51 protein-coding genes, 1 tRNA gene and 1 pseudogene (1 of these 53 cut by a window edge) are annotated in these 55,672 nt (G+C 69.8%); 34 read left to right on the plus strand and 19 right to left on the minus strand.

All coding sequences use genetic code 11. The features are described from left to right. Together EV671_RS20790 and EV671_RS20795 are read left to right on the plus strand one after the other, a co-directional pair. Positions 1-456, plus strand: a 456-nt coding sequence (locus EV671_RS20790) for a GreA/GreB family elongation factor (RefSeq protein ID WP_132575350.1), incomplete at its 5' end; no start/stop codon positions are given. A gap of 113 nt (positions 457-569) precedes the next feature. Further along, positions 570-2,735 (plus strand): carboxy terminal-processing peptidase, encoded by a 2,166-nt coding sequence (locus EV671_RS20795; protein WP_207911215.1) that lies wholly within the window; start codon positions 570-572, stop codon positions 2,733-2,735. A gap of 252 nt (positions 2,736-2,987) precedes the next feature. Here EV671_RS20795 and EV671_RS20800 read toward each other — a convergent pair whose 3' ends face one another. From EV671_RS20800 to mutL, 8 genes are all read right to left on the minus strand, one after another. Beyond that, positions 2,988-4,796: an ABC transporter transmembrane domain-containing protein gene (locus EV671_RS20800; RefSeq protein WP_132575354.1), complete on the minus strand. Its 1,809-nt coding sequence runs from the start codon at positions 4,794-4,796 to the stop codon at positions 2,988-2,990. After that, on the minus strand, positions 4,793-5,956 hold the full coding sequence (locus EV671_RS20805) for a DegT/DnrJ/EryC1/StrS family aminotransferase (RefSeq protein ID WP_132575356.1): 1,164 nt from the start codon (positions 5,954-5,956) through the stop codon (positions 4,793-4,795). Before EV671_RS20805 ends, EV671_RS20800 begins: the two co-directional genes overlap by 4 nt. A gap of 17 nt (positions 5,957-5,973) precedes the next feature. Next, positions 5,974-7,017 (minus strand): lipocalin-like domain-containing protein, encoded by a 1,044-nt coding sequence (locus tag EV671_RS20810; protein ID WP_243655831.1) that lies wholly within the window; start codon positions 7,015-7,017, stop codon positions 5,974-5,976. Then, positions 7,014-9,569 carry an ABC transporter permease gene (locus tag EV671_RS20815; RefSeq protein ID WP_132575358.1) on the minus strand — a complete coding sequence of 852 codons (2,556 nt, stop codon included), beginning with the start codon at positions 9,567-9,569 and terminating at the stop codon, positions 7,014-7,016. The genes EV671_RS20810 and EV671_RS20815 overlap by 4 nt, the downstream gene beginning before the upstream one ends. A gap of 453 nt (positions 9,570-10,022) precedes the next feature. Beyond that, complete coding sequence (locus tag EV671_RS20820) at positions 10,023-10,676, minus strand: ABC transporter ATP-binding protein (protein ID WP_207911216.1); 654 nt, start codon at positions 10,674-10,676, stop codon at positions 10,023-10,025. After that, complete coding sequence (gene miaA / locus EV671_RS20825) at positions 10,673-11,602, minus strand: tRNA (adenosine(37)-N6)-dimethylallyltransferase MiaA (RefSeq protein WP_132575360.1); 930 nt, start codon at positions 11,600-11,602, stop codon at positions 10,673-10,675. Before miaA ends, EV671_RS20820 begins: the two co-directional genes overlap by 4 nt. Next, positions 11,587-12,783: a pseudouridine synthase gene (locus EV671_RS27920; RefSeq protein ID WP_132575362.1), complete on the minus strand. Its 1,197-nt coding sequence runs from the start codon at positions 12,781-12,783 to the stop codon at positions 11,587-11,589. The genes miaA and EV671_RS27920 overlap by 16 nt, the downstream gene beginning before the upstream one ends. Positions 12,784-12,796: 13 nt before the next feature. Beyond that, the gene (gene mutL / locus EV671_RS20835) at positions 12,797-14,662 is read right to left on the minus strand and encodes a DNA mismatch repair endonuclease MutL (RefSeq protein ID WP_132575364.1); all 1,866 of its coding nucleotides are present in this window, start codon (positions 14,660-14,662) and stop codon (positions 12,797-12,799) included. A gap of 57 nt (positions 14,663-14,719) precedes the next feature. Between mutL and EV671_RS20840 the strand changes: the two genes are divergently transcribed. From EV671_RS20840 to EV671_RS20855, 4 genes are all read left to right on the plus strand, one after another. Continuing rightward, positions 14,720-15,367, plus strand: a complete 648-nt coding sequence (locus tag EV671_RS20840) for a VTT domain-containing protein (protein ID WP_132575366.1) — start codon at positions 14,720-14,722, stop codon at positions 15,365-15,367. 94 nt (positions 15,368-15,461) lie between these two features. Then, on the plus strand, positions 15,462-18,785 hold the full coding sequence (locus EV671_RS20845; protein ID WP_132575368.1) for a S41 family peptidase: 3,324 nt from the start codon (positions 15,462-15,464) through the stop codon (positions 18,783-18,785). A 172-nt stretch (positions 18,786-18,957) separates the two neighbouring features. Further along, positions 18,958-20,307, plus strand: coding sequence for a cache domain-containing protein (locus tag EV671_RS20850; protein ID WP_132575444.1), 1,350 nt, complete (start codon positions 18,958-18,960; stop codon positions 20,305-20,307). After that, positions 20,304-20,936, plus strand: a complete 633-nt coding sequence (locus tag EV671_RS20855) for a response regulator transcription factor (protein WP_132575371.1) — start codon at positions 20,304-20,306, stop codon at positions 20,934-20,936. The genes EV671_RS20850 and EV671_RS20855 overlap by 4 nt, the downstream gene beginning before the upstream one ends. Before the next feature lie 27 nt (positions 20,937-20,963). Here the strand turns inward: EV671_RS20855 and EV671_RS20860 are convergent, their stop codons facing one another. Further along, complete coding sequence (locus EV671_RS20860) at positions 20,964-21,344, minus strand: hypothetical protein (protein ID WP_132575373.1); 381 nt, start codon at positions 21,342-21,344, stop codon at positions 20,964-20,966. A gap of 246 nt (positions 21,345-21,590) precedes the next feature. On the opposite strand from EV671_RS20860, the gene EV671_RS20865 reads away from it, so the two are divergent. Then, complete coding sequence (locus tag EV671_RS20865; RefSeq protein ID WP_132575375.1) at positions 21,591-23,657, plus strand: carbon starvation CstA family protein; 2,067 nt, start codon at positions 21,591-21,593, stop codon at positions 23,655-23,657. After that, positions 23,650-23,850, plus strand: coding sequence for a YbdD/YjiX family protein (locus EV671_RS20870; protein WP_132575377.1), 201 nt, complete (start codon positions 23,650-23,652; stop codon positions 23,848-23,850). The genes EV671_RS20865 and EV671_RS20870 overlap by 8 nt, the downstream gene beginning before the upstream one ends. A 151-nt stretch (positions 23,851-24,001) precedes the next feature. Here EV671_RS20870 and EV671_RS20875 read toward each other — a convergent pair whose 3' ends face one another. Continuing rightward, positions 24,002-25,414 carry an N-acetylmuramoyl-L-alanine amidase gene (locus EV671_RS20875; RefSeq protein WP_132575446.1) on the minus strand — a complete coding sequence of 471 codons (1,413 nt, stop codon included), beginning with the start codon at positions 25,412-25,414 and terminating at the stop codon, positions 24,002-24,004. A gap of 2 nt (positions 25,415-25,416) precedes the next feature. After that, a complete protein-coding gene (gene tsaE / locus EV671_RS20880; protein WP_243655833.1) occupies positions 25,417-25,887 on the minus strand; it encodes a tRNA (adenosine(37)-N6)-threonylcarbamoyltransferase complex ATPase subunit type 1 TsaE in 471 nt (156 codons plus the stop codon). On the opposite strand from tsaE, the gene queG reads away from it, so the two are divergent. The 6 genes from queG (at position 25,888) to EV671_RS20910 (ending at position 33,037) form a co-directional block, all read left to right on the plus strand. Then, positions 25,888-26,967: a tRNA epoxyqueuosine(34) reductase QueG gene (queG, locus tag EV671_RS20885; protein ID WP_132575380.1), complete on the plus strand. Its 1,080-nt coding sequence runs from the start codon at positions 25,888-25,890 to the stop codon at positions 26,965-26,967. 230 nt (positions 26,968-27,197) lie between these two features. After that, positions 27,198-27,809: a chalcone isomerase family protein gene (locus tag EV671_RS20890; protein WP_165917663.1), complete on the plus strand. Its 612-nt coding sequence runs from the start codon at positions 27,198-27,200 to the stop codon at positions 27,807-27,809. 33 nt (positions 27,810-27,842) lie between these two features. Continuing rightward, positions 27,843-28,808: a tripartite tricarboxylate transporter substrate binding protein BugE gene (locus EV671_RS20895; protein ID WP_132575384.1), complete on the plus strand. Its 966-nt coding sequence runs from the start codon at positions 27,843-27,845 to the stop codon at positions 28,806-28,808. A gap of 212 nt (positions 28,809-29,020) precedes the next feature. After that, positions 29,021-29,908 carry a site-specific tyrosine recombinase XerD gene (xerD, locus tag EV671_RS20900; protein WP_132575386.1) on the plus strand — a complete coding sequence of 296 codons (888 nt, stop codon included), beginning with the start codon at positions 29,021-29,023 and terminating at the stop codon, positions 29,906-29,908. A gap of 119 nt (positions 29,909-30,027) precedes the next feature. After that, a complete protein-coding gene (locus tag EV671_RS20905) occupies positions 30,028-32,397 on the plus strand; it encodes a TonB-dependent receptor (RefSeq protein WP_132575388.1) in 2,370 nt (789 codons plus the stop codon). A 37-nt stretch (positions 32,398-32,434) separates the two neighbouring features. Continuing rightward, on the plus strand, positions 32,435-33,037 hold the full coding sequence (locus EV671_RS20910) for a MarC family protein (RefSeq protein WP_132575390.1): 603 nt from the start codon (positions 32,435-32,437) through the stop codon (positions 33,035-33,037). Between the two features lie 106 nt (positions 33,038-33,143). On the opposite strand, the gene EV671_RS26855 is transcribed toward EV671_RS20910, so the two are convergent. Both EV671_RS26855 and EV671_RS20915 read right to left on the minus strand, forming a co-directional pair. Further along, positions 33,144-33,290, minus strand: coding sequence for a hypothetical protein (locus EV671_RS26855; protein ID WP_165917664.1), 147 nt, complete (start codon positions 33,288-33,290; stop codon positions 33,144-33,146). Positions 33,291-33,332: 42 nt separating this feature from the next. Next, on the minus strand, positions 33,333-33,884 hold the full coding sequence (locus EV671_RS20915) for a GNAT family N-acetyltransferase (protein ID WP_132575393.1): 552 nt from the start codon (positions 33,882-33,884) through the stop codon (positions 33,333-33,335). Positions 33,885-34,156: 272 nt separating this feature from the next. On the opposite strand from EV671_RS20915, the gene aceA reads away from it, so the two are divergent. Both aceA and EV671_RS20925 read left to right on the plus strand, forming a co-directional pair. Next, positions 34,157-35,455, plus strand: coding sequence for an isocitrate lyase (aceA, locus tag EV671_RS20920; RefSeq protein ID WP_132575395.1), 1,299 nt, complete (start codon positions 34,157-34,159; stop codon positions 35,453-35,455). A gap of 132 nt (positions 35,456-35,587) precedes the next feature. Then, on the plus strand, positions 35,588-36,412 hold the full coding sequence (locus tag EV671_RS20925) for a hypothetical protein (RefSeq protein ID WP_132575397.1): 825 nt from the start codon (positions 35,588-35,590) through the stop codon (positions 36,410-36,412). A gap of 11 nt (positions 36,413-36,423) precedes the next feature. Here the strand turns inward: EV671_RS20925 and EV671_RS20930 are convergent, their stop codons facing one another. After that, a complete protein-coding gene (locus EV671_RS20930) occupies positions 36,424-37,971 on the minus strand; it encodes a methyl-accepting chemotaxis protein (RefSeq protein WP_132575399.1) in 1,548 nt (515 codons plus the stop codon). Positions 37,972-38,091: 120 nt separating this feature from the next. Continuing rightward, on the minus strand, positions 38,092-39,231 hold the full coding sequence (locus EV671_RS20935) for an iron-containing alcohol dehydrogenase (RefSeq protein WP_132575401.1): 1,140 nt from the start codon (positions 39,229-39,231) through the stop codon (positions 38,092-38,094). A 58-nt stretch (positions 39,232-39,289) separates the two neighbouring features. Here EV671_RS20935 and EV671_RS20940 point away from each other — a divergent pair, with 58 nt between their 5' ends. From EV671_RS20940 to EV671_RS28020, 5 genes and pseudogenes are all read left to right on the plus strand, one after another. Continuing rightward, positions 39,290-40,984, plus strand: coding sequence for a S10 family peptidase (locus EV671_RS20940; protein WP_132575403.1), 1,695 nt, complete (start codon positions 39,290-39,292; stop codon positions 40,982-40,984). Positions 40,985-41,013: 29 nt separating this feature from the next. Then, a complete protein-coding gene (locus EV671_RS20945) occupies positions 41,014-41,910 on the plus strand; it encodes an alpha/beta hydrolase (RefSeq protein WP_132575450.1) in 897 nt (298 codons plus the stop codon). Next, on the plus strand, positions 41,907-42,764 hold the full coding sequence (locus EV671_RS20950) for a YbgC/FadM family acyl-CoA thioesterase (protein WP_132575405.1): 858 nt from the start codon (positions 41,907-41,909) through the stop codon (positions 42,762-42,764). The genes EV671_RS20945 and EV671_RS20950 overlap by 4 nt, the downstream gene beginning before the upstream one ends. Before the next feature lie 54 nt (positions 42,765-42,818). After that, positions 42,819-43,049 (plus strand): addiction module protein, encoded by a 231-nt coding sequence (locus EV671_RS20955; RefSeq protein WP_132575407.1) that lies wholly within the window; start codon positions 42,819-42,821, stop codon positions 43,047-43,049. Further along, positions 43,046-43,291, plus strand: a pseudogene (locus tag EV671_RS28020) (type II toxin-antitoxin system RelE/ParE family toxin); the annotation flags it as partial. The gene EV671_RS20955 and the pseudogene EV671_RS28020, both read left to right, overlap by 4 nt. 70 nt (positions 43,292-43,361) lie before the next feature. Here the strand turns inward: EV671_RS28020 and EV671_RS20960 are convergent. Both EV671_RS20960 and ygfZ read right to left on the minus strand, forming a co-directional pair. Beyond that, positions 43,362-43,610: a DUF4936 family protein gene (locus EV671_RS20960; RefSeq protein WP_165917665.1), complete on the minus strand. Its 249-nt coding sequence runs from the start codon at positions 43,608-43,610 to the stop codon at positions 43,362-43,364. A gap of 2 nt (positions 43,611-43,612) precedes the next feature. Then, a complete protein-coding gene (gene ygfZ, locus EV671_RS20965) occupies positions 43,613-44,512 on the minus strand; it encodes a CAF17-like 4Fe-4S cluster assembly/insertion protein YgfZ (protein WP_132575411.1) in 900 nt (299 codons plus the stop codon). A 48-nt stretch (positions 44,513-44,560) separates the two neighbouring features. On the opposite strand from ygfZ, the gene mltG reads away from it, so the two are divergent. The 7 genes from mltG to EV671_RS21000 all read left to right on the plus strand — a co-directional run bounded on the left by mltG (position 44,561) and on the right by EV671_RS21000 (position 49,486). Next, the gene (gene mltG, locus EV671_RS20970; RefSeq protein WP_132575413.1) at positions 44,561-45,553 is read left to right on the plus strand and encodes an endolytic transglycosylase MltG; all 993 of its coding nucleotides are present in this window, start codon (positions 44,561-44,563) and stop codon (positions 45,551-45,553) included. Then, positions 45,535-46,170: a dTMP kinase gene (gene tmk / locus EV671_RS20975; protein ID WP_132575415.1), complete on the plus strand. Its 636-nt coding sequence runs from the start codon at positions 45,535-45,537 to the stop codon at positions 46,168-46,170. Before mltG ends, tmk begins: the two co-directional genes overlap by 19 nt. Beyond that, the gene (locus EV671_RS20980; RefSeq protein ID WP_132575417.1) at positions 46,164-47,168 is read left to right on the plus strand and encodes a DNA polymerase III subunit delta'; all 1,005 of its coding nucleotides are present in this window, start codon (positions 46,164-46,166) and stop codon (positions 47,166-47,168) included. Before tmk ends, EV671_RS20980 begins: the two co-directional genes overlap by 7 nt. 103 nt (positions 47,169-47,271) lie before the next feature. Continuing rightward, positions 47,272-47,652 (plus strand): PilZ domain-containing protein, encoded by a 381-nt coding sequence (locus EV671_RS20985; protein WP_132575452.1) that lies wholly within the window; start codon positions 47,272-47,274, stop codon positions 47,650-47,652. Between the two features lie 36 nt (positions 47,653-47,688). Then, entirely contained in the window at positions 47,689-48,477 is a 789-nt protein-coding gene (locus EV671_RS20990) for a TatD family hydrolase (protein ID WP_132575419.1), read from the plus strand. Beyond that, a complete protein-coding gene (locus EV671_RS20995) occupies positions 48,474-49,127 on the plus strand; it encodes an ankyrin repeat domain-containing protein (RefSeq protein WP_132575421.1) in 654 nt (217 codons plus the stop codon). The genes EV671_RS20990 and EV671_RS20995 overlap by 4 nt, the downstream gene beginning before the upstream one ends. A gap of 128 nt (positions 49,128-49,255) precedes the next feature. After that, positions 49,256-49,486 carry a hypothetical protein gene (locus tag EV671_RS21000; RefSeq protein ID WP_132575423.1) on the plus strand — a complete coding sequence of 77 codons (231 nt, stop codon included), beginning with the start codon at positions 49,256-49,258 and terminating at the stop codon, positions 49,484-49,486. 52 nt (positions 49,487-49,538) lie between these two features. On the opposite strand, the gene efp is transcribed toward EV671_RS21000, so the two are convergent. Together efp and earP are read right to left on the minus strand one after the other, a co-directional pair. Further along, positions 49,539-50,093 (minus strand): elongation factor P, encoded by a 555-nt coding sequence (gene efp / locus EV671_RS21005; protein WP_132575425.1) that lies wholly within the window; start codon positions 50,091-50,093, stop codon positions 49,539-49,541. 105 nt (positions 50,094-50,198) lie between these two features. Beyond that, a complete protein-coding gene (earP, locus tag EV671_RS21010; RefSeq protein WP_132575427.1) occupies positions 50,199-51,218 on the minus strand; it encodes an elongation factor P maturation arginine rhamnosyltransferase EarP in 1,020 nt (339 codons plus the stop codon). A gap of 139 nt (positions 51,219-51,357) precedes the next feature. Here earP and uvrC point away from each other — a divergent pair, with 139 nt between their 5' ends. The 6 genes from uvrC to EV671_RS21040 form a co-directional block, all read left to right on the plus strand. Then, positions 51,358-53,250 carry an excinuclease ABC subunit UvrC gene (uvrC, locus tag EV671_RS21015; protein ID WP_132575454.1) on the plus strand — a complete coding sequence of 631 codons (1,893 nt, stop codon included), beginning with the start codon at positions 51,358-51,360 and terminating at the stop codon, positions 53,248-53,250. A 108-nt stretch (positions 53,251-53,358) separates the two neighbouring features. Further along, positions 53,359-53,880 (plus strand): hypothetical protein, encoded by a 522-nt coding sequence (locus tag EV671_RS21020; RefSeq protein WP_243655834.1) that lies wholly within the window; start codon positions 53,359-53,361, stop codon positions 53,878-53,880. 138 nt (positions 53,881-54,018) lie between these two features. Next, on the plus strand, positions 54,019-54,585 hold the full coding sequence (pgsA, locus tag EV671_RS21025) for a CDP-diacylglycerol--glycerol-3-phosphate 3-phosphatidyltransferase (protein WP_132575429.1): 567 nt from the start codon (positions 54,019-54,021) through the stop codon (positions 54,583-54,585). Between the two features lie 186 nt (positions 54,586-54,771). Further along, positions 54,772-55,074, plus strand: coding sequence for an HU family DNA-binding protein (locus EV671_RS21030; protein WP_277592440.1), 303 nt, complete (start codon positions 54,772-54,774; stop codon positions 55,072-55,074). Between the two features lie 27 nt (positions 55,075-55,101). After that, positions 55,102-55,177 (plus strand) — tRNA-Val (locus tag EV671_RS21035). A gap of 111 nt (positions 55,178-55,288) precedes the next feature. Next, on the plus strand, positions 55,289-55,672 hold the 5' end (the start) of the coding sequence (locus EV671_RS21040; protein ID WP_132575434.1) for a peptidylprolyl isomerase. It continues 1,530 nt past the right edge of the window; 384 of the gene's 1,914 nt are visible here — the first part of the coding sequence; its start codon is at positions 55,289-55,291; its stop codon lies off the right edge, out of view.

Below are 55,672 nucleotides of genomic sequence, written 5' to 3' on the forward strand. Positions count from 1 at the left end.
GAGCGCCGCTTCGAAGACTCTGGCTGTCATGGCACCACTCCTCGGAGTGATCAACCGGCCCCGATCCTACCCACTCGATTTTCAAGAGAGGCAAACAAATACGACACATTGGGTCTCGAAGCCGCCTACCTGGCCACCGGCCAGGCTCGTCGTGCCGAAGCCATCCGCCAGGCGATCGCCAATTGGCGCCAATTCCGCCCGGGTTCCTACGACGCCGGCAAAGGGATACAGCTTGGCGCGCTGGTCTGCCTGGTCGATGCCGACGACAAGCAGCAACAGCTCTTTCTCGGCCCGGGTGGGGGCAGCATGACGCTGGTCAGCGGCGCTCAGATCGTTCAGGTCATCAGTAGTGAAGCGCCGTTGGGCAAGGCCCTGCTGGGCAAGTGCGAGGGCGACGCGGTGTCGATCGAGGTCGCTCCCGTCCGACGGCAGTTTGAGGTGCTGCGGGTGAATTGAGCCGGTGCGGCTGCGGCCGAAGGTCGTCGTGCGACGATCGTTGCCTCGAAATGCGGTTTGCCACAGACGGTTTCGACCTTGAGATTTTCGGTTCAACCCGTGGTGGAGCGAGATTGAAACAACAGCTGATTGGGCTTTTTCTGACCCTGGCGGTCGCGGCGCAGGGCGCGCTGGCGGATGCTGACCTTGCCTACCCTCCACCGCTGAAGCCGGCAGTACAGGAGGCCAGGGCGGCCCACTTGGCTGCGGAACTGCTTTCGCGCTATCACTACAAAGCCGTCCCGCTCGACGATGCCTTGTCGAGCAAGGTGTTCGACCAGTACCTGCGAGTGCTCGACCCGGAGAAGGTCTACTTTCTGCAGTCCGACATCGACCGCCTTGCTGTCGAACGTACCCGGCTTGACGACGCGATCCTGAGCGAGGATTTGCGCGCGCCGTTCGACATTTTCAACGTGTACGAACGCCGGGCCGTCGAGCGAATGGCCTATGCGCGCAGCCTGCTGCACAAGGGATTCGATTTCGCGAGCGACGAGACGCTGATGCTTGATCGCAAGGGCCAAGCTTGGCCCGCGACCGAGGCAGACGCGCAGGATCTTTGGCGCAGGCGTGTGAAGAACGATTGGTTGCGGCTCAAGCTCGCGGGTCAGGACGACGCAGCCATCGCGAAAGTCCTCGACAAGCGCTACGACAGCGCCTCCAAGCGCCTGGGCAAGATCACAGGCGCCGATGCCTTCGAGGCATTCATGAATGCCTACACGATGGCGATCGAGCCCCATACCAACTACCTGGGCCCGCGCGCCGCAGCCAACTTCGACATCTCGATGCGGCTGTCGCTGGCGGGCATTGGCGCTGTTTTGACCGACATCGATGGCTACGCCACCATCCGCGAACTGGTCGCGGGCGGGCCAGCGAGCCTCTCTGGACAACTGCAGGTTGGCGACCGCATCGTCGGCGTCGCACAAGGCGCGACCCGCCCGATGGATGACGTCGTCGGCTGGCGCCTGGACGACACCGTGAATCTGATTCGTGGCGCGGTGGGTTCGACGGTGCGCCTGGACGTCCTGCCCGCCGACAAGGGGCCCGACGCACCGAGCAAGACGGTGGTCTTGGTCCGCAACACGATCAAGATCCAGGACAGCGCAGCCAAGGCCAAGGTCTATTCGGTGGCGACAGGTGAGGGCAAGCGCTTGATCGGCGTGATCACCTTGCCATCGTTCTACGAGGATGTCGACGCGCTTCGCAAGGGCGACAAGGATTACCGCAGCGCAGGGAGCGACGTGGCCAGGCTGCTGGCGGACCTGAAGGCCCAAAAGGTAGATGGCATCTTGATGGACCTGCGCGATAACGGCGGTGGTTCACTGCGGGAGGCCATCGGTCTGACGGGCCTGTTCGTCGGCAAGGTGCCGGTCGTTCAGACACGCAATGCCAGAGGCACCGTGACCGTGGAGAGAAACGTCAACACCGGTTTGGCCTGGGACGGACCGATGGGCGTGCTGATCAACAGGGCCTCCGCTTCAGCGTCGGAAATCTTCGCGGCGGCGATTCAGGATTACGGTCGCGGCCTCATCATCGGCGAGCCCAGCTTTGGCAAGGGAACGGTCCAGACCGTGGCCAGCCTCGACCAAGTCGCCAACAATGCCAACCCCGTGTACGGCGAATTGAAGATGACCATCGCGCAATTCTTCCGAGTGAACGGCGGCACGACGCAATTGCGTGGCGTGACACCGGACATCGGCTATTTGCAAAGCGGTAATGACACTTTGTTCGGTGAATCGAGCTTTGACAACGCCTTGCCATGGACCCATGTCAAGGCGGCCGACTACGCGCCTGTGGGCGACATCACGGCGCAGCTTCCGCGCCTGCTGGCCTGGCATGAGAGTCGCGTTCAGCGCGAGCGTGATTACCAGAGTCTGCTGGACGACCTTGCAAAGGCAAGGGAGCAGCGCAAGAACAACGCGATCTCACTCAACGAAGCGGTGCGGCGCAAGGAGCGCGCCGCTTTGGAGGCCCGCCTGACCGCCATGTTGGGCTCCGAGGGGGCGGCTGCGGGCGATGCGCTGGCAGACGATGGCTTGCAGTTCAACGAACGCAAGCTGAGCAAGGATCTGGCCATGGAGAAGACAAGGAGTTCCGTCAAGGACGTCCGCTTGAATGAGGCGGTCAGCATCCTGTCCGATAGCGTGGCGTTGCAAGAAGGGAAATCCCAAATGGCAGCGAGCGCGTTGTCGACCCGTCCTGTCGTCGTCACGGACCTTTCGACAGCGCCATCGAAACCCTAGGGTTGACCGACTTGCCGGCCTGGACGGCGAGTCGCGCGGCTTGAACTTGAGCCAGTCCTGGCGCGCGGGAGCAGTCGTTCGAGCTGGCGCAGTTGCTGTGTCGCGGTCGAGCGGCTCGTGCCGGCAGTGGAGCCGACGGTCGAGGTGGCCAGCGATCACTGACTGGTCTTCGTGGGCACTGTCGTTCACGTCCAGCGCCGCGAATGACTCTGACCAGCCTGAAGCCGTCGCAATTGAGCGGCCATTCGTTGCTCAGCTGGCAGTTGGCGCCTCAGTCTCCAACCCAAACTGCATCGCCGCCAACTTCGCATACAGCCCGCCGCGTGCGACCAGCTCGTCGTGCCGCCCGATGTCGACGATGCGCCCCGCATCCAGCACGACGATGCGGTCCGCCTTCTGGATGGTCGCGAGCCGGTGCGCGATGACCAGCGTCGTGCGGTGCTGCATCGCCGCTTCCAGCGCCGCCTGCACGACGCGTTCGCTTTCGGCATCCAGCGCGCTCGTCGCCTCGTCGAGCAGCAGCAGCGGCGGGTTCTTCAGCATCGCGCGGGCGATGCTGATGCGCTGGCGCTGGCCGCCGGACAGGCGCACGCCGCGCTCGCCCAGGAAGCTGGCATAGCCCTCGGGCAGCGCGCGGATGAAGTCGTCGGCGAAGGCGGCCCTGGCGGCGGCGATGACCTCGTCGTCGCTGGCGCCGGGCCGGCCGTAGCGGATGTTTTCCAGCGCCGTCGTCGAGAAGATGACGCTGTCCTGCGGCACCAGGCCGACGCTGGCGCGCAGCTCGGCCAGGCTCAGCTCGCGGGTGGGCACGCCGTTCAGGCGGATGCTGCCGGACTGCGGGTCGTAGAAGCGCAGCAGCAGCTGGAAGACCGTCGTCTTGCCGGCGCCGCTGGGGCCGACGAGGGCGACCGTCTCGCCGGGCTGCACGGCCAGCGAGAGGCCGTCCAGCGCGGCCGTCTGCGGGCGCGAGGGGTAGTGGAACTGGATGGCGTCGAACTCGACGCGGCTGCCGCCCGTCGTCGCCGTCAGCGGGCGCGGCGCCGGCGGGTCGGCCACCGGCGAGCGCGCCTCCATCAGCTCGACGAGGCGCTCCGTGGCGCCGGCCGCGCGCAGCACGTCGCCCCAGACCTCGGCCAGCACGGCGACCGAGCTGACCAGCAGCGTCACATAGACCACCGTCTGGCCCAGGTGGCCGGCGCTGATCGTGCCGGCGATGACGGCCTGTGTGCCCTGGTAGAGGCCCCAGAGCATGGCGCCGAAGACGGCCGTGATGATGAAGGCGACGAGGAAGCTGCGCACCCGGGTGCGCTTGCGCGCGGTGTCGAAGGCGGCCTCGCTGGCGGCGGCGAAGCGCTCGCTCTCGGCCCGCTCCTGCGTGTAGCTCTGCACGACGGTGACGGCGTTCAGCACCTCGGCGGCGATGGCCGAGGTGTCGGCCACGCGGTCCTGGCTGGCGCGCGAGAGCTTGCGCACGCGGCGGCCGAAGTACAGCGCCGGCAGCACGATGAGGACGAGGATGCCCAGCACCTGGCCCATCACATAGGGGTTGGTGACGATCAGCATCACCAGCGCGCCTATGCCCATCACGCTGTTGCGCAGGCCCATGGAGAGGCTGGAGCCCACCACGGTCTGCACGACGGTGGTGTCCGTCGTGATGCGGGAGAGCACCTCGCCGGTCTGCGTGGTCTCGAAGAACTCGGGGCTCTGGCGCAGCACATGGCTGTAGACGGCGTTGCGCAGGTCGGCCGTCACGCGCTCGCCCAGCCAGGTGACCATGTAGAAGCGCGAGGCCGAGAACACGCCCAGGGCCGCGCCCACGGCGAACATCGCGAGGAAATGCTCGCGCAGCGCCATCAGCCGCTCGCCCGGGTTGCTGGCGCCGAAGCCGGCGTCGATGAGGCCGCGCAGCGCGAGCGGGAAGGCCAGCGTGGCCAGCGCCGCCAGCACCAGCAGCAGCAGCGCGAGCGCGATGCGGCCCCGGTAGGGGCGCAGGAAGGGGGCGAGGCCGCTGAGCGAGCGGGCCTGGCTGGATGCGGGGCGGTCGTTGGTGGTGGAGCTCATCGGGGCAGTGTGGCGAGGGTCTGTGTCAGCACGTCGCAGGTGCGGGCGAGCATGGGCTCGGTCAAGTCCTGGTGGCAGAGCAGTTGCAGCAGCTGGGTGCGCCAGAGTGCGCCGTGGTCGTTGGGAAATTCGGGCACGCCTGGCCAGACGCGGTCCCAGCGGAACACGGCGCAGCCGGCGGCGCGCAGGGCGGCATAGACCGTTTCGGCCGCCTCGGGGCTGTCCACCCACAGCGGCATCACATAGGGCGCGGCCTGGGCGGGCAGAGGGCCGAACAGCGGCCGGGTGCCGGGCAGGTTCTGCGTGAGCCGGTGCAGGGTCTCGTAGTGGGCGCGGCGGCGCTCGACGATGCGCCGGCGCGGCAGGGCGAGCAGCTGGCGGGTCAGCGCGGGCGGGGCGTTCTCGCTGCGGGCGAGGTCGCAGTCGGCCATCATGGCGGGCTCGCCCATGTCCTGCGATGGGCCGTCGGCGCGGGGCGCGCCGGGCGGTTTGGGCGAGCCGTTCTTCAGGCGGAAGAGGGCGCGCAGCGCGGTGTTCAGCCCGGCCAGCCGGCCCTGCTCGCTGGCCCGCTCCAGCAGGTCCACCCAGGCCTTGAGCTGCTGCTTCGCACCGGCCGGCCTCAGGGCTTGCGCGGGCAGGGGCCGGGCGCCGGCCAGCAGGCCGCCTTCGGTCACCGGGAAGAACTTGGACACGCTGGCCGTCGCCAGGTCGCCCCAGCGGCCCACGGGCCGCTCGCCGGCCTGGCCGAAGAAGCTGTGGGCGCAGTCCTCCACCAGCGCGATGCCGCGCGCGTCGCACCAGGCGCGCACGGCGGCCAGCGAGCGCGGCAGGCCGAAGAGCTGGGCGACGACGATGGCCCGGGTGCCGGGCTCCGGCGTGATTGCGGCCAGCGCCGGCAGGCCGTCCGGCCCGAGCGGATAGAACTGCACCCGGGCGCCGGCCAGGCGCAGCGGCGCGACCAGGGTGGGGCAGTGGTAGCTCGGCGCTAGCACCGTGTCGCCGGGCTGCACGCCCAGCGCCTTCATCGCCGCGAACAGCGCCGCGCGCCCGCTGCTCAGCAGCCGCGTGTCGGGCAGGTCGTCGACGGCGGGCAGGCCGGCGCTGGGCTCGCCGCCGAGGTTGTCCCAGCCGAAGGTGGGCCGCGTGGGTTGGCGTGTCATCGGGCGGCGATTGTGGGCTACGGCAGTGGCGGTTTGCCGGCATAGCCGGTGAGCTCCAGATAGCCTGTGCCCAACGGTTGTTTTTGCGCGTCGAACAGCCGGGCTGCGCCCTCCCAGTAGACGAGGCCGCTCGTCCGGCTTGCATCGATCTCCTGCGCATCGAAGGCGGCGGCCAGCAGCATCTCTCCGGCGGGGCTCTTCAGTCGCCATTCCACCGGCCAGCGCGCGCCGGTGGCGGGGCTGGCCCAGTGGCGCGTCGGCGTCATCTCCACGTCGCCGGGCGCGAAGCTGCGGTCGGCCTGGCCCGGCGTGCGCAGGCTGCCGCCGGCGAAGGAGCGCGTGCCGTCCTTGCGGCGCAGCTGGAACAGCGTCAGCGCGCGGCCGTCGTCGAGGTTGATGCCCAGCCAGTCCCAGCCCATGGAGTCGCCAAGCAGGCTGTCGCTCCACTCGTGGTCCAGCCAGGCGCGGCCGGCCAGCGTCTGGCGGCGGCCGTCCAGCGCCAGCACGGCGCGGGTGTCGAGCTGGGGGCGGGAGTAGTAGTGGCTGAACTGCTCGGGGTCGGGCCCCTTGCGCGACAGGCCGGCATCGCCCTGCAGCAGCGGCGGCGCAGTCGTCGCGAGCTGCAGTTCGAGTGCAAAGCCCGGCCCGGTGAAGGCGGCCTGGTAGCTCTGGCCGCTGCGCTTGAGCGTCCAGTCGCGCAGCTTGACGTCGCAATCGCCGACCACGCTGTAGGCCGCGCCCGGCAGCGCGCGCAGCAGGCGCTGGGCATGGCGCTGCTTTTGCGCGCCGAGGTCGGACAGGGCCACATGGCCGAGCAGCAGCTGCCGGGCCGCGAGGGCACTGGGGTGGTCGGCCGGCGCGGGGCCGGGCAGGCGGAAGAAGGTGAGCTGGTAGCCGAAGCGCGGCGGCCCGCCGCCGGCGTCGCCGAGCAGGCCGGTGAGGTACCACCATTCGATGCCCTGCTGTGGATGGGCGCCGAAGTCGCGCGGGAAGTTCAACGCGGCCTGTACCGGCAGCGGCAGCGCGGCGAGCAGCAGGGTGCGGCGCTTCAGCGGCGTCATGCGTCCTCCCTCACGGCGCGCACGGCGTCCTGCCCCAGCGCGCGCCGGCCGGCCAGCAGCGAGGCGCCCACGGCCGCCGCGAAGGCAAGGCCGACGAGGGCCGTCAGGCGGCCCAGGGGCAAATGCATCTCCATGCTCCAGTGAAAGCTCTGCGGGTTGACGACATAGACCAGCACGGCGCTGAGCCCCAAGCCCAGGGCCAGCCCGGCCAGCGCGCCGGCGCCGCCGGTCAGGCTGGCCTCGATCAGCAGCAGCCGCATCAGCGCGCGCTGCGACAGGCCTAGATGCCGCAGCAGGCCGAACTCGCGCCGCCGTGCCAGCGCCTGGGCCGACTGGCTGGCGACGACGCCGAACAGGCCCACCGCGAGGGCCACGGCCTGCAGCCAGACGGTGATGGCGAAGCTGCGGTCGAAGATGCGCAGCGACATCGCGCGCAGCTCGCCGGCCGCGGCCAGCTCGACGTCGTCGCCGGCCAGCCGGCGCACGGCGGTGCGGGCCGCGTCCAGCGCCTGGCCGGGCGCCAGCCACAGCGCGAGTTCGGTCGTGCCGGCGTCGTCGCTGGCGCGGCGGTAGTCGGCCAGGTCCATCCACAGCGCCGAGCTCTGGCGCGAGTAGTCGCGCCAGACGCCGCGCACCTGCAGGCGCAGCCGCCGGCCGCCGTCGACGAGCTCGGCCGTGAAGACGCGTCCGGGCTTCAGGCCGTCGCGGTCGCGTGCGGCCTCGTTGACCCATACGGCGATGGCGTCCGGCGCCGGTGCGCCGGCCCAGCGCTCAACGAGGGGCAGGCTGCCGGTGTCGATATCGCGGGCCGTCAGCGCGACCGGGTTGGCCCCCGGCGCCAGGCGCAGCCGGGTGCTGCGCTGCGGCGCGGCCCGCGCCAGCTCGGGCAGCCGGCCCAGGCGCTCGACCAGCGCGGCGGGCAGCGGCGCGGGCAGGCCATCGGCGCCGCGTAGCGCGGAGCGCACATAGAGGTCGGCCGGCAGCGCATGGTCCAGCCAGCGCAGCAGCGACTCGCGGAAGCTGCCGATCATCACCGTCATCGCGACGGCCAGCGCCAGCGCGACCAGCACGCCGGCCAGCGAGCGGCGCGCCTCGGTGGCCTGGTCGCGGCTGCGCTCGCGGGCGAGCAGCAGCAGCGCGCCGGCCGGCAGCCGCACGAGGGTGGCGGTCATGCCGCGCACCAGGGCCGGCACCAGGGCCAGGCCGCCCATCAGCAGGCAGAGCATCGCGAGATAGGCGCCCAGCGGCGTGTCGCCCAGCACGGGCGGCAGCCAGGCCAGGGCCGCGCCCAGCGCCAGCAGCGCCAGGCCCAGCCAGGCCGGCAGCGTGCGCCCGGCTGGCAGGCCCAGGCCCTTGAGCACCAGGGCCGGCGCGATGCGGCGCACGGTGAGGGCCGGCGCCAGCGCCGCCACCAGGGCAGCGGCCAGGCCCAGAGCCGTGTAGGCGAGGGCGGGGCCGAGCAGCGGCTGGTTGAACAGCAGCTCGGCCGACGAGCCGTTGGCGCCATGCAGGCCGAGGTCGCTGCCCAGCAGCTTCAGCGCACCCGCCGCGAGGCCCAGCCCCAGGGCCAGACCCAACGCGGTGCCGACGCTGCCGATGACCAGGCCCTCCATCAGGATCAGCCGCCAGCGCATGCGCGCCGACACGCCCAGCACGCCCACCAGTGCCCACTGCGGCAGGCGCTGGGCCGTGGCCAGCGACAGCACCGCGTAGACGAGGAAGCTGCCGGTGAACAGCGCCATCAACGCCAGCAGGCCGAGGTTGATGCGGTAGGCGCGGGTCAGGTCGGCCAGCCGCGCGCCCTCGTCCTCGGGTGGGGCGGCGCGCCAGTGCGGCGGCAGCGTGGCGGCGAAGGCCGCGGCGTCTACGCCGGGGGCGAGCTGCAGGTCGATGCGGTCCAGCAAACCGAGGCGGCCGAACAGGGCCTGGGCGTCGGCGATGTCCAGCACGCCCAGCGGCGTGTTGCCGGCCGCGATGCGCCCGCCGATGGCGAGTTCGATGTCGCGCGGCGCGTTGCTGCCGGGGATGGGCAGGCGCAGCTTCAGCGTCGTCGCGCCGGCGGCCAAGCGGGCGCGGGCGACGCCGTTCAGGTGCACGGTGTTGGAGGCCACCAGTTCGGCCGGGCCGCCTTCGACCTGGGGCAGGAGTTCAGGCGCCAGCGGCCGCGCGCCGGCGGCGGAGGCGAGCAGGGCCAGCGGGTCCAGGCCGATGAGGCGGATGGACAGGGCGCGGCCCTTGAGCTCTGCATCGGCGGTCTGGCCGGGCCATAGGGCCTGGGCTTCGAGCACGGGGTTGGCGGCGCTGACCTCGGGGCGGTTCAGCAGCTCGGCGAGGTCGGCATCGGTCAGCGGGCCGGAAGCAGCGCGGACGACGAGGTCGGGCTGGCCGTCGATGCTGCGTGCGGCACGGGCGAATTCGGCCAGCGCGGCGCCGTTGAGCAGGTGCACGCCGAAGGCGAGGGCGACGCCGAGCATGACCGCGACGATGGCGAGGATCACGCGACCGGGGTGGTCGCGCCAGGCGGGCCAGCAGAGGTGGCGCCAGAGGGTCATGGCTGGGGGCGCGTTGGCGCTTCGCCTGTCGTTTGTTTGGTGGCCAGGCCCATGCCGGGAGTTCGCCCCAGCGGGCGACCTACTTTCTGAGCGACCAGAAAGTAGGCAAAGAGTCGGCCCCGAACCGCCCGCCCCTTTGCTTCGCAGCGGGGTCCCCTGCGGCGCTCGGTCCTTGAGGCCCCGCGCAAAACTCCCTCCGCTACGCTGCGGTCAAACAGTTGCGCGGAGTCAGAGCTCGAAGCGCGCTGCGCGCACGGCCTCAAGGCCCTGTGCTCCTCGGCGGGCTCAGAGGGGGGGTGAAGGAGCAGCCGGCACCGGTCGGTTGACGGGTTTGGCTGTTGGTTATTCGGCTGTTGGCTGTTTGGGGGCTCCACTTCTAGACCGCCGAGAAGCGCAGAAGTCCGGGGCGCGTGCGCAGCACGCCGCACGGGTCTGGCCAATAAAACAAAGCCGTCAAACGGCATGAAGCCCGCTCGCATCCAGCCGCAGCCGCCGATCCGCCGCCTGCGCCGCCACCTCCGAATGCGTGACCAGCAAACAAGCCGCCCCCGCCTCATGCGTGCAGCGCCTCAGCAGCTCCAGCACCTCGGCCGCATGCCGCGCATCGAGATTGCCGGTGGGCTCGTCCGCCAGAACCAGCCGCGGCCGGTGCACCAGGGCGCGAGCAATCGCGACCCGCTGCAACTGCCCGCCCGACAGCTGGCGCGGCATGCGCGTGGCCAGAGCCCCGAGGTTCACCGCCTCCAGCATCTGCCGCACACGCGCATCGTCCTTCAGGCCCAGCAGCCGCAAGGGCAGCGCCACGTTGTCCGCCACGCTCAGATGCGGCAGCAGATGGAAGGCCTGGAAGATGAAGCCCAGCTCCCGGCGCCGCAGCGCCGAGCGGGCCTCGTCGTCGAGTGGGCGCAGGTCCTGGTCGGCGAGCGTGATCGAACCGGCATCGGCCTCGTCCAGACCGGCCAGGCAGTTCAGTAGCGTCGACTTGCCGCTGCCAGACTCGCCCAGAAGGGCAACGATCTCGCCCGCGGCGAGGTCCAGGTCTATGCCGGAGAAAACCGGCGTGTCGGCATAGCGCTTGGCCAGCCCGCGCGCGGAAAGCACCGTCATGCGTTCATCAGCCTCTGCAGCCCGGCCAGCAGCTCGGGAATGGGCTGGGGCCCGTCGCAGGCGATGACGCGCCGCCTGGGCATGCTGCGCAGCCAGGTCACCTGGCGCTTGGCCAACTGGCGCGTCGCCGCGATGCCGCGTTCGCGCAGGTCGGAGAAGTCGTCGGCATCGAGCGCCTCCCAGACTTGCCGGTAGCCGACGCAGCGCATCGACGGTAGCGCCAGGCTCAGGTCGCCGCGCGCGCGCAGGGCCTTGACCTCGTCGACGAGGCCCTGGGCCAGCATTGCGTCGAAACGTTCGGCCAGGCGCTCGTGCAGCCAGGCGCGGTCGCCCGGTTCCAGCGAGAACAGCGGCCAGTCCACGCCTTCTTCGCGAGTGGCTGCGTGCAGGGCGCTCAGCGGCTGGCCGGTGAGGCGGATGACCTCCAGCGCGCGCTGGATGCGCTGGCTGTCGTTGGGCGCCAGGCGCGCGCCCGTCTCGGGGTCCAGGCGCGCCAGCTCGGCGTGCAGCGCCGGCCAGCCGCGCTCGGCGGCATCGGCGTCGATGGCGGAGCGCAGCTCGGCATCGGCCTGGGGCAGCGTCGAGAGGCCGTCGAACAGGGCCTTGAAATACAGCATCGTTCCGCCCACCAGCAGCGGCAACTTGCCGCGCGCGGCGATGTCGGCGGCCAGGCGCTTGGCATCGCACACGAACTCGGCGGCGGAGTAGCTGCCCGTCGGGGCGAGGATGTCGATCAAATGATGCGGCACGGCGGCCTGCTCGGCGGCCGTGGGCTTGGCGGTGCCGATGTCCATGCCGCGGTAGACCAGGGCCGAGTCGACGCTGATGATCTCGACCGGCAGCACCTCGGCAATGGTCAGGGCCGCCGCCGTCTTGCCGCAGCCGGTCGGGCCGGCGAGGCAGATCGGGGTCAGAAGCGTTCCCATGGCGCCAGGTAGCGCCACTGGCCCACCGGCAGATGGCCCAGCGGGATGCGGCCGATGCGCACGCGCTTCAGGCCGACGACCTTGAGCCCGACCAGCTCGCACATGCGGCGGATCTGGCGCTTCTTGCCCTCGCGCAGCACGAAGCGCAGCTGCTGCTCGTTCTGCCAGCTGACCTTGGCGGGCTTCAGCGCCTCGCCGTCCAGCTCCAGGCCGTAGTTCAGCAGTGCCAGCTGCTCGGGAGCCAGCGCCGCGTTCGGCAAGGTGCCTTCGGGCACCTCGTGGCCGATGAACTCCACGCGCACGAGGTATTCCTTCTCGATGTCGGAGTCGTCGCCGATCAGCGCCTTGGCGATGCGGCCGTCCTGCGTCAGCACGAGCAGGCCGGTGGAGTCGATGTCCAGCCGGCCGGCGGGCGCCAGGTGGCGGTGGTGGTTGGGGTGAGGCTTGATGCCCGAGGGGTCGTCCTTCCAGCGGTTCTCGGGCTGGAAGAGCACGACGGCCGGCTCGTAGCCGTCCTCGGCCTGGCCGGACACATAGCCGATGGGCTTGTGCAGCAGCACGGTGACGAGCTGGGACTGGGCCTGGCGGGCGGCGGGGTCGATGTCGATCTGCACATCGCCGATCACGCGCTGGCCCAGCACGGCGACCTTGCCATTGACGCGCACCCAGCCGGCGGCAATCCATTCGTCGGCCTCGCGGCGCGATGCCAGCTTGAGCTCGCTCATGCGCTTGGACAGGCGCTCGCCGGCCTCGGCGTCCACCTGGCGGGCCGGGTTCAGGCGCTGCTGCGGACGCTGCGGCGCTTCGAAGCCGGGGCCGCGGTTGGACACGCGGCGCTGGTCGACGCGGGGCGGGCGGTCGGCGAACGGCCGCTCGTCGGGACGGGTGCGCGGGGCGCGCTGGGGGGCGTCACCGCGAGGTGGCTGCAGTCGCTCGGGCTTGAAGGCGCTGCCGGTCTTGGGCCTTGCCGGGCGTTCCTCGCGGACCGGCGCGGGGCGTTCGCGCTTCTGCTGTGCTTTCTGGAATTGCTCCTCGCGCTCGGCGCGGTCGGCCTGGGCCTTGGCCAGCGTCGGGCGCGGCTTGGAGACGCCCTTGCCGCGCACGGGAGCGCGCTTCTCGCCCTCCGCGTTGCGGGTCTTGGCGGCGGGCTTGGGCTTGCCCTTCAGGGTGATGGTGGCCATCGTCGTTCTTCTTTCAACGTCCGCGCAGGAACAGGGCGTCCAGCTCGCGCATGTCGAGCTGGCGCCAGGTGGGGCGGCCGTGGTTGCATTGGTCGGCGCGTTCAGTGGCTTCCATGTCGCGCAGCAGGGCGTTCATCTCGTCGATGTTGAGCTGGCGATTGGCGCGCACGGCGCCGTGGCAGGCCATGGTGGCGAGGATCTCGTGCTGGGCGCGCTCCAGCACCGAGCTGGCGTCGAACTGGGCCATCTCGGCGAGCAGCTCGCGCGTGAGCGCGACGAGGTCGCTGGCGGCGAGCAGGGCAGGGCGGGAGCGGACGGCCAGCGTGCGGGTGGACAGCGGCGACACGTCCAGGCCGAGCCTGGCCAGCGTGTCGGCGTGCTGCTCGGCGGCGGCGACCTCCTCGGCCGTGGCCGCGAAGCTGACCGGGATCAGCAGCGGCTGGCTCTCGATGGTCGTCGAGCCGAGCCTGGCCTTCAGGCGCTCGTAGACGACGCGCTCATGGGCGGCATGCATGTCGACGATGACCAGGCCCTGCTGGTTCTCGGCCAGAATGTAGACGCCCTGGATCTGCGCGATGGCGCGGCCCAGCGGCCAGTCCTCCTTCGTCGACGGCTCGGGCAGGCTGGGCTCGCGGCGCGGCGTGGGGTCGGGCAGCGAGGTCGACACCACCGGCTTGGCCGGCTCCCACAGCGCCTCGTGCTGCACGAGCGACAGGCGCACCTGCTCGGCCGTGGGCGGCACGGGGGGCGTGAAGGGCTGCGCGTGGGGCTGGTAGGCCGGGCGCGGCTCGGCGACGTAGAGCGTGGCCGCCGTCGTCGGCGCGAAACCCAGCGGCGCCATCGCCGACTCGACGCCATCGGCCTCGGCGCTGCGTGACTGGGCCAGAGCGTCGATGAAGGCGCGGCGCACCGACTGGTGGATGGCGCGGCCGTCGCGGAAGCGCACCTCGATCTTGGTCGGGTGCACGTTCACGTCCACCAGCTCGGGCGCGATCTCGATGAAGAGCACATAGCTGGGCTGGCGCTGGCCGTGCAGCACGTCCTCGTAGGCGGAGCGGATGGCGTGGCTGATGAGCTTGTCGCGCACATAGCGGCCGTTGACCCAGACGTATTGCTGGTCGGCGCGCGAGCGTGCCGCCTCGGGCAGGCCGGCGCGGCCGGTCAGCGCCAGCGGCCCGGCGCTGTGCGCGAAGGCGCGGCTCTCGGCGACGAAGTCATCGCCGAGCACGTCGGCGATGCGCTGCTCGCTGCTGGCGGCGCGCCACTGGTCGACGAGCTTGCCTTCGTGCCAGATCGCGAAGCCCACGTCGGGCCGCGCCAGCGCGTGGCGGCGCACGGCCTCCACGCAATGGGCCAGCTCGGTGGCGTCGGTCTTCAGGAACTTGCGGCGCGCCGGCGTCGAGAAGAACAGCTCGCGCACCTCGACGCTGGTGCCGCGCGAGCGGGCGGCGGCGGACAGCTCGCCGCTGCGCGCATCGAGCCGGTGCGCGTGGTTGTCGTCGGCCGTGCGACTTGAGATGGACATCTCGGACACCGACGCGATGGCGGCCAGCGCCTCGCCACGGAAACCCATGGTCGCAACCGACTCCAGCTCGTTCAGCGAAGCAATCTTGCTGGTGGCGTGGCGCTTCAGCGCCAGCGGCAACTGGGCGACCGGGATGCCGCAACCGTCGTCCTCGACGACGACGCCGCGCACGCCGCCGGCCATCAGTTTCACCAGCACGTTGCGGGCGCCCGCATCCAGCGCGTTGTCCACCAGCTCGCGCACGACCGAGGCCGGGCGCTCGACGACCTCGCCGGCGGCGATCTGGCTGATCAGCTCGTCGGGCAGTTCGCGGATGAGGCGGGGCGCGGGGACTTCAGGGAGCGGCGAATCCATCACGGGATTATCGGTGCCCCCAGGGCGTCACAGAGCCGCCGGGATAATGCGCGCCCCATGGACCTGCTGCACTTCCTCCTCGACTTCATCCTGCACGTCGACCAGCACCTGGCGGCCTTCGTCCAGGCCTACGGCGTCTGGGTCTATGCGCTGCTCTTCCTCGTCATCTTCGTGGAGACCGGCGTCGTCGTCATGCCCTTCCTGCCAGGCGACTCGCTGCTCTTCGTCGTCGGCGCGATGTGCAGCGTGGGACTGATGGACCTGGGCCTGTCGATGGGCTTGCTGACTCTGGCGGCCGTGCTCGGCAACCAGAGCAACTACAGCATCGGCCGCCATTTCGGGCCGCGCGTGTTCCAGTGGGAGCAGTCGCGCCTCTTCAACAAGGCGGCCTTCATGAAGGCGCACGACTTCTACGAGAAGTACGGCGGCATCACCCTCGTCGCGGCGCGCTTCATGCCCTTTCTGCGCACCTTCGCACCCTTCGTGGCCGGTGTGGCGCGGATGACGCGGCGCAAGTTCACGCTCTACGACGTGGGCGGCGGTGCGCTGTGGGTCTGCGGCGTGACGACCGTCGGCTACCTGTTCGGCAACGTGCCCTGGGTCAAGCAGCACCTGGACAAGATCATCTGGGCCATGATCTTCATCCCCGGCCTGCTTGTCATCGCTGGCAGCCTGCGCGGCCGACTGAAACGCCAGCCCAACTGACTTTCGGCGGGGCCTTCCGGCCGGCCCTAGAGTTCGAGGTTTTGCGCCCGCGCCATCCGCGGCGCTGACCGTCATCCAATCCACGGAGACCTCGATGCTCAATTCCCGTTCCGTCATCGCCGCCGCGGCGCTGCTGGCCACGCTGGGCCTGGCCCAGGCCGCCGAGCCGACGCTGATGCTGCGCCAGCCCGCCGTGTCCAGGGACCACCTGGCCTTCGTCTACGCGGGCGACCTCTGGCTGGCCGACCGCAACGGCGGCAATGCGCGGCGCCTGACCAGCCACGCTGCCAGTGAGTTCGCGCCGCGCTTCTCGCCGGACGGCAAGCGCATCGCCTTCTCGGCCAGCTATGACGGCAACACCGATGTCTACGTCATCGGCCTGGACGGCGGCCAGCCCAAGCGCCTGACCTGGCACCCGAGCGCCGACGTCGTCAGCGGCTGGAGCCCGGATGGCAAGCGGGTGCTGTTCGCCTCGCCGCGCGAGGTGCTGAACAACCGCAGCAACCAGCTCTACGAGGTCGGTGTGGATGGTGGCTACGAGCGCCAGGTCATGAAGGCCGTGGCCTACGAAGGGGCCTGGTCGGCCGACGGCAAGCGCCTGGCCTACAGGCCCTACAACGCCGCCTATGCCGGCGCCAGCGGCTGGCGCCAGAGCCGCGGCGGCACGACGCCACCGGTCTGGATCATGGACATGGCCAGCCAGACCTGGGAGCAGATCCCCCACGTCAACGCCAGCGATTCGGCGCCGGTCTGGGCGGGCGGCGAGGTCGTCTTCATCTCCGACCGAGCCGACGGCGCGGCCAACCTCTTCGCCTTCAACCCGGCCACGAAGCAGCTGCGCCAGCTGACGCATGAGACGCAGTGGGACGTGCGCAGCGTGGACGCCGTGGGCACGACGCTGGTCTACGAGTCGGGTGGCCGCATCAAGCAGATCGAGCTCGCCGGTGGCGAGCCGAGGGCGCTGGACATCGAACTCGCCAGCATCGCGCCCCAGGCCCGCCCGCAGTGGAAGGACGCCGGCAAGACGCTGACCTCGGCGCGGCTCTCGGCCACCGGCAAGCGTGTGGTGGTGAGTGCCCGCGGCGAGGTGTTCACGGTGCCGGTGAAGGACGGCAGCGTGCGCAACCTGACCGAGACCTCGGGCGTGCGCGAGAAGGACGCGCGCTGGAGCCCCGATGGCCAGCGTGTTGCGTACATCTCCGACGCGCCCGGCATGCGCCACGAGCTGGTGCTGCAGGCCCAGACCGGCCTGGGCGCCAAGGAGCGCTTCCTGCTGCCCAAGGAGGGCTATTTCACGCTGGCCGACTGGTCGCCCGACGGCCACACGCTGGTGCTGCAGGACAACCACCTCAACCTCTACAAGCTCGGCCTGGCCGCAGGCCCGCAGCGCGGCCAGCTCGTGAAGATCGCGAGCGACCAGCGCCGCGGCGGGTTGGACGTGGCCTTCTCGCCGGACAGCCGCTGGCTGGCCTACACCGCCTCGGGCGAGAACTACTTCGGCCGCATCTGGCTGCACGACCTGACGACGGGCCGCAACCACACGGTGACGGACGGCCTCTCGCACGCCGGCAACCCAGTGTTCTCGGCCAAGGGCGACTACCTCTATTTCACCGCCTCCATCAACTCCGGCCCCAGCCAGGTCGGGCTGGACCTGTCCACCCAGGAGCGCCCGCTACGTGTGGGCCTCTATGCGCTGGTGCTGGCGGCGGACGGCAAGTCGCCGCTGGCGCCCAAGGCCGGCGACGAGGAGGAGAAGAAAGACGACAAGAAGGCCGAGGCCAAGGGCGACGCGAAGAAGGACGAGGGCAAGAAGGACGAAAAAAAGGACAAGAAGGAGGACGACAAGCCCAAGGCCGTGAAGATCGACTTCGACGGCCTGGCCGAGCGCCTCGTCGCGCTGCCGGTGGCCGAGCGCAACTACGACGGCCTGGCCGCGGCGGCGGACGGCGCGCTGTTCTACCTGCAGCATCCCCAGCCCGGCGCCAGCGCCGAGCCGCCCCAGGCCGAGCAGCAGGCCACGGCCGAGCTGTGGCGCTTTGACTTCGAGGAGCGCAAGCCCAAGATGCTCAAGGCCGGCGTCGCGAACTTCTCGCTCAGCGAGGACCACAAGAAGCTGCTGCTGACCGTGGCCGGTGGCGGCCTCGAGGTGGGCGACGCCAACGACAAGGCCGACGCCAAGGCTCTGGACCTGAGCGGCCTGCGCGCCCGTATCGACCCGCGCGCCGAGTGGAAGCAGATCTTCGACGAGGCCTGGTGGATGGAGAAGGACTACTTCTACGACCCCGCCCTGCACGGCCTGAACTGGCAGGCCGTCTACGACCGCTATCTGCCCCAGCTGGCCCATGTGCAGCGCCGCGAGGACCTGAACGACCTGCTCGTGCAGATGATTGCCGAGCTGCAGGTGGGCCACAACCGCAGCGGCGGCGGCGACGTGTTCCAGGAGGCTCGCGTGGCCGTCGGCCTGCTGGGCGCCGACTTCACCGTGGAGCAGGGCCGCTACCGCATCGCCAGGCTCTATGCCGGCGACCGCCTCAACCCCAATCTGCGCTCGCCGCTGGCCGTGCCGGGCCTGGGCGTGAAAGAGGGCGACTACATCCTCGCCATCGGCGGCCACGAGCTCGACGACAAGACCAACATTTACGCGCTGCTGGAAAACACGGTCGGCAAGCAGGTCGCGATCGCCGTCGCCCAGGACGCCGCCGGCAAGGGCCGGCGCGAGATCACCGTCGAGCCCGTCGCCAGCGAAGCCCCGCTGCGCCGCTGGGCCTGGATCGACGGCAACCGCCGCAAGGTGCAGCAGAAGAGCGGCGGCCGTATCGCCTACGTCTACATGCCCGACACGGCGGGCCAGGGCTTCGAGCACTTCAACCGCATGTTCTTCGCCCAGGTGGACAAGCAGGCCCTCATCGTCGACGACCGCCGCAACGGCGGCGGCCAGGCGGCCAACTATGTGACCGAGCTGCTCGGCCGCGCCTACCTCGGCAGCTGGAAGGACCGCGACGGCCTGACCTTCGAGACACCGGGCGGCGCCATATACGGCCCCAAGGCCATGCTGATCGACCAGGACGCCGGCTCGGGCGGCGACTTCATGCCCTATGCCTTCAGGCGCGTGGGCCTGGGGCCGCTGATCGGCAAGCGCACCTGGGGCGGGCTGATCGGCATCTCGGTCAACCCCAACCTGATCGACGGCGCCTTCCTGACAGTGCCCTATTTCCGCTTCTACACGCCGGACGGCGAGTGGCGCATCGAGAACGAAGGTGTGGCGCCAGACATCGACGTCGAACTCGACCCGGCCGCCGTCAACCGCGGCGAGGACACACAGCTCGACGCGGCGATTGCCGATGTGCTGAAGCGGCTGGAGGCCTGGAAGCCCATCCAGCGCAAGACGCCGCCGGCTGCGGCGACGCTGGGCAGGTAATGACGCCCCTCGTCCAAGGGGCACCTTGGCCGGTCCCCCGGGGGGGCGGCGATGCTTGGCGGCTCGACCGCCAAGCACATCGCCATGGCGGGCCGGCTTGGGAGCGGCCCGGCGCTCGGCCCGAAAACTCTGCCGGCAGCGAGGCGTGGCAGTCTTGAAAGCTTGGGCGTCCCTGTCCCTGCGGGGGCGCCTCTTCCTGCTGGCCCTGCTGCCCTTGCTGGCCTCGCTGGCCCTCATCGCCTTCGCCGTGCGCCAGCAGGAGCGCGAGCTGGCCGCGCGCGAGCAGGCCCTGGTGCGCGTCAGCTATATGGACGCGCGGCGGACCGAGCTGAAGCATTACGTCGATCTCGCCGTCAGCACCATCAAGCCGCTGCTTGGGGCACCCGGCGGGCCGCAGCAGGCGCTGAAGCTGCTGTCGTCGCTGGACTATGGCCCCGACGGCTATTTCTTCGTCTACGACCTGCAGGGCCGCGTGCTGATGCATTCGCGCCAGGCCGAGCTCGTCGGCCAGAACCTGTGGGAGCTGCGCGACCCGCAGGGCCGGCCCACCATCCAGCAGCTCATCCACCAGGCCCAGGCCGGCGGTGGCTATGTCGAATACCTGTGGCGCAAGCCGTCCAGCAGCCAGCTCGCGCCCAAGCTGGGCTATGTCGTCGCCGTGCCCGAGTGGAACTGGATGCTGGGCACCGGCCTCTACATGGACGGCATCGAGGCGACGATGGCCGAGCTGGAGCGCGGCGCACGCCAGAACATCACGACGACGCTGCTGTGGGTGGGTGCCGTGGCCGTCTTCGGCGTGGGCCTGATCAGCGCCGGCGCACTGGCGCTCAACCTCAGCGAGCACCGCAGCGCCGAGGCCAAGCTGCGTGCGCTGGCCCGCGAGGTCGTGCAGAGCCAGGAGGACGAGCGCGCACGGCTGGCGCGCGAGCTGCACGACGGCGTCAGCCAGGCGCTGGTGGCGACCAAGCTGCTGATCGAGTCGGCCCAGCAGGAGCCGGCGGGCGCCGCGCGGCTGCAGGAGCTGGCGCTGAAGCAGCTCAACGGCACGCTGGCCGAGGTCAGGCATATCTCGCACGCGCTGCGCCCGGCGCTGCTGGACACGCTGGGCCTGCCCGCGGCCCTGCAGCATCTGGCCGACGAGTTCGACGCGGCCGGCGGAACGCGCTTCGAGGCCGTCGTCGAGGGCGAGGAGGTCGAGCTGCCCGAGGCCGTGAAGACGGCGCTGTTCCGCATCGCCCAGGAGGCGCTGAACAACGCGGCGCGGCATGCCCGTGCGACGCGGGTGCAGCTGGCGCTGCGCTTCGCGCCCGGTGGTGGCCTGGCGCTGGAAGTGGCCGACGATGGCCGCGGCTTCGACGCCGACGCGGCCCAGGCCGTGGCCGACCAGGGCCTGGGCCTGCGCAGCATGCGCGAGCGGGCCGACGCGCTGGGTGCGCGGCTGAGCTTGGTGACCTCGCCCGGCGTGGGTTGCCGGCTTGCGGTCAAACTCTCGCCTGCCGACCTCGCCCGTGCCGCCACATGACCACGCCCATCCGCATCCTGCTCGTCGACGACCACCCGATGGTGCGCGAGGGCCTGGTCGCGCGCCTGCAGGCGGTGCCGCGCTTCGAGGTCGTCGGCGAGGCCGGCAACCGGGCCGAAGCGCTGGCGCAGCTCGCGCTGACGGCGCCCGACGTGGTGCTGATGGACGTGGGCCTGAAGGACGTCAACGGCATCGCGCTGGCCGCCGAGATGCTGGCCGCCCGGCCGGCGGTCAAGCTGCTGATGTTCAGCATGTATGACAACCCCGAATATGTGCAGCGCGCCCTGCAGGCCGGTGCGCGCGGCTATGTGCTGAAGGACGCGCCGGCCACCGAGATCGTGTCGGCCATCGACGCGGTGGCGGCGGGCGGGACCTTCCTGAGCGCGGCGGTGTCAGGCCGGCTCTTCCGCGGCCAGGCGCCCAAGCCCGTGCTGACGCCGCGCGAGAGCGAGATCCTCGGCAAGCTGGGGCAGGGCGCCTCCAGCAAGCAGATCGCGCGCGAGCTGGACCTGAGCGTGCGTACCGTCGAGGCGCACCGCCAGAGCATCAAGCGCAAGCTGGAACTGGACGGGCAGGCGGAGCTGATCCGCTATGCGGTGGAGCATGCGCAGCGGGGCGATCCGACCTGAGCCTTGCGCCGAGTCCGGCGTGCGGGCTCAACGCCCGCGGTAGGGGCCGTAGCCGTCGCGGTCCCAGTGCTCGCGGCGCTCGTGCTCACGCCGCTCATGTTCGCGGTGCTCGCGCCAGTCGTCGTCGCGGTCCTCCCAGCGGCGTTCGCGGTAGCCTGTCTCGTACACGATCCGCGGGGGCGGGGCGTAGTAGACATCGCGCTCCACATACCGCGGCGCCGGCGCATACACCACCGGCGGCGGTGCGTAGTAGACCGGGGCGGGTTCCACATAGCCCACGCCGTCCGACACGACGACGCCGCTGACCGGCAGGCTGATGCCGATGGACCAGTGCGTTCCGGCCTGCGCGGCGCTGGCGCCGAACAGTGCAGCGCTGGTGACCAGGGTGGCGAGGATGGGGCGAAGCATGTGAACCTCCTGCAAGGCCGAAAGCCGGCCTGCTGTGCTGGAACAACGGCGCGGCGGCGGCGCCGTTGACGGCGGGCGCCGTGGATTCGTAAGCGGGTGTGATGGCGCCCGTTTACGGGTTGACCCTTAGGTGATCCCGCGCGCCCGCCCCGCGTGGCTTGACCGATGCCGTCTGGTGCATGTTTCCCGAGACTTGCACCACGGTCGCGCCCCGTGTCGAGGTGTGCACCGCAACGGAGACAAAGCATGTCGAATCTGCGCCGCCGCCTCGCATGGGCGGGCGTTGCCATCCTGGGTGCCGCATCCCTCGCCACCGTGGCCCTGAGCCGCGGCGAGACGATCAGCGCGCTGTGGGTCGTGGCCGCCGCGCTGTGCACCTACCTGATCGCCTACCGCTACTACAGCCTGTTCATCGCGAACAAGGTGTTGGGCCTGGACGCCAAGCGCCAGACCCCGGCCTGGAAGTACAACGACGGCCTGGACTACGTGCCCACCAACAAGCACGTGCTCTACGGCCACCACTTCGCGGCGATCGCCGGTGCCGGCCCGCTGGTGGGGCCCGTGCTCGCGGCGCAGATGGGCTATCTGCCCGGCCTGCTGTGGATCCTGGCCGGCGTGGTGTTCGCCGGCGCGGTGCAGGACTTCATCGTGCTGTTCATCTCCACGCGCCGCGACGGCCGCTCGCTGGGCGACCTCGTCAAGCAGGAGATGGGCACGGTGCCGGGCCTGATCGCGCTGTTCGGCGCCTTCATGATCATGATCATCATCCTCGCGGTGCTGGCCCTGATCGTCGTGAAGGCCCTGGCCGATTCGCCCTGGGGCATGTTCACGGTGGCCGCGACGATCCCGGTCGCGTTGTTCATGGGCGTCTACCTGCGCTTCATCCGCCCGGGCCGCATCGGCGAGGTGTCGGTGATCGGCTTCGTGCTGCTGATGGGCGCCATCTTCGGCGGCCAGGCCGTCAGCGAGAGCGCCGTGCTGGCGCCGCTGTTCACGTTCACGCCGGTGCAGCTGGTGTGGGCGCTGATCGGCTATGGCTTCGTCGCCGCCTGCATCCCGGTGTGGCTGCTGCTGGCACCGCGCGACTACCTCAGCACCTTCCTGAAGATCGGCACCATCGTCGCGCTGGCCATCGGCATCGTCATCGTCGCGCCGCCGCTGAAGATGCCGGCGCTGACCCAGTTCGCCGCCGGCAACGGCCCCGTGTGGGCGGGCAGTCTCTTCCCCTTCCTGTTCATCACCATCGCCTGCGGCGCGGTGTCGGGCTTCCATGCACTGATCGCGTCGGGCACGTCCCCGAAGCTGCTGGAGAACGAGACCCACGCCCGCTACATCGGCTACGGCGGCATGCTCGCCGAGAGCTTCGTCGCGGTGATGGCGCTGGTGGCGGCCTCGTGCATCGAGCCGGGCGTCTACTTCGCGATGAACAGCCCTGCGGCGCTGGTCGGCAAGGATGCCGCGAGCGTCGCGCAGACGGTCTCGACCTGGGGCTTCGTCATCACGCCCGAGATGCTGACCCAGGCCGCGGCCGATGTCGGCGAGAAGACCATCCTGGCCCGTGCCGGTGGCGCGCCGACGCTGGCCGTGGGCATGGCCGAGATCCTGCACCAGGTGGTCGGCGGCAAGGCGCTGATGGCCTTCTGGTACCACTTCGCCATCCTGTTCGAGGCCCTCTTCATCCTGACCGCGGTGGACGCCGGCACCCGCGCCGGCCGCTTCATGCTGCAGGACCTGCTGGGCAGTTTCGTGCCCTCGCTGAAGCGCACCGAGAGCTGGGTGGCCAACCTCACCGCCACCGGCCTGTGCGTGGCGGCCTGGGGCTATTTCCTCTACCAGGGTGTCGTCGACCCGCTGGGCGGCATCAACACGCTGTGGCCGCTGTTCGGCATCGCCAACCAGATGCTGGCCGCCGTCGCGCTGCTGCTGGGCACCGTCGTCATCTTCAAGATGAAAAAGGACCGCTACGCCTGGGTGACGGCTGCACCCGCCGTGTGGCTGCTGGCCTGCACGATGACGGCCGGCTGGCTGAAGATCTTCTCGGCCGACCCCAAGCTCGGCTTCCTGGCCCATGCCGACAAATACGCCGCGGCCATCGCTGAAGGCAAGGTGCTGGCGCCGGCCAAGTCGCTGGCTGCGATGGAGCGCGTCGTCTTCAACGACAGGCTCGACGCGGCGCTGTGCGCCCTCTTCATGGGCGTGGTGCTGAGCGTGCTGGTCTATAGCGTCAAGGCCATCCTGGTCGCGCGCCGCAACGGGCGGCCGACGACACAGGAAACCGCCTTCGTGCCGCTGCCGGCGGGCCAGCATGCTTGAGCTGCGCGAGCTGGCCCAGGCCGGCCGCTATCTCACGCAGAGCCTTCGCCTGATGGTGGGCGTGCCGGACTATGGCAGCTACCTGGCCCACCACCAGGCCACCCACCCGGAGCGGCCGGCGATGAGCTATGAGGAGTTCTTCAGGGAGCGGCAGGCGGCGCGCTACTCGGCGCGGGTTGGCAAGTGCTGCTGACGGCTTGCCCTTGCCTGCGGCCTTCTGACCCGCTGCCGTGTTGCCGGGGCTGACCCCCGGCACCACACTCGCCACCAAGCTGAAGCACCGAGCCCGAAGCACAGGGCGCGAAGCACCGCCCCCCAGGCGCATCGCCAGAGCGCGCACCCGATCACAGCGTCGTGCTGCGCTTCCTCGCCATCGGCGGGCTCTTCGCAAAATACTTGGCGATGCCGGTGGCCAGCGCGTCCACCAGTTGGTCCTGGTAGTCCGGGTCGCGCAGCTTCTGCTCCTCGTCGGGGTTGGAGATGAAGGCGGTCTCGACCAGGATGCTGGGGATGTCGGGCGCCTTCAGCACCGCGAAGCCGGCCTGCTCGACGCGGGCCTTGTGCAGTTTGCCGACCTTGCCGATCTGGCCCAGCACTTCGCCGCCGAGCTTGAGGCTGTCCTTGATCTGGGCCGTCGTGCTCATGTCGAGCAGGGCGCGCAGCACATTGGCGTCCTTGGTGGCGGCGCCGACGTTGACACCGCCGACCATGTCGGCCGCGTTCTCGCGGTTGGCCATCCAGCGCGCGGCGGCGCTGGAAGCGGCGCCGTCGCTCAGCGCGAACACAGAGGCGCCGCGGGCCTGCGGCGTGATGAAGGCATCGGCATGGATGGACACGAACAAGTCGGCCTGCACGCGCCGCGCCTTGTGCACGCGCTCCTGCAGGGGCACGAAGAAGTCGGCGTCACGCGTCATCAGCACGCGGATGTTGGGGTTGGCCGTCAGGCGCTCGCGCAGCTTGTGCGCGACGGCCAGCACCACGTCCTTCTCGCGCAGGCCCGAGGGGCCGATGGCGCCGGGGTCCTCGCCGCCGTGGCCGGGGTCGAGGGCGATGATGATGAGGCTGTCGATGCGCGGCTCGGCCGCCGGTGCAGGCGCGGGAGCGGGCGCCGCCGGCCTGGACGCCGCGGCGACGGGCGGCTTCGCGGCGGGCAGGGGCGCCGATGCGGGCGCTGCGGGCGCAGCAGGCGGGCGTTCGATCTTCTGGATCAGCTCGCCGAGCGCGTCGTTGACGGCGCTGGCCGCCACCTCGGCGCGCTGGGCCGGGGAGGGCGGCGCGGCGGCTGCGGGCGCCTTCTCGCGCTCCTGCACCAGGGCCAGCAGCGGGTCGACCTCGACCTTGGGGTAGAGGTCGAAGACGAGGCGGTGCCTGTAGGCGGCCACCGGCGTGAGCGTGAAGATCTGCGGTGCCACGGGCTGGCGCAGGTCCAGCACGATGCGCACGACGGTGGGCGTGTTCTGGCCCACGCGCACGCCGGTGATGTAGGGATCGTCGGGCTTGACCTTGCCGATCAGCTCGCGCAGCCCCGGGTTCAGTTCCAGGCCGTCGATGTCGATGACGAGGCGGTGCGGCGACTCGACGAGGAAATGCCGGGCCACCAGCGGCCGGTCGGACTCCAACGTCACGCGCGTGTAGTCCTGCGCGGGCCAGACGCGCACGGCGACGATGCTGGCCTGGCCTGGTTGCGTCGGGGTGGCCAGCGTGTCGGGCGCCTTCAGCAGCAGCGCGAGCAGGCCGAGGGAGGTGCGGCGCTGCATTCTCATGCGAGCGCCTCGACCAGCCTGGGCGCGCCGACCGCGCGCACGCGGCGGCTGTCGTCGGGCATCAGCTCGATGAAGAGCTGCAGATCGGCCGGCGGCAACTGGCCGGCGGCCTTTTCGGGCCATTCGCAGAGCTTGAGGCCGGGCGCGGCGAAGATGTCGCGAAAGCCGGCGTCCTCCCACTCGCGCGGGTCGCCGAAGCGGTAGAAGTCGAAGTGGCTGGCCGTGCCCGCACCGCTAGGCAGTTCGTAGGTTTCCATCACCGCATAGCTGGGGCTCTTGATGCGGCCCTCGACGCCCAGCGCGCGCAGCAGCAGGCGCGTGAACGTGGTCTTGCCAGCACCGAGCGGGCCGTGCAGCTCGATGAGGGCGTCGGGGGCGGGGAGCAGGGCCGCCGCGAGGCGTTGCGCGGAGGCTTGGGCTGCAGCCTCGTCGGGCCACAGCAGATGGGTTTCTAAAATCGCAGACAAATGCAAGAGGTCCCGTCCACTGTCGATGTCGCCGCGCTGTTGACGCGTTTGCGCGGCTGGGCTCGTGAGCTGGGATTCTCACAGATCGCCGTGGCCGATGTGGATCTCAGCAGCGCCGAGCCGGGGCTGCAGGCTTGGCTGGACGCCGGCCACCACGGCCGCATGCACTACATGGCCTCGCATGGCCTCAAGCGGGCGCGCCCGGCCGAGCTGGTCCCGGGCACGCTGAGGGTCATCACGGCGCGCATGGACTATCTGCCGCAGGGCACCGGGCCGGGCTGGCAGGCCGTCGAATGGGCCGGCCTCGCGAGCCCGCAGCAGGCACAGATCTCCATCTATGCCCGTGGCCGGGACTATCACAAGGTGCTGCGCCAGCGCCTGCAGAAGCTCGCCGAGCAACTGCAGGCCGAGGTAGGGCCGCGCGGCTACCGCGTGTTCACCGACTCGGCGCCGGTGCTGGAGGTGGAGCTGGCCGCGCGCTCGGGCCTGGGCTGGCGCGGCAAGCACACGCTGACCCTGCGCCGCGACGCGGGCTCGATGTTCTTCCTCGGTGAGATCTTCATCGACCTGGCCCTGCCGCTGACCGATGCGGTCAGCGCGCATTGCGGCGAATGCCGGGCCTGCATGGACGTCTGCCCGACCGCGGCCATCACGGCGCCCTACCGCGTCGATGCGCGGCGCTGCATCTCCTACCTGACCATCGAGCACGACGGCCCCATCCCGGTGGAGCTGCGTCCGCTGATCGGCAACCGCGTCTACGGCTGCGACGACTGCCAGCTGGCCTGCCCATGGAACAAGTTCGCGCAGCCGGCAGTGCTGGCGGACTTCGATGTGCGGCCGGGCATGGCCGGCGCGCCGATCGCCGAACTGCTGGGCTGGGACGAGGCCGAGTTCCTGCGCCGCACCGAGGGTTCGGCCATCCGCCGCATCGGCTTCGAGCGCTGGCAGCGCAACCTGGCCGTCGCGGCGGGCAATGCGCTGCGCGGCGGGGCCGAAGCGCTGCGCCAGCCCTTGCAGCGCCTGCGTGACACGGCCACGCCGCTGGTGCGCGAGCACATCGATTGGGCGCTGGCGCATTGAGCGTGGGTCAGCCGCGGTATCGTGCGCCGCGTTATGGCAACGCTGAATAGGTCCCCGCGATGCAACGCGCCCTGGTTTGAGATGGGCTGCAAGGCGCAAACCGCAGCCGTAGCTCAGGCTACGGCGAGGATTTGCAACGCCGCAGACCGCTCAAAGCAGGGATGCGCTACGCGCGAGGGACTTGTTCAGCGTTGCCTTATGGTCAACACGCCGTCAGACCGGAGTCCTCGATGAATCCCCAACGCCGCCGCCTTCTCACCACTGCCGCTGCGGCCGGGCTGGCGGGCCTCGCGCCCGCGGCCCTGGCGCGCAGCTACGAGGGGCAGGACTTCGCCGACACGCTGCAGCTCGGCGGCACCACGCTGCAGCTCAACGGTGTCGGCGCCAAGGTGTTCGTGATGCGTTTTTCGGCCTATCTGGGCGCGCTCTATCTGCCCCACAAGGCCGGCACGCCGGACGCGATCTACGCCCAGACCGGCCCCAAGCGCATGGAGCTGCGCATCACCATTCCCCTCGTCAAGGACGTCTCGACGCAGGAGTTCGTCAAGGCCATCAGCAAGGGCGTGGAGCGCAATTGCACCGAGGCCGAGCAGGCCGCACTGGCCGAGCGCCTGCGCCGGTTCAACGCCACCATCGGCGAGGTCGGCCGCGTGAAGAAGGGCGACCGCCTGCTCATCGACTATCTGCCCGCCCAGGGCGGCACGGTGCTGACCGTCAACGGCAAGGTCTGGGGCACGCCCGTCGAGGGCCAGGACTTCTATACGGCTTTCCTGAAGGTCTTCATCGGCGACCACAACAGCGACGGCAGGCTGCGCCTGGGGCTGCTGGGCCAGCCGGGCTAGCATCGGCTCACGAAAATCCAGGAGACCGACCTCATGCAACGCCGCGCCGTCCTTCATGCTGCCGCCCTCGCGGGCCTGAGCCCGCTCGCCCGGGCCGACGCCTATCCGTCCAAGCCGGTGCGCCTTATTGTGCCCTTCGCGCCGGGCGGCACGACGGACATCATTGCCCGCATCGTGTCGGAGCGCATGCAGGGCTTGCTCGGCCAGACCATGGTGGTGGACAACCGGGCCGGTGGCGGTGGCGTCGTGGGCGCCACCGAGATCTCGCGCGCCGCACCCGACGGCTACACGCTGGGCGTGGCGACGGTCTCGACGACGGCGGCCAACCCCGCCATCAACCCGCGCATCAGCTACAACCCGCTGACCGACTTCACGCCCATCATCAACATCGCGGCCACGCCCAATGTCATCGCTGTGCACCCGAGCTTCCCGGCGCGCGACTACAAGGGCTTCGTCGCCGAGCTCAGGAAGAACCCGGCCAAGCACAGCTATGCCACCTCCGGCACCGGCGGTATCGGCCATCTGCAGATGGAGCTCTACAAGACGCTGACCGGCGTCTTCGTGCTGCACATTCCCTACCGCGGCGCCGGCCCGGCGCTCAACGACACCGTGGCCGGCCAGGTGCCGATGATCTTCGACAACCTGCCGTCGGCGCTGCCCTTCATTCGCGACGGCCGCCTGATCCCCATCGTCGTCGCGGCGCCCCAGCGCGTGGCGGCCCTGCCCCATGTGCCGACCTTCAAGGAGGTGGGCCTGGAGCCGGTCAACCGCATGGCCTACTACGGCATCCACGGGCCCAAGGGCCTGCCGCGCGAGGTCGTCGACAAGGTCAATGCCGCGGTCCGGAAGGCCGTGGAAATGCCCGACGTGAAGAAGCGCATCGAGGACACCGGCTCGATCATCATCGCCAACACGCCCGAGCAGTTCGCCGCGCAGATTGCGGCCGAGCTGGACGTGTACAAGAAGGTCGTTGCGGCCCAGAAGCTCAAGCTTGATTGAAACAAAGCCCCTCGTCCAAGGCTTGCCTTGGCCGGTCCCCCGCGGGGACGGCGATGCTTGCCGGATTGGCCCGCAAGCACATCGCCAGAGCGGGCCGGCTTGGGAACTGAAGTCGGACACAGGCAGTCCCTGCGGACTGCTCGTGCCTACGCAAGGCCGATGGCCTCTGGCCATTGGCAGGCCCGGCGCTCGGCCCGAACACTCCGTCATCCATGAGCGCTAAGGCCGCCGATCCGGCCATCGAATCGTTCATCGAGGCGCTTTGGCTGGAAGACGGCCTGAGCGCCAACACGCAGGCGGCCTACCGGCGCGACCTGGCCGCGCTGGCCGCCTGGCTGGCGCCCATGGTGCTCGACGACTGCACCGAGGCCCGGCTGTTCGAATACGCCGTCGCCCGCCCTGCGGGCAAGGCAACCAGCGCGAACCGGCGGCTGTCGGTCTTCAAGCGCTACTTCCGCTGGGCGCTGCGCGAGGGCCGCATCCAGGCCGACCCGACGCTGAAGATGACGGCAGCCAAGCAGCCGCTGCGCGTGCCCAAGCTGCTCAGCGAGGCCCAGGTCTCGGCGCTGCTGGCCGCGCCCGACGTGGACACGCCGCTGGGCCTGCGCGACCGCGCGATGCTGGAGCTGATGTATGCCAGCGGCCTGCGCGTGAGCGAGCTCGTCACGCTGAAGAGCGCCCGCGTCGCCTTCAAGGACGCGGTGCTGCACATCACCGGCAAGGGCAGCAAGAGCCGCATCGTGCCCTTCGGCGAGCATGCGCGCGACTGGCTGACGCGCTACCTGCGCGAGGCCCGCGCCGAGATACTCGCCGGGCAGACCAGCGACGACTTGTTCGTGACGGGCCGCGGCGCTGGCATGACGCGACAGATGTTCTGGACGCTGATCAAGCGCCACGCGCTGGCCGCCAGCATCACGGTGCCGCTGTCGCCGCACACGCTGCGCCACGCCTTCGCCACGCATCTGCTCAACCACGGTGCGGATCTGCGCGCCGTGCAGCTGCTGCTGGGGCATGCCGACCTGTCGACGACGCAGATCTACACCCATGTGGCGCGCGAGCGGCTGAAGGCGTTGCACGCCGAGCACCATCCGCGGGGCTGAATTCTGCCGGATCGGGTCATCCCTTGTGATTCGCGCACAACAGCTGCGCCGTGTGGGACAGGTGGCCCACAGGTGGGGCATGCACACTCTGTCGCATTGCAATATTTGATGGAGTTGTCATGTCCGCTCCCCGCCTGCTGCCGGTCGCCCTGGCCGCGCTGAGCTTGTTCCAGATCGAAGCGGCGCTGGCACAGGAGGCCCCGCCGGCGACCGATCGCTCGGTCCTTGAAACGGTCGTCGTGACCTCGCAGAAGCGCCTGGAAGACGTGCGCAAGGTGCCGCTCAGCGTCACGGCCATCGGTGGCGATGCGCTCAAGGAAACCCAGATCACCGACATCACCGACCTGACGCGCAACGTGCCGAATGTCTCGTTCAACAGCCAGGGCGGTGCCGGCCTGTCGACGATCGAAATCCGTGGTGTCAGTTCGCAGGCCGGCTCGGCCACCGTGGGCGTCTATCTCGACGACGTCTCGCTGACCACGCGCAATCTCTACAGCCAGGGCACGGCCGAGCCGCGCTTCTTCGACATCGAGCGCGTCGAGGTGCTGCGCGGTCCGCAGGGCACGCTCTACGGCGCCGGTTCGTTGGGTGGCACGCTGCGCTTCATCAGCAAGGCGCCCAGCCTGCGTGGCACCACGGTCGACGTGCATGCGGAAGTGTCGAGCACCAGCCATGGCGGCACCAACTACATGGGCCAGGCGGTGCTCAATCTGCCGCTCAAGACCGACCAGGCGGCGCTGCGCATCGGCGTCCAGTCCGGGCACGACAGCGGCTATATCGATCAAGTCGACCCCAAGACGCTGGCCGTCATCGACAGGGGCATCAACAAGGTCGACTGGAGCGTGCTCAAGGCTGCACTCAAGGTCAAGATCAACAACGACTGGAGCATCACGCCGGCGCTGTTCTACCAGGTCAACAAGACCGCCGACATCGATGCCGCCTATCTGAGCGTGGGTGGCTACCAGCAGTACAACGCCGGCGTCCCGCTGGCCCCTTTCCAGACCTCCAAGATCGTCAAGGAGCCGGGCAAGGACACGCTCAGCCTGCCCTCGCTGCTGGTCAATGGCGATCTGGGCTTTGCCGACTTCACCGGGCTCATCAACCGCTACGACCGCAAGTTCAACCGCACCCAGGACGGCACCAACGTCAACTCCAGCTATATCGGCAGCCTGATCACCAACCCCACGGTCGCCAATATCGTCACCTACCTGCCCTCGGCGGTCTATCTCGACAACAAGATCGGGCAGAACTCGCTGGAGCTGCGCCTCGCCTCCAAGGACGTGACACCCGGCGGCCTGCCGATCACCTGGGTGGCGGGCTTCTTCAGCGCCCAGACCAAGACCGACGTGACGGACAACGAACCGGTCTTCGGCATCAACAAGGCCTTCTCGAGCAATGGCGCGAACATCTACGACCCGAATCAGTGGTCGTCGGGCGCGGGCATCTTTGACAACGCCTTCCCGAACGACAACTCCTATTTCAGCGCCCGCCACTACAACACCAAGCAGAACTCGGTGTTCGGCGAGCTCACCTATCACGCCGCGGCGGACGTGCGCCTGATTGCTGGCCTGCGCTATCTGCAGGCCACCGAAGACTTCCACCGCGAAGGCGACTTCTTCTTCGCCGGCGGCCCCTCCACGACTGCGGTTTCGAGCAAGGCCAACAAGCTGACGCCACGTTTCGCCATGGACTGGGACGTGGACAAGAACAACACGCTCTACGTGAATGTGGCCGAAGGTTTCCGTCTGGGCGGCGCCAACCGCCCCATCCCGCTCAGCATCCAGGGCAATGTCGACGATCTCGCCAAGCTGGGCCTGAAGGCTGCTCCGGCCTCATTCGCGCCCGATTCGCTGTGGAGCTACGAGCTCGGCACCAAGTCGCGCCTGCTCGACAACCGGGTGACCCTGAACGCTGCGATCTATCACATCAACTGGAAGAACATCCAGCAGGACGTCTATCTGCCGACGGCCGGCTTCGACTTCGAGACCAACGTCGGCCGTGCGACCAGTGACGGCGTCGAGCTGGAGCTGCGGGCGCGCGTGACACCCGACTTCACGTTCAGCGCCGGCGGGGGCTACAACCACGCCGTGTTCGCCGAGGACGTGCCCTTCCTGGGTGTGGACGCCCAGGGCCTGCCCAATGTGCGCAAGGGCGACCATGTGGTCGGCGTGCCGGAGTACAGCATCAAGATCGGCGGCGAATACCAGTTCCGCCTCGCCGACATGGACTCGGTGATCCGCCTCAACGTCCAGCGTACCGGCAAGAGCAATGGCTCCCTGGTGCGGACCGACCCCGACTACAACCGCCCCGGCTACACCACCGTGGACGCGAGCTGGGGCCTGACGGCGGGCAGGTGGGACATCAACCTCTCGGTCAAGAACCTGACCAACAACCGCACCATCCTGCAAAAGCCGAATATCCAGTCGGTCAGCGAAGCCTTCTATCTGCGGCCGCGCACCATCGGCCTCGGGGTGAGTTCCTCGTTCTGAGCGGCCGGGCGGCCTGCCGCCTGGGACAATCGGGCGGATGGACCACAGTTTTCTCTCCGCCCTGATCCTGCTGCTGCTGGTGCTGGACCCGCTCGGCAGCCTGCCCATCTTCATTCCCATCATGCGTGCGGTGCCCAAGGAGCGCCGCACGCGCGTGGCCGTGCGCGAGGTGGGCATCGCCTTCTGCGTGCTGTTCGCCTTCATGTTCGTCGGCGACAGCTTCCTGCAGGTCATGCACCTGTCGGAGCGCTCGCTGGAGGTGGCCGGCGGCGTGATCCTGATGATCATCGCCATCCGCATGATCTTCGGCAGCTCGGGCGAGTCGGCCTACGGCCTGGAGTCGGGCAAGGAGCCGCTGATCTTCCCGCTGGCCGTGCCGCTGCTGGCCGGGCCTTCGGCGATGGCCACGGTGCTGCTGCTGGCGTCGCGCCAGCCGGATCGCATCTACGAGTGGATAGGCGCGCTCAGCACCGCGATGCTGATCTCGGGCCTGACGCTGGTGATGGCCGATCGCATCCGCAAGCTGCTGGGCGATTCGGTCGTCTCGGCCATCGAGAAGCTGATGGGCCTGGTGCTGACGGCGATCGCCGTCGAGATGGTGCTGGCCGGCCTGAAGCGCTACTTCATCGGCGGCTTGTGAGAGCCCCCAGGGCCGGGCGGCGCCCGGCCCGCCCCCCGAGGGGGTCAAGAAACCTTGGGGCGGCCCGGCGGTTTCTTGTGACCCCGGGGCCGGCCAGCGCGCCGGCTCACTTGTTCTTCTTGGCTTCCTTGCCCTTGGGCAGGACGGCCGTCATCGGCGCGACCGGACGGTCGGAGCCGGCCGCCTTGCCCGGCCCGGTATCCTTTTTGGGCTTCTTGGTCATTTTGTTGCTGCGTTGTTCGGTGTTCGCCATGAGTCCTCCGTGCAAGGGGGTTGAAGAAGAGAGAAGGCTGCACTATGCCTCAGCGTCGTACTTTGCCTTGGCCGGGCTCGCGGCCCATTGCTCTGCGCTGACGTCGTAGCGCTTGCAGTCCATGTCATACCAGCAGCCCAGGCCGGTGCAGCGCATGCCCAGGCGCTCCATGACGGTGGAGGAGGGCGTGTTCGCGGGCTGGCAGACGGCGCAGACGAGGTCGGGCTTCAGCGTCGCAAAGGCCCAGCCAACCATGTGGCGGGCCGCCTCGCTGGCATAGCCCTGGCCCCAGGCGTCCTGGCGCAGCCGCCAGCCGGTTTCCAGCGGGCCGCTCGGGTCCCGGTTCAGGTGCTGGATGCAGCCGCTGCCGATCAGCTCGCCATCGTCCGTGCGGATGAAGGCCCACCAGGAATAGCCGAACTCGACCCAGCGGGCCTTCACGCGCTCGATCATGGACCGGGTGTCCTCGGGCGTGTCGGGGCGGCCGGTGATGTAGCGCATGACGACCGGGTCGCGGTTCAGCCGGTGCAGGCCGTCGAAATGGCGGTCTTCCAGGGGTTCGAGGCGCAGGCGGGGCGTGGTCAGCTGGGTCATGTAGGTTCCAGTGGAGCGGCTTCGGCGATTCTGAAACGGTGGACTCTCACGATTCGAAAGTCACCTTCCATATCGTGAAAGCACGACCATGCTGCGCTGCCGCAAGATTTCTCATTATGGTGAATTGCGTTTTACGATTTGAAAATATCTATTTAAGTCATTGTTTTTAAACATGAAAGTTTTTTGTCTTATATAAGACTTGGGCCTTCCATGGGTGGGTCGACAGGCTTAGGCTTGAGCCATCGGTTTTCGATGTTTTGCAAGGAGCTTCCATGACCCGCCTCACCCGTGAACAACAGATCGCCGCCCTCGAGAAGGACTGGGCCGAGAACCCCCGCTGGAAGGGCATCACCCGTGGCTACACCGCCGCCGACGTGATCCGCCTGCGCGGCTCCGTCGAGATCGAGCACACGCTGGCCAAGCGCGGTGCCGAGAAGCTCTGGGGCCTGGTCAACACCGAGCCCTTCGTCAACGCGCTGGGCGCGCTGACCGGCAACCAGGCCATGCAGCAGGTCAAGGCTGGCCTGAAGGCCATCTACCTGTCGGGCTGGCAGGTGGCGGGTGACGCCAACAGCAATGGCGAGATGTACCCCGACCAGTCGCTGTACTCGGTGGACTCGGTGCCCAAGGTCGTGCGCAAGATCAACGCCACCTTCAAGCGCGCCGACGAGATCCAGTGGAGCGAAGGCAAGGACGACATCGACTTCTTCGCCCCCATCGTGGCCGACGCGGAAGCCGGCTTCGGCGGCGTGCTGAACGCCTTCGAGCTGATGAAGGCCATGATCGAGGCCGGTGCCGCCGGCGTGCACTTCGAAGACCAACTGGCCAGCGCCAAGAAGTGCGGCCACATGGGCGGCAAGGTGCTCGTCCCCACCCGTGAAGCCGTCGCCAAGCTCGTCGCCGCCCGCCTGGCCGCCGACACCATGGGCGTGCCCACGCTGCTCGTGGCGCGCACCGACGCCGAGGCCGGCGACCTCGTCACCGCCGACATCGACGACAACGACAAGCCCTTCTGCACCGGCGAGCGCACCGTCGAAGGCTTCTACCGCACCAAGAACGGCCTGGACCAGGCCATCAGCCGCGGCCTGGCCTATGCGCCCTATGCCGACCTGATCTGGTGCGAGACCGGCAAGCCCGACCTGGCCTTCGCCAAGGCCTTCGCCGACGCCATCCACGCCAAGTTCCCGGGCAAGCTGCTGGCCTACAACTGCTCGCCGTCCTTCAACTGGAAGAAGAACCTGGATGACGCCACCATCGCCAAGTTCCAGCGCGAGCTGGGCGCGATGGGCTACAAGTTCCAGTTCATCACGCTGGCCGGCTTCCACGCGCTGAACTACTCGATGTTCAACCTGGCCCACGGCTATGCCCGCAACCAGATGAGCGCCTTCGTCGAGCTGCAGGAGGCCGAGTTCGCCGCCGCCGAGAAGGGCTTCACCGCCGTCAAGCACCAGCGCGAGGTCGGCACGGGCTACTTCGACGCCGTGACCACGACCATCGAAGCCCAGGCTTCCACGGCCGCGCTGAAGGGCTCGACCGAAGACGAGCAGTTCTTCGACGCCAAGCATGCTTGAAGCCAGCCCGCAAGGCTGAGCTCGACCGAGCAAGGATCAATCAGGCAACGTCAACTCCTGATCTTTACGGCCCGCCTCTGGCGGGCCTTTTTCGTCATGCCGCCGTCACACGCAGTTCACACACTGCGGGGCATGAACAACACAACAACAAAAACAAAGTTCAGTCTGCTGCAGCGTGCGAAGGCCTGGTGGGCCTTGCAGCGGGACCTCAACCAGCAGATCGCCGCCCGCAAGGCCTGCCCACGGGCCACCCGGGCCGCCGACGCGATCCTGCCCGCGGTCCGCACCGCCTGGGTCGCTCAGGCGCCCGAGGAATTCCCGGGCTTGCCCGTCGACGACGGCGCCTGGCTGCGCTGTGCCATCGGCCTCGCGCAGTTCTTCGAGGTCTGCCGGCTACAGCAGGCCCAGGGACCCTGTGCGCTGCCGAGCAAGGGGGCGGATTCGGTCTGGCATGTGTGGCTCAGGCTCGACCCTGCAGGCCTCGCGGCCTGGCAGCAGGCCCACTTCGGCCGCAGCTTCGATCATCGTGAGGCCGAAGTCCTGGGCGCGCCGCTCGACGAGGGCATCGCGCGCTGCTGGGCCGGCGCCTGCCGCAGCCAGGGGCTGAGCGTGTTCGGCCCACGGCTGCCGTTGCTGTTCGCGCTCGACGGCCAGCTGGGCCTGCCCACCGGCTGGGCCTACCGCCATGAACGCGGCGTGCTCGTGCATCGGCAGATCGACGGCTTCGGCCTGGCCAGTGGCGAGGCCGTCCCGCACGCGGTCGTGGCCGCCGCCGGGTTGCTGACCCTGGGCCTGGCCACCCAGGCCGAATTGCGCGCACATCGCCGCCGCGATGACGGCGGCTCGGGCTGCGGCGGCAGCTGCGGCTCAGGCTCGGACGGCGGTGGCTGCGACGGTGGCGGCAGCAGCTGTGGGTCTAGCTGCGGCTCGGGTTGCGGCGGCGGCTGCGGGAGCTGACCCGTCCGCGCTCAGGAGCGCGCCACCTTGAAGGTGTCGACCGCGCCTGCCAGCGCCTGGGCCTGGTCGCGCAGGCTCTCGGCCGCCGCGGTGGACTGCTCCACCAGCGCCGCGTTCTGCTGCGTGACCTGGTCGAGCTGGGCGATGGCGATGTTGACCTGGGCGATGCCGTCGGACTGCTCCGTGGTGGCCGTCGTGATCTCGCCCATGATGTCCTTCACGCGCTGCACGGCGCCCACCAACTCGTCCATGGTGCTGCCCGCCTCGGCCACCAGGCGCGAGCCGGCCTCCACGCGTTCCACGCTGCTGCCGATCAGGGTCTTGATCTCCTTGGCGGCGTCGGCGCTGCGGCCTGCCAGCGAGCGCACCTCGCCGGCCACGACCGCAAAGCCGCGGCCCTGCTCGCCGGCCCGCGCCGCCTCGACGGCGGCGTTCAGCGCCAGGATATTGGTCTGGAAGGCGATGCCGTCGATGGTGCCGATGATGTCGGCGATCTTGCGCGAGCTGGTGTTGATCTCGTCCATCGTGCTGACGACCTGGGCCACCACCTCGCCGCCGCGCTGGGCGATGCTGGCGGCCGACACGGCCAGCGTGTTGGCCTGGCTGGCCGATGCGGCCGAGTGCTGCACGGTGCCGGTCAGCTCCTCCATCGCGCTGGCGGTTTCCTCCAGGCTGGAGGCGGCCTTTTCGGTGCGCGCGCTCAGGTCATGGTTGCCGCTGGCGATCTCGGCTGCGGCCGTGTTGATCGACTCCGCCACGTCGCGGATGCCGCCGATCGTGCTGGACAGCGATTCGCGCATGCGGCGCAGCGTCGTCTGCAACTGGCCGATCTCGTCGGCGCGAGCGGCCATGCCCTGGCCCGAACGCATCAGGTTGCCGTCGGCCACGCGCTCGGCCAGCTCGTTGGCGGCCGCCAGCGGGGCGGTGATGTTCCTGGTGATGCTCCAGGCCGCCGCGGCGCCAAGCGCCAGCATGACGGCGCCCAGCGCCAGCAACAGCATGCGGCTGTTGCCGGCGGCGGCATCGATGTCGTTGGCCGTCTTGTCGATCTCGGCGCGCTGGTGGTCGAGGAAGTCCTGCATCCGCGCGAGGTAGACCTTGGAGGCCGGAATGAAGCTGTCCACCAGCAGCTTGTCGGCCTGTTCGGCCTGGCCGTCCTGCTTCAGCTTGACGATCTCCTCCCGCGCGCCGATGTAGGTCTGCCGGGCCTTGCCGACCTGGTCGAACAGCGCCTGCTCCTCGGGTGAGCGGATCAGCCCCTTGATGCGCTCCATCAGCTCGCCGGCCTGTTTGCTCGACTGCGCCTGGTCGTCGGCGAAAAGCTGCACCAGCGACGTGTCGGAACTCTTGGCGATCGCGATCGTGCGGCGCACGCCGGCATTGATGTTGCGGTTCCAGTCGGAGATCAGCCTCTCCTTGGCGAGCGGCTCGTCCATCATCTGCCGCGTCGCGGCGGCCGTGGACGCCAGCCGCCAGCTGGACAGGCCGATCACGCAGGCCGCCAGCGCCAGCACCAGCGCAAACCCCGCGGCCAGTCTCTGTCCAATGGAAAGTCTCATTTTTCTTGTCCTCGCAATGATGTCGGGCCCTCTGCAGGGCCCGCAACATGCTAGTGGCGCGAGCGGGCCGTGTCGCGCGAATACTCGCGCAAACCGGCCAGACTGCTCGCGAAGCCCGCGTCAGCGCGAGGCGGCCAGCATCGCCAGATAGTCCGCGGCGCTGGCCAGGCGTGGGTTGGTCTTGTGGCAGTGGTCGGGCAGGGCGTGCTCGACGATGCGTGCGTCCAGCTCCGGCCCCACGCCCATCGCGGCCAGGCCGGCGGGCAGGCCCAGGCGGGCGTTCATCGCCGTGATGGCGTCGGCCACGGCGTCGGCATCGCGGCCGGGCAGGTCCATGGCCTGGGCCAGGCGCTCGATGCGCCGCTCGCGCCTCACGCTGTCCGCTGCGGCATTGAAGCGGATGACGGCCGGCAGGAAGACCGCGTTCAGCGTTCCGTGGTGCAGGCGCGGGTTGATGCCGCCCAGCGAGTGGCTCAACGAATGCACGCAGCCCAGGCCCTTCTGGAAGGCCAGCGCGCCATGCAGGCTGGCGCACATCATGTCCAGGCGCGCATCGCGGTCCTGGCCGTCGCGCGTGGCGCGCTCGATGGCGCCCCAGCCACGGCGCAGGCCTTCCAGCGCGATGCCATCGGCCGGCGGGTTGAAGGCCGGTGCGAGGAAGGTCTCGATGCAGTGGGCGATGGCGTCCATGCCGGTTGCTGCGGTCAGCGCCGACGGCAGCTTCAGCGTCAGCGCCGGGTCGCAGATGGCGGCCTTGGGCAGCAGCTCCCAGTTGTGGAAGCCCAGCTTGCGGCCGTCGTCCACGATGACGATGGCGCCGCGCGCCACCTCGCTGCCGGTGCCGGCCGTCGTCGGCACGGCGATCAGCGGCAGCACCGCGGGCGTGATGCGGCCGGCGCCGCCCTCGATGGTCGCGTAATGCGTCAGCGGCCCCTCATGCGTGGCCGCGATGGCGACGCCCTTGGCCAGGTCCATGCTGGAGCCGCCGCCGACGGCGATGAGGCCATCGCAGCCCGCGTCCCTGGCGGCCTGCACGGCCAGGCGCACGGCGGCCTCGGTCGGGTTGGCGGGCGTCTGGTCGAAGACGGGTGGCTTCGCGGCGAAGGCGGCCAGCGCCTCGTCCAGCACGCCAGCGGCGCGCACGCCCGCGTCGGTGATGACCAAGGGGCGGCGGATGCCGATGCGTTCGCACTCGGCCGGCAGCAGCCGGCTGGCGCCGAACTCGAGCTCGATGCGGGTCAGGTAGAGGATCTGGGCCATGTCGGGCGCTCCGCAATGTCTTCCTGCATGGTAGTGGGCGCTGTCTAGACTTGCCGTCATGCGCGCAACTCGCCCGGCCCTGCTGCTCACCCTCGTGCTCGTGGCCTGCGGCGGCGGTGGGGGCGGTTCTACGGCCACGCCGCCGCCCGACAGCCAGCCCGGCCTCACCGACACGACGGTCTATTCCTCGGCCGCAGACGCCTCCCTGCCCGGCGCCGTCGAGGCCGCCGCCGTCAGCGCGCAGACGCTGACGGCCGGCGGCCAGACCCTGGGCTACACGGCCACGGCCGGCCACCTGATCGCGCGCGACGCCACCGGCGCTGCCGAGGCGTCGATGTTCTACGTCGCCTACACGCTGCCCGGTGCCGACGTGGCCATGCGCCCCGTCACCTTCCTCTACAACGGCGGCCCCGGCTCGGCCTCCGTCTGGCTGCAGCTGGGCAGCTTCGGCCCCAAGCGACTGGTTACCGGCGTGCCCGACACGACGGCTGCGCGGCCCTTCGCGATGGTGGACAACGCCGAGCATCTGCTCGGCCAGACCGACCTCGTCTTCATCAATGCGGTGGGCACAGGCTACTCCGAGGCCATCGCGCCGTTCACCAACCGCAGCTTCTGGGGCGTGGACAGTGACGCGGCGTTGTTCCGCGACTTCATCCAGCGCTACCTTGCCGCGAACAACCGCGCGGCCTCGCCCAAATACCTCTACGGCGAGAGCTATGGCGGCCCGCGCACGGCCGTGCTCGCGCGCCGGCTGCAGGACGTGGGCGTCATGCTCGACGGCCTGGTGCTGCAGTCGCCCGCGCTGGACTACAACAGCAACTGCGGCATCGGCGCGGGCCAGGGCTGCAGCGGCTATCTGCCCAGCCTGGCGATGGTCGGCGCCTTCCACCGCCTGACCCAGCCGCTGCCCACCGACCTGGCCGGCTGGGCCAACCAGGCGCGCAACTACGCCGACCAGGTCTACGCACCGGCGCTGCAGGCCTTCATCACCAGCGGCACGCAGGCGCCCGCGCTGTGGCAGCCCCTGGCCGACCTGACCGGCCTGGCCGCCTCGCGCTGGCAGGCCTCGCTCAATGTCGCGGCCGACGACTATCGCCAATGGCTCATCGCCGGCCAGCTGCTCGGTCGTTACGACGGCCGCATGAAGGCACCCACCGGCAGCCCACTCGCGTCCGAAGGCGACCCCTCCAGCACCTGGCTGACCGACAGCTTCGCCACCGGCATCGCCACCCATCTGCGCGACCAGCTCGGCTACCGCAACGCGTCCACCTATGTGCTGCTCAGCGATGCGGCCAGCGCCTGGGACTTCAGCCACGCCGGGCGCAGCCTGCCGGACACGCTGCCCGACCTCGCCGCGGCGCTGGCGCAGAACGCGCGGCTGCGCGTGCTGGCCGTCAGCGGCTATCACGACCTCGCCACGCCCTTTCACCTGACCGAAACGGACCTGGCCCGCGTCGATGCCAGCCGCGTCAAGCTGCGCAGCTACGCCGGCGGCCACATGAGCTATCTGGACGACACGACCCGCCCGCAGCAGCTCGCCGACCTGAAAGCCTTCTACGCCGGCACGCTGGCCCTGCGTGCCGCGGCCGACCTGGGGCCCGAGCGCCGTGCGCTGGAGGCCCGGCCTGTCATCGCGCAGGACCGGGCCGGCACGCCGCAGCAGCCGGGCAGCGTCGCGCCGACGCACGAGAAGGCCGTGCAGGCACCGCTGCGCGATCCCTGGGTGCCGCCGCGGACAATGCAGGTCCGATGACCCCGCCCACCCAGCTCCTGACCCCGCGCATGGCCGGGTTGCTCGAACGCATCCACCGCGCCAACCGCCCGCCCTTCCACAGCCTCACACCGCGCGAGGCCCGTTTGGCCTATCGCATGGGTGCCGAGATCCTCGACCTGCCGCGCGCGCCACTGCCGCGCGTGCAGGACCTCGAAGCCGCCGGCCGGCCCGCGCGCCTCTACGCACCGAGCGACGCCCGGCTGCCCGTGCTGCTCTATCTGCACGGCGGCGGCTTCACCATCGGTGACCTGGAGACGCACGACAGCCTGTGCCGGCAACTGGCCCTGCGCAGCGGCGCCGCCGTGCTGGCGCTGGACTACCGCCTTGCGCCCGAACACCGCTTCCCGGCGGCCGTGGACGACGCCTGGGCCGCGCTGGCCTGGCTGCACGAGCAGGCCGGAACGCTGGGCCTGGACGGCTCGCGCCTGGCCGTCGGCGGCGACAGCGCCGGTGGCACGCTGGCTGCCGGCGCCGCCTTCTTCGCCCGCGACCGCGGCCTGCCGCTGGCGCTGCAGCTGCTCATCACGCCGGGCACCGCCAGCCAGCCCTGCACGGCCTCGCACAGGCTCTTCGCCAACGGCTTCCTGCTCGACGCGGCCAGCATCGCCTGGTTCTTCGACCACTACATCGACCACGGCCAGCGCCACGACTGGCGTTTCGCGCCGCTGGAAGCCGAGGACCATGCCGGCCTTGCGCCGGCCTGCGTCGTGCTGGCCGAGTGCGACCCCCTCGTCGACGAAGGCGTCGCCTATGCCGACACCTTGCGCGCGGCCGGTGTGCCGGTGCAACTGGAGCTGTATCGTGGCGTTACCCATGACTTCATCAAGATGGGCCGGCACATCCCGGAGGCGCTGAGCGCGCTGGACGCCTGTGCCGCCGCAATCAGGGAGCAACTCAAGCCATGAAACGCACCGACTTCCGCCACCTCGAGCCGCTGCGCGTGCGCTGGGCCGAGATCGACGCCCAGGGCATCGTCTTCAACGGCCACTACCTGACCTATCTCGACACCGCCGTCAGCGGCTACTGGCGGGCGCTGGCCATTCCCTACGCCGACACGATGAAGAGCCTGGGCGGCGACCTCTATGTGCGCCGCGCGTCGCTGGACTACCGCGGCTCGGCCCGCTACGACGACCGGCTGGACATCGGCATCCGCTGCCGCGAGTTCGGCAACAGCTCGATGAAGGTCGACGGTGCCATCTTCCATGGCGACCAGATGCTGGTGCAGGCCGAGATGGTCTACGTCTTCGCCGACACGGCCACGCAGACGCCGCTGCGGCTGCCCGACGCGCTGCGCGGCCTGATGCATGACTTCGAGGCCGGCCAGCCGGTGGTCGACGTGGCGCTGGGCGCCTGGTCCGAGCACGGTGCCGCGGCCGCGGCCATCCGCCGCCAGGTCTTCATCGAGGAGCAGCACATCCCGGCCGACATGGAATGGGACGCCGCCGACGCCAGCTGCCTGCATGCGCTGGCGCGCAACCGCTTCGGCCTGCCGCTGGCCACCGGCCGGCTGCTGGAGCATGTGCCCGGCGTCGCCAAGATCGGCCGCATGGCCGTGCTGCGCGCGATGCGCGGCGGCCAGATCGGCCGCCAGGTGCTGGAGGCGCTGATGGCCGAGGCGAAGCGGCAGGGCTACCGCGAGGTGCTGCTGCATGCCCAGCTGTCGGCCGAGAACTTCTATCTGCGGGCCGGCTTCCAGCGCAGGGGCCAGCCTTTTGAAGAGGCGGGCATCGGGCATGTGGAAATGGTCAGGGCGCTATGAGCCTGATCGGCGGACAATCGCGGGCCGGTGATCCTCTCATTCGAAAGGTCTCTCATGTCTGACCTTGTTGCCGACCTGGCCGCGCAGGGCCGCAGCCTGACACCGGAAGAACGCGTGCGTCTGCTCGACCTGCTGCTGGAATCCCTGCAGCCTGGCGACGCGCCTGCGGACGACGAGGCCTGGGCGCAGGAGATCGCTCGTCGCGTCTCAGCCCACGAGCGCGGCGAGGGCGAGTTGCACGGCATGGACGAGGTTCTGGCCGAAGCACGCCGCCTCGCACCTTGAAGCCACTGCGCCTGCGCGCCGAAGCGCGTGCGGAACTGCTGCGCGAGACCGCCTACTACGAAAGCAAGCGTGAAGGCACGGGGCGGCGTTTCCGGGAGGCCGTCGCGGCATCGTTCGAACTGATCCGCCGCTTTCCGGCGGGTGGTGCGTCCGGCCCAGCTGAGACGCGCCGAACCAAGGTCAGGGGCTTTCCGTTCACCATCGTTTACCGGGACGAGCCTGCTGCGGCCATCGTGTTCGCCATCTCGCCATCTCGCCATCTCGCCGGATCGCCACCAGCCCGGCTACTGGCTGCCCAGAACCCATGTCTGATCAACCCAGCATCTCGAACCGTTCGACCTTGCGCTCGCTGGCCATCCAAACTGCCATCGCCGCAGCCACGCCAGGCTCACGGTGGCTCCAGCCCTCGGGGTAGATCTCCATCCATGTCCAGCGCCCTTGGTCATCGGGCTCGGGCCGCTGCAGCAGCTCGATGGGCGCCTCGACGCGGGCCTTGCGGAAGGCGATGAGGGCCGCGTCGGCATGCTCGGCCGCGACGCGGTAGTAGACGTAGAGCTGCACGCTCACTCCTGCGGGGGAATCTCGTAGGGCAGGGCGCGTGGTTGCAACGTCGCACCGCTGGCCCTGCCCAGATGCAGGCTGCCGCCCTCCAGAGCCGCGAGCTTGATCTCGGCGGCGACGACCGAGCGGCCCGCGCGCGAACCGCAGCCGGCCACGACGCCGGCCGGCTGCTCGGGGTCGGCGCTGTGGAAGATCTCCTGGCCGACCGTGGCCGCGGCATCGGTCTCGAAGACCTGCAGCCGGCGTTTCAGCGTGCCGCGGTACTGGCTGCGCGCGACGATCTCCTGGCCGGGGTAGCAACCCTTCTTGAAGCTCACGCCGCCCAGCACCTCGAAGTTGATCATCTGCGGCACGAAGGCCTCGACGGTCGCGGCGCGTACCCAGGCCATGCCGGCCGCGGCTTCGGCCCAGGCCCAGTCGTCGGGCGGCAATGCGTCGCCGGCCGGCGCAGGGGCGGCTGCCGGCTGCACGCGCAGCGCGCGTCCCGGGCCCGGCAACGCGATCTGCACCGCGTCGCCTTCGCGCGCCAGCGTCCAGGCTTCGGCCGCGGGCGTGCCCAGCAGGCCGTAGACGGCGAACTCCGCGCTCGCGTCGCTGAGCTTGCACTTCGCGCGCAGCACGAACATCGAAAGCCGCTTCAGCGTCGCGGCCAGCGTGTCGGCCGGCAGGGCCAGCAGGATCTCGCTGTCATTCCCATCTTGGCCGCCGCGCCAGCCCACCAGCGTCGCCAGCAGCCGGCCCTTGGCCGTGCAGAAGCCGGCCAGGCGGGCGTGCTCGCGGTCGAGCAGCGCGAAGTCCTGGGTCAGCTGGCCGTGCAGGAAGCTGGCGGCGTCCGCGCCCTGGGCGCGGATCACGCCCCAGTCGGAGAGGTGGAGGCAGGAGGTTTGGAGGGATTCGACCATAGGCGGGAATTATCATCGGCGCCCTTTTGACCGGGCTTTTCACAGGGCATGAAGTGGCTATTGCGGGCAGTGCTCGCGTTGTTGTTGATGGCGGCACTGGCCGCAGGCGCCGTGTGGCAATGGCTGCGCAGCCCGCTGGATCTGGCTGCGCCGTCGGTGGAGCTGTCCATCGAGTCGGGCACCAACCCGGCCGAGGTGGCCCGTGCCTGGGTCGCGGCCGGCGTGCAGGCCGACGCCCGCTGGCTCTACCAGTGGTTCAAGTGGTCGGGCCAGGCCAAGCAGATCCGCGCCGGCAGCTACGAGGTGCACGCCGGCATCACGCCGCGCGCGCTGCTGGACAAGATGGTGCGCGGCGACCAGGTGCTGGAGCAGTTGCGGCTGATCGAGGGCTGGAACTGGCGGCAGGTGAGGGCGGCCATGGCAGCGGCGCCCAACCTGAAGCCGCGCACGGCGCAGATGGGCGATGCGGAGATCATGGCGGCGCTGGGCGAGCCCGGTGCCGCGCCCGAGGGCCGCTTCTTCCCCGACACCTATGCCTACAGCCGCGGCGTCAGTGATTTGACGGTGCTCAGGCGCGCCCACGAAGCGATGAAGAGGCGCCTCGCCGCGGCCTGGGGCCAGCGTGCGTCCGGCCTGCCGCTGAAGAATGTCGACGAGGCGCTGGTCCTCGCCTCCATCGTCGAGAAGGAGACCGGCGCCGCGAGCGACCGCAGCAAGGTCGCCGCCGTCTTCATGAACCGGCTGCGCGTGGGCATGCCGCTGCAGACCGACCCGACCGTCATCTACGGCCTGGGCGAGGCCTATGACGGCAACCTGCACAAGCGCGACCTGACGACGGACACGCCCTACAACACCTACACCCGCGCCGGCCTGCCGCCGACGCCCATCGCGATGCCCGGCGCGGCCTCGCTGCAGGCGGCGCTGAACCCGGCCGCGGTGAAGTCGCTCTATTTCGTCTCGCGGGGCGACGGCAGCAGCGAGTTCAGCGACGACCTCTCCGCGCACAATCGCGCGGTCAACAAATACATCCGCGGCAAGTAGTGACCGGCAGATTCATCTCGTTCGAAGGCATTGACGGTGCCGGCAAGTCCACCCATATCCAGGCCGTGGCCGACTGGTTCCGCGCGCGCGGCGCCGACGTGCAGCTCAGCCGCGAGCCCGGCGGCACGCCGCTGGCCGAGACGCTGCGCGACATCGTGCTGAAGGAGCCGATGGGCGCGCTGACCGAGTTGCTGCTGATGTTCGCCGGCCGCCGCGACCATGTCGAAACCGTCATCCGCCCGGCGCTGGCGGCCGGCAGGACCCTGCTCTGCGACCGCTTCACCGACGCCAGCTTCGCCTACCAGGGCGGCGGCCGCGGCCTGCCGCTGTCGGTGCTGAACCCGCTGGCCGACTGGGTGCAGGAAGGCACCGAGCCCGAGCTGACGCTGTGGTTCGACCTGCCCGCGGAACAGGCCGCCGCGCGCCGCGCGAGCGCACGCGAGGCCGACCGCATCGAGCAGCAGGACCTGGACTTCTTCGAGCGCGTGCGCGCCGGCTACGCGGCCCGTGCGGCCCAGGCGCCGGATCGCATCGTGCGCATCGATGCGAGCGGCACGGTCGAGCAGGTCGGTGCGGCGGTGCTGGCCGTGCTGGCAAGGCGCTATCCGACATGCTGAACGCCGACCTGCCCTGGCTGCATGCGCCGCTGGCCGAGGCGCTGGCGCGGGCGCGCTCGCATGCGCTGCTGGTGCAGGGGCCGGCCGGCGTGGGCCAGCTGGAGCTGGCCGTCAAGCTCGCGCAGAGCTGGCTCTGCGAAGCCGCCGCACCCGGTGCGCCGGCCTGCAACCACTGCGCCAGCTGCAAGCTCTTCGCCAGCGGCACGCATCCCGACTTCCAGCTGCTGCTGCCCGAAGCCTTGGAGGCCCCGGCGCGCGAGTCGCTCGGCCTGCCCTTCGAGGAACCCGACGCCAAGGCCGGCAAGGCCAAGCCCAGCCGCGAGATCAAGGTCGAGGCGGTGCGCAACCTGCTCGCGTTCGCTCAGGCCACGTCGGCGCGCGGCCGCGCCAAGGTGGCCGTCATCTTCCCGGCCGAAGCCCTGAACGGCGTCGCCGCGAATGCGCTGCTGAAGACGCTGGAGGAGCCCTCGGGCCTGCTGCGCTTCGTGCTCGCCAGCCACGACAGCGCCGGCCTGCTGCCCACCATCCGCAGCCGCTGCCAGCCGCTGCCCCTGGCCCTGCCGGAGCGCGCCGCTGCGCTGGCCTGGCTGGCCGCCAAGGGCGTGGAGGGCGGCGAGGGCCTGCTCGCCGCTACGGGCGGCCGGCCGCAGCAGGCGCTGGCCTGGGCCGAAGCGGGGCTGACGGACGCGGCCTGGCAGGCAGTCCCGAAGCGGGTGGCGCGCGGCGAGGTGGCGGCGCTGTCGGACTGGGCGCCGCCCCGCGTCATCGACGCACTGCAGCGCCTGTGCCACGACCTGCTGCGCCGCAGCCACGGCCAGCCCGGCCAGTTCTTCGCCGCCGCGGCCCTGCCGGCGCCGAAGCGCGCCGCGCCGCTGCTGGCCTGGGATGCCGAGCTGCGCCGCGCGGCCCGGCATGCCGACCACCCGCTGAACGCCGGCCTGTGGATCGAGGCCCTGGTGGCCCAGGCCCAGGCCGCGATGGCCGCCGCCGCGCGCTGAGCCCGAATGCCGTATCCGGGCTGACTACACTGGGGCCATGAGCGACGCCAATTCCAAGCCCGGTCAGAACGCGCAATTCCAAGCCAGCCAACTGAGCAGCCCGATGGCGCTGCCCACGGCAGGCGGCGCGGCGGCCGGCTCGGGTGCGCGGCCCAGCGTCATCCAGCTCGTGTTCCGCGAAAAGTCGGCGTTGTACGCGGCCTATATCCCGGCCTTCGCCGAGGGCGGGCTGTTCGTACCGACGACGCGCGACTACAAGCTCGGCGAAGACATCTATTTGCTGCTCGCCCTGCCCGAAGACAACCAGCGCTACCCGGTGGCCGGCAAGGTTGCCTGGCTGACGCCGGCCAATGCCTCCGGGGGCCGCACCCAGGGCGTCGGCGTGCGCTTCCCCGGCGACGAGAAGACGCGGCTGATCCGCGTGCGCATCGAGGAAATCCTCGGCACGGCCATCTCGTCGAGCAAGCCGACCCAGACCCTCTAGCGCCCGCGCGCAAGCCGCGGCGCGTCAATCCCCGCCATGTTCATCGATTCCCATTGCCATCTCAGCTTCCCGGAGCTGAAGCAGAGGCTTCCCGACATCCTGTCCGACATGAAGGCGGCCCAGGTCGACCAGGCCATCTGCATCTGCACGCAGATGGAGGAATTCGAGGCCGTGCACGGTCTGGCGCTGGCGCACCCGCAGCTCTGGGCCACGGTGGGCGTGCACCCCGACACCGAGGACATGCGCGAGCCCGACATGGCCGAGCTGGTGCACCTGGCCGCGCTGCCGCGCGTCGTCGCCATCGGCGAGACGGGGCTGGACTACTACCGCCTGAACGGCCGCAGCATCGAGGACATGGAGTGGCAGCGCGAGCGTTTCCGCACCCACATCCGCGCGGCCAGGCAGGCGCGCAAGCCCCTGGTGATCCACACCCGTTCCAGCGCGGCCGACACGCTGCGCGTGCTGGACGAGGAGGGCGGCGAGCAGGCCGGCGGCGTCTTCCACTGCTTCACCGAGACGGCCGAGGTGGCGCTGGCGGCCGTCGAGCGCGGCTACTACATCTCCTTTTCCGGCATCGTCAGCTTCAAGAACGCCCAGGACCTGCGCGACCTGCTGAAGCTGCTGCCGCTGGAGCGCCTGCTGATCGAGACCGACAGCCCCTATCTCGCCCCCGTGCCCTTCCGCGGCAAGACCAACACGCCGGCCTATGTGCCGCATGTGGCCAAGGCGGTGGCGGATGCCGTGGGCCTGGCGGTGCCGGAACTGGCTGCCGTCACGGCGGCCAACACGCGTCGCCTGTTCGGGCTGCCGGAGGCCGTGGTATGAGGGCCTGGCTCGCCGGCATCGCGCTGACTGTGGCCGCCGCGGCCCATGCCGAGCCCATCGACGATCTCGTGCTGGCCGTCGAGCTGAACGAGCCGCGCGCGGTGCTCAGCCTGCTGCTGCGCGGCGTGGACCCCAACCAGCCCGATTCGCGCGGTCGCCAGGCCATCTTCGTCGCGCTGCGCGAGGGCTCGCTGCAGGCGCTGGGCAGCCTGCTCGCGTCGCCCCAGACCAAGATCGACGAGCCCAACGCCCAGGGTGAGACGCCGCTGATGATCGCCGCCATCCGCGGCTCGCTGCCGGCCGTGCAGGCCCTGGTCAAGCGCGGCGCCGCGATCAACCGCGACGGCTGGACGCCGCTGCACTACGCCTGCAGCGGGCCCGACAACGGCGTGTCCGCCTGGCTCATCGCGCAGGGCGCCGACATCAATGCGCGCTCCGACAACGGCACGACGCCGCTGATGATGGCGGCCCGCTACGGCAACGGCGACCTGGTGCCCATGCTGCTCAAGGCCGGTGCCGAGCCGCGCGCCGCCAACGAGCAGGAGCTGACCGCGGCTGACTTCGCGCAGCGCGGCGGGCGTGACGGCATCGCGGCCGAACTGCGCCGCATCAGCGCCGAGCGCCAGCGGGCGGCCGAGGCTGGCAAATAGGCCAAATCGTTCTCGCGTGGAGGCGCGTGTAGGGCAAAGTCCTACAGCCGTCGCCGCGCTGGGACGACTGTCGTGGCGCGGCCGGGCTACCTACAGTGAGGCCATCGTCACCCACGAGGCCTACCACCATGCTGTCCACCACCCCGAACCTGGCCGACCCCTTCGCGATGCTGATCGCTCCCGATCAGGTGATGAACGCCATCGAGCGCTCGGACCGCCTGGCGCGTCTGCAGCGCCGCGTCTACCGCCCGCTGGACCGTCCCTGGATCCCGATGAAGGCCAGCGCCGATTTCGACAGCGAGATCGACGCCGAGCTGGAAATCCCCGACCTGTCCGATCTTCCGGACAGCGCCGAATAAAGCAAAACGCCCGCTGCTGCGGGCGTTTTTACGAGCGAGGCCGGAGCGGCGCTTAGACGCGCTTGCGGTACTCGTGCGTGCGGGTGTCGATTTCGATCTTGTCGCCGTTCTCGACGAAGGCCGGCACGGAGATCTCGAAACCGGTGCCCTTCAGGCGGGCCGGCTTCATGACCTTGCCCGAGGTGTCGCCCTTGGCGGCCGGCTCGGTCTCGATCTCGCGCACGACGCTGGTGGGCAACTCGACCGAGATGGCCTTGCCGTCGTAGAAGGTCACTTCCACGGCCATGCTGTCTTCGAGGTAGGAGAGAGCGTCGCCCATGTTCTCCGACTCGACCTCGTACTGGTTGTACTCGGTGTCCATGAAGACATACATCGGGTCGGCGAAGTAGGTGTAGGTGCACTCCTTCTTGTCGAGGATGATCTGCTCCATCTTGTCGTCGGCCTTGAAGACCAGCTCGGCGCCGGCGCCGTTCAGCAGGTTCTTCATCTTGATGCGCACGGTGGCGGCGCCGCGGCCACCACGGCTGTATTCGGTCTTCAGGACGACCATCGGGTCCTTGCCCTGCATGATCACGTTGCCGGCGCGGATTTCTTGAGCGAGTTTCATGGTGTATCGGGGTGTTGAAGGCCGGACTGCTCCGGCAGACGGCGCACCAGGCTCCCGATGACTCCGTTCGGTCCGTCTCGGCGTGGCGCGGCAAAGCCAATCATTCTAGCTGGAAACCCCTAAGAAGCCTTGCAGCTGGGTGAGCAGATCGGGCTGCGCCGCCAACTGCGCACGCCAGGCGGGGGCGTGCGCCGCCGCCTCGGCCAAGCCGCTCAGCCCGTCCGGCAGCGGTGCCAGCCCGTTCCAGCCGCGCCAGACCGCGCGCCAGGCCTCGGGCAGGCCGGCGCGGGCCATGAAGGCCTCCAGCTTGGTGTGGTGGGCGTCGTCGTGCTGCGGGTAGATGTGCCAGACGTAGGGCTTGCCGGCCCACTGCGCGCGCACGAAGGAGTCCTCGCCGCGCACGAGGTTCAGGTCGCAGGCCCACAGCAGGCGGTCGTAGTCGTCCTGGGCCAGATAGGGCAGGGCGATGCAGCGCAGGCCGGGCCGGTCGATGACCCGGGCCTGCAGCGGGCCGGGGCAGGCCAGCAGCAGCGTGGGCCGTTCGGCCAGCGCGCCCAGCAGTGCGGGCAGTGCCGGGTTGGCATAGGCGAACAGGCTGACGACGCGCTCGCCCGGCCGGGGTGCCCAGCCGCGCCCGGCCAGCCAGGCCGCACCGTCGAAGGCCGCCACGCGGTCGAGCAGGCCCGGCTCGCGCAGCAGCCCGCCGGTGCGTGGCGTGAATCCGGGGTAGAAGAAATGCTTGGTCAACCCCGCGCCGGGGCCGCTGAACTGCGGCGAGGCCAGGCCGTGGCTGCGTTCGACGTAGTCCTCGGCGCTGAGGTATTCGAGGTTGATCCAGCGCGGCGCCGGCGCACGCGCCGCCATGCGGGCGACGAAGGCCGCGGGCGGCTCGCAGCCGAAGGCCTCGATGACCACGTCGCCGGGCATCACGCCCGCATCGCCGTCGGGCCAGGCATGCACGGTGACGCCGGCGGGGCGCTCCGGAGCCATCCAGGCCAGGGCCGACGCGTCGTCCACCCAGAGCCGCGCTGACTGCCCGCGGGCCGCCAGAACACGCGCCAGCCGCCAGCAGACCCCGAGGTCGCCATGGTTGTCGATGACGCGGCAGAAGATGTCCCAAAGCATCGAACGATTGTCCCAGGCCAGAATCCCGCCCATGTCCAGCACGACTCCTTCCGACGCCGCCCTCGGCGAGCAGACCCAGGCCGAGTGGGCCGCCGAGCGTGCCGCCATCGAGGCGGCCGAGAAGCAGCGCGCCTTCGAGATGGAGGCCGCCGCGCGCGAGGTGCGCGAGAAGCTGGTGGCCGAGGTCAATGCGCTGCCGGCCTTGCCGGGCGTCTACCGCTATTTCGATGCCAAGGGCGAGGTACTCTATGTCGGCAAGGCCAAGGACCTGAAGCGGCGCGTCTCCAGCTACTTCCAGAAGAACCACGGCGGCACCCGCATCGGCATGATGGTGGCGCGCATCGCGCGGCTGGAGACGACGGTGGTGCGCACCGAGGCCGAGGCCCTGCTGCTGGAAAACAACCTGATCAAGACGTTGAACCCGCGCTTCAACATCCTGTTCCGGGACGACAAGAGCTACCCCTATCTGAAGCTCAGCGGCCACGCCTACCCGCGCATGAGCTACTACCGCGGCTCGGTGGACAAGCGCCACCAGTATTTCGGTCCCTTCCCGAGCGCCTGGGCGGTGAAGGAGTCCATCCAGCTGATGCAGAAGGTCTTCCGCTTACGCACCTGCGAGGACAGCGTCTTCAACAACCGCAGCCGGCCCTGCCTGCTGCACCAGATCAAGCGCTGCTCCGGCCCCTGCGTGCCGGCCGGCCAGACCGGTGACTACGCGCGCAACGTCACGAGTGCCGAGCGCTTCCTGCGCGGCGAGACCGACGAAGTCATGGCCGCGCTGCAGCAGCAGATGATGGCCTACGCCGAAGCCCGGCACTACGAACTGGCCGCCGAGGTGCGCAACCAGATCCAGGCCCTGTCCAAGGTGCTGCAGCAGCAGGTCATCGAGGAGAGCAGCGCAACGGGCCATGACCGCGACGTGGACATCCTGGCCGTCAGGGTGCAGGGCGGCCGGGCCTGCGTGAACCTCGCGATGGTGCGCGGCGGACGCCACCTGGGCGACCGGGCCTTCTTCCCTAAGCATGTCGACGACGCCACCGCGCTGCGCTTCGACGACGAGGACGCGCTGTCGCCCGAGCGCCAGGTGCTGGAGGCCTTCATGGCCCAGCACTACCTGGCGTCGCCGGTGCCCGGCCTCATCGTCGTCAGCGAGGCGGTGGACGCCGGGTTGGCCGATGCGCTGGCCGTCCAGGCCGGCAGCCGCGTGACGGTGCAGGCCCAGCCGCGCGGCCAGCGCCGCATCTGGCTGGAGATGTGCGTCAAAGGTGCCGAGCTGGCGCTGGCGCGGCTGCTGGCGGAGGAGGGCTCGCAGCAGGCGCGCACGCGCGCGCTGGTCGAGGCGCTCGACCTGTCGCCGCCCGAGATCGACAAGTTCCGTGTCGAATGCTTCGACATCAGCCACACGGCGGGCGAGGCGACGATGGCCAGCTGCGTCGTCTTCGAAGGCCACCAGATGCAGAGCAGCCAGTACCGGCGCTACACCATCGAGGGCATCACGGGTGGTGACGACTACGCCGCGATGCGCCAGGTGCTGACGCGGCGCTACAGCAAGATGGCCGAGGCCGCCCAGCTCGGCACCGGCCGCCTGCCCGACCTCGTGCTGGTGGACGGCGGCCGCGGCCAGGTCAGCATGGCGCGGGAGGTCTTCGAGGAACTGGGCCTGGACCTCGGCCTGATCGCCGGCGTTGAGAAGGGCGAGGGCCGCAAGGTCGGCCTGGAGGAGCTGGTGTTCGCCGACGGGCGCGAGAAGGTCTATCTGGGCCGCGACTCCGCCGCGCTGATGCTGATCGCGCAGATCCGCGACGAGGCCCACCGCTTCGCGATCACCGGCATGCGGGCCAAGCGCGCCGCCACGCGCACCGGCGGTTCGCGGTTGGAGGACGTGCCCGGCGTCGGCCCCAAGAAACGCGCGCAGCTGCTGCAGCGCTTCGGCGGCGTGCGGGGCGTGGCGGGTGCCAGCGTGGACGAACTGGCGGGCGTGAAGGGCATCTCGCGCGAGCTCGCCGAGGAAATCTACCGCGCACTGCACTGATGCTGCACTGATACAGCTACGGCGCGTTGCAAACTGCCTTCTGCAGCGCTTCCCAGGCTGGCGCAAGATAGCAACTCACAACACAACAGCATCCCGAGGAGAACCGTCATGTCCGCTGTCGACCGTTTCAAGCGCGCCGCACGGTGGTTGATCGGCCCGGTGCTGGCCGGCTGCAGCGCCGCGCCGCGTGCCCCGGCGCCTGCACCCGCCCCGGCCCCGTCTCCCGCGCCGGTAATGGCCGCTGCGCCGGCGCCTTCGCCCGCCAGCAAGGCCAGGCCTGCGCAGGGCATGCCCGCGCCGCGCGCCGTGCGCACCAACGACGAACTGCGCCGCCAGGCCGCCGAGCGCCTCGTGATGGCCAACCCCGACCTCACCTACATGACGCCGGCTCCCGCCCACCTGCTGACCCTGGTCGTGCTGGACGTCGAGGTGAAGGCCGACGGCAGCGTGCGCCGGATCAACGTGGTCAGGCCGCCCAGGTTCGGCCCGGAGACCCTGCAGCTGGCCATCGACGCGGTGAACCGCGCCGCGCCCTTCGGCGACGTGCGCCGCATGCCCGAGCCCTGGCGCTTCACCGAGACCTTCCTGTTCGACGAGGACCGCCGCTTCAAGCCGCGCAGCCTGGACTAAGGACCACCCCCTACCGGCTTTGCCGCCCCCTCAAGGAGGCGCTGCCGATGGCCCGGCAAAGCCGCTTCCATGGCAGCCGCTTGGCAAACCCGCCACAGATCCCTCGGCAATGCTCCAGCCTTGGGCACAATGGCCGCCATGTTCCTGACCCTGCCGACTCTGCTGACCTGGGCCCGCATCGTGGCTATCCCGCTGATCGTCGGGGTGTTCTATCTGGACATGGTCCCCGCCCACCAGAACCTGATCGCCACGGCGCTCTTCATCGTCGTCGCGCTGACCGACTGGCTGGATGGCTACCTGGCCCGCAAGCTCAACCAGACCTCGTCCTTCGGCGCCTTCCTGGACCCGGTGGCCGACAAGCTGATGGTCTGCTCGGCGCTGCTGGTGCTGCTCAAGCTGCAGCGGGTCGACGCCTTCGTCGCGCTGGTCATCATCGGCCGCGAGATCACCATCTCGGCGCTGCGCGAGTGGATGGCCCAGATCGGCGCGTCGCGCAGCGTCGCCGTGCACATGGTCGGCAAGCTGAAGACGACGGTGCAGATGGTGGCCATTCCCTTCCTGCTCTTCGACGGCCAGCTCTTCGGCCTGATCCCGACGCGGCAGTGGGGCACCTGGCTGATCTACGCGGCCGTCGTGCTGACCATCTGGTCCATGGCCTACTACCTGCAGAAGGCCCTGCCGGAAATCCGCGCCAAGGCCCGTTAGGGGGGCCGCCGGCTCTAGTCGGACAAGCAGTTGTATCGGGACTTTTCCCGCCCTGTGGCGTATCGAACGCGCGTCTAGAATCCGCTTCCCCGCGCGCGCCTTGGCCGCCAAGTGGTGGCCCTCAGAAGGCTGCGCAGTGCGCGGGACCGACATCTCATCGCAGTCCATGCCTCCGGCAACGCAGGCATGGCCCAATGTTCCGTTGAGGGGGCACGAGTGAACAAGTCCGAATTGATCGAGCACATTGCCAAGCAGGCCGACATTTCCAAGGCCGCCGCAGGCCGCGCGCTCGAAGCCGTGATCGGTGGCGTCAAGACGACGCTGAAGAAGAACGGCACCGTCTCGCTGGTGGGCTTCGGCACCTTCAGCATCACCAAGCGCGCGGCCCGCACCGGCCGCAACCCGCGCACCAACGAGGCGATCAAGATCAAGTCGGCCAAGGTGCCGAAGTTCAAACCCGGCAAGGCGCTCAAAGACGCCGTTAACTGACCCCTCGGGGTCGATCCCGGAATTCCCGGGCGCTTAGCTCAGTTGGTAGAGCACCTCCCTTACACGGAGATTGTCGGCGGTTCGAGCCCGTCAGCGCCCACCACCCGCCCTGCGAGGGCGGTCTGCCGTCCCACTTAGAATGCGGCTCCCCTCGAAGGCGAACCTTGGTTCGCCTTCGTCGCGTTTGATTGCTTGATCTTCAAGGCTCCCCGAGATGTTCGATTTCGTCCGCCAGCACAACCGCCTGTTCCAGTTCATCCTGTTGCTGCTCATCCTGCCGTCCTTCGCCTTCGTGGGCATGCAGGGCTATACCAGCATGATGGGCGGTGCCAACGCCGGCGTGGCCAGCGTCGACGGCCGCAAGATCACGCAGGCCGAATGGGACAACGCCCAGCGCGAGCAGGCCCAGCGTATCCGTGGCCAGAACCCCAATGTCGACGCCAAGCTGCTGGACACGCCGGAGGTGAAGCGCCAGGCGCTCGAAGGCCTGGTCACCGAGCGCACGCTGCAGGCGGCGGCGGCCCACCAGCACTTCACCGTCAGCGCGGACAGCCTGCTGAACAAATACCTGCACGACCCCGAATTCGCCTTCATGCGA

The organism is Roseateles saccharophilus (assembly GCF_004342485.1).
Classification (GTDB): domain Bacteria; phylum Pseudomonadota; class Gammaproteobacteria; order Burkholderiales; family Burkholderiaceae_C; genus Pelomonas; species Pelomonas saccharophila.

What these genes read in the sequence shown, in the direction of transcription:
- EV671_RS20985 (WP_132575452.1), top strand. Translation starts at nt 47,272, where the DNA reads ATGGCGCTGCCCACGGCAGGCGGCGCGGCGGCCGGCTCGGGTGCGCGG.
- EV671_RS20865 (WP_132575375.1), top strand. Translation starts at nt 21,591, where the DNA reads ATGTCGAATCTGCGCCGCCGCCTCGCATGGGCGGGCGTTGCCATCCTG.
- EV671_RS20980 (WP_132575417.1), top strand. Translation starts at nt 46,164, where the DNA reads ATGCTGAACGCCGACCTGCCCTGGCTGCATGCGCCGCTGGCCGAGGCG.
- EV671_RS20940 (WP_132575403.1), top strand. Translation starts at nt 39,290, where the DNA reads ATGCGCGCAACTCGCCCGGCCCTGCTGCTCACCCTCGTGCTCGTGGCC.
- EV671_RS20915 (WP_132575393.1), bottom strand. Translation starts at nt 33,884, where the DNA reads ATGACCCAGCTGACCACGCCCCGCCTGCGCCTCGAACCCCTGGAAGAC.
- aceA (WP_132575395.1), top strand. Translation starts at nt 34,157, where the DNA reads ATGACCCGCCTCACCCGTGAACAACAGATCGCCGCCCTCGAGAAGGAC.
- EV671_RS20840 (WP_132575366.1), top strand. Translation starts at nt 14,720, where the DNA reads ATGGACCTGCTGCACTTCCTCCTCGACTTCATCCTGCACGTCGACCAG.
- EV671_RS21020 (WP_243655834.1), top strand. Translation starts at nt 53,359, where the DNA reads ATGTCCGCTGTCGACCGTTTCAAGCGCGCCGCACGGTGGTTGATCGGC.
- EV671_RS20890 (WP_165917663.1), top strand. Translation starts at nt 27,198, where the DNA reads ATGAATCCCCAACGCCGCCGCCTTCTCACCACTGCCGCTGCGGCCGGG.
- mltG (WP_132575413.1), top strand. Translation starts at nt 44,561, where the DNA reads ATGAAGTGGCTATTGCGGGCAGTGCTCGCGTTGTTGTTGATGGCGGCA.
- EV671_RS20805 (WP_132575356.1), bottom strand. Translation starts at nt 5,956, where the DNA reads ATGACACGCCAACCCACGCGGCCCACCTTCGGCTGGGACAACCTCGGC.
- EV671_RS26855 (WP_165917664.1), bottom strand. Translation starts at nt 33,290, where the DNA reads ATGGCGAACACCGAACAACGCAGCAACAAAATGACCAAGAAGCCCAAA.
- EV671_RS20930 (WP_132575399.1), bottom strand. Translation starts at nt 37,971, where the DNA reads ATGAGACTTTCCATTGGACAGAGACTGGCCGCGGGGTTTGCGCTGGTG.
- queG (WP_132575380.1), top strand. Translation starts at nt 25,888, where the DNA reads ATGCAAGAGGTCCCGTCCACTGTCGATGTCGCCGCGCTGTTGACGCGT.
- EV671_RS21030 (WP_277592440.1), top strand. Translation starts at nt 54,772, where the DNA reads ATGGCCCAATGTTCCGTTGAGGGGGCACGAGTGAACAAGTCCGAATTG.
- EV671_RS20995 (WP_132575421.1), top strand. Translation starts at nt 48,474, where the DNA reads ATGAGGGCCTGGCTCGCCGGCATCGCGCTGACTGTGGCCGCCGCGGCC.
- xerD (WP_132575386.1), top strand. Translation starts at nt 29,021, where the DNA reads ATGAGCGCTAAGGCCGCCGATCCGGCCATCGAATCGTTCATCGAGGCG.
- EV671_RS20875 (WP_132575446.1), bottom strand. Translation starts at nt 25,414, where the DNA reads ATGCAGCGCCGCACCTCCCTCGGCCTGCTCGCGCTGCTGCTGAAGGCG.
- EV671_RS20910 (WP_132575390.1), top strand. Translation starts at nt 32,435, where the DNA reads ATGGACCACAGTTTTCTCTCCGCCCTGATCCTGCTGCTGCTGGTGCTG.
- mutL (WP_132575364.1), bottom strand. Translation starts at nt 14,662, where the DNA reads ATGGATTCGCCGCTCCCTGAAGTCCCCGCGCCCCGCCTCATCCGCGAA.
- EV671_RS20955 (WP_132575407.1), top strand. Translation starts at nt 42,819, where the DNA reads ATGTCTGACCTTGTTGCCGACCTGGCCGCGCAGGGCCGCAGCCTGACA.
- EV671_RS20810 (WP_243655831.1), bottom strand. Translation starts at nt 7,017, where the DNA reads ATGACGCCGCTGAAGCGCCGCACCCTGCTGCTCGCCGCGCTGCCGCTG.
- EV671_RS20945 (WP_132575450.1), top strand. Translation starts at nt 41,014, where the DNA reads ATGGCCGGGTTGCTCGAACGCATCCACCGCGCCAACCGCCCGCCCTTC.
- EV671_RS20855 (WP_132575371.1), top strand. Translation starts at nt 20,304, where the DNA reads ATGACCACGCCCATCCGCATCCTGCTCGTCGACGACCACCCGATGGTG.
- EV671_RS20845 (WP_132575368.1), top strand. Translation starts at nt 15,462, where the DNA reads ATGCTCAATTCCCGTTCCGTCATCGCCGCCGCGGCGCTGCTGGCCACG.
- EV671_RS20925 (WP_132575397.1), top strand. Translation starts at nt 35,588, where the DNA reads ATGAACAACACAACAACAAAAACAAAGTTCAGTCTGCTGCAGCGTGCG.
- earP (WP_132575427.1), bottom strand. Translation starts at nt 51,218, where the DNA reads ATGCTTTGGGACATCTTCTGCCGCGTCATCGACAACCATGGCGACCTC.
- EV671_RS20870 (WP_132575377.1), top strand. Translation starts at nt 23,650, where the DNA reads ATGCTTGAGCTGCGCGAGCTGGCCCAGGCCGGCCGCTATCTCACGCAG.
- efp (WP_132575425.1), bottom strand. Translation starts at nt 50,093, where the DNA reads ATGAAACTCGCTCAAGAAATCCGCGCCGGCAACGTGATCATGCAGGGC.
- miaA (WP_132575360.1), bottom strand. Translation starts at nt 11,602, where the DNA reads ATGGGAACGCTTCTGACCCCGATCTGCCTCGCCGGCCCGACCGGCTGC.
- EV671_RS20815 (WP_132575358.1), bottom strand. Translation starts at nt 9,569, where the DNA reads ATGACCCTCTGGCGCCACCTCTGCTGGCCCGCCTGGCGCGACCACCCC.
- EV671_RS20895 (WP_132575384.1), top strand. Translation starts at nt 27,843, where the DNA reads ATGCAACGCCGCGCCGTCCTTCATGCTGCCGCCCTCGCGGGCCTGAGC.
- EV671_RS20990 (WP_132575419.1), top strand. Translation starts at nt 47,689, where the DNA reads ATGTTCATCGATTCCCATTGCCATCTCAGCTTCCCGGAGCTGAAGCAG.
- ygfZ (WP_132575411.1), bottom strand. Translation starts at nt 44,512, where the DNA reads ATGGTCGAATCCCTCCAAACCTCCTGCCTCCACCTCTCCGACTGGGGC.
- pgsA (WP_132575429.1), top strand. Translation starts at nt 54,019, where the DNA reads ATGTTCCTGACCCTGCCGACTCTGCTGACCTGGGCCCGCATCGTGGCT.
- uvrC (WP_132575454.1), top strand. Translation starts at nt 51,358, where the DNA reads ATGGAGGCCGCCGCGCGCGAGGTGCGCGAGAAGCTGGTGGCCGAGGTC.
- EV671_RS21000 (WP_132575423.1), top strand. Translation starts at nt 49,256, where the DNA reads ATGCTGTCCACCACCCCGAACCTGGCCGACCCCTTCGCGATGCTGATC.
- EV671_RS20820 (WP_207911216.1), bottom strand. Translation starts at nt 10,676, where the DNA reads ATGACGGTGCTTTCCGCGCGCGGGCTGGCCAAGCGCTATGCCGACACG.
- EV671_RS20935 (WP_132575401.1), bottom strand. Translation starts at nt 39,231, where the DNA reads ATGGCCCAGATCCTCTACCTGACCCGCATCGAGCTCGAGTTCGGCGCC.
- EV671_RS20905 (WP_132575388.1), top strand. Translation starts at nt 30,028, where the DNA reads ATGTCCGCTCCCCGCCTGCTGCCGGTCGCCCTGGCCGCGCTGAGCTTG.
- EV671_RS20950 (WP_132575405.1), top strand. Translation starts at nt 41,907, where the DNA reads ATGAAACGCACCGACTTCCGCCACCTCGAGCCGCTGCGCGTGCGCTGG.
- EV671_RS20800 (WP_132575354.1), bottom strand. Translation starts at nt 4,796, where the DNA reads ATGAGCTCCACCACCAACGACCGCCCCGCATCCAGCCAGGCCCGCTCG.
- EV671_RS27920 (WP_132575362.1), bottom strand. Translation starts at nt 12,783, where the DNA reads ATGGCCACCATCACCCTGAAGGGCAAGCCCAAGCCCGCCGCCAAGACC.
- EV671_RS20860 (WP_132575373.1), bottom strand. Translation starts at nt 21,344, where the DNA reads ATGCTTCGCCCCATCCTCGCCACCCTGGTCACCAGCGCTGCACTGTTC.